This is a genomic window from Pseudomonas sp. FW305-E2, from assembly GCF_058782925.1.
In genome coordinates, this window is sequence record NZ_JBYSYE010000012.1 from 55,581 (window position 1) to 113,251 (window position 57,671).

Consider the following 57,671-nt stretch of genomic DNA (forward strand, 5'->3'; position numbering starts at 1 on the left):
TTTGTTTGTGTGCATTCGGTACTGTGTAATAGGCTTCTGCTGGATTTGTTTTAATTGGTCGTGCGGGTGCATGGGCATTGCTATTTATTTGTAGGAAAGTTCTTTGCGTCATATAGGCCATTTGTACTATTCAGAGAGTAAATTCAGGATGATTAACCGCTGTGCATATGGCGCTGGCCTCTCGTTGCTGTTTTGTCTGCAGCCGGTGCTGGCAGGCTCCACGCGGGACTGTCCCCGGATCGTGTCCAACGTCGAGCGACTGGCCTGTTTCGATCAGGCTGCTGGCACCCCGGCGTACACGCCAAAACGGCAGTGGTCTGCACCGGAGCAGCAGGCCCCCACGGTGTCACGTGTGATGGCAAATGAAGCTGAACGGGCACCGGATGACCTGACGTTTCGCATCGGGAGCCAGCCTCAGGACGGGGCAGGCGCACCAGCGCTTGTGATTTCGGCGCCCGCCATCGCATCGGGTGATGAACGTGCCTACATGGCAATCAGTTGCATACAGGCCATCTCCCGGCTGCAGCTGATTGCCAGGCGTCCGATCGACGCAAGCTGGGTCAAGGTACGCCTGAGCGGGGAGGGCTGGTCTACCCGTGAGACGCCCTGGCAAGTGATGGAGAACGGCCAAGTGCTCGATGCCGGGCGGGGCCTGCCCGCCATCGAGCAGATCAGGAAGCTGATCGGTGCCCAGCGTATCGAGGTTGTGAGTGATCACGGCGAGGTCGACGGGCTGACCTTCGATGCGCAAGGCCTGGACCCCTTGATCAGCCGGGCGCGAAGCACATGTCGGTGGTAGCGCAGGTATCCGGGGAAGAGGTCACTCGGTTGCTCGCGCCGATTGATCCGGCAGTTCCGGCTGGCCTGTTCGATGTCGAGGACGAAACCTATCAGGCCATTGATCAGGAGATGGTCAAGCTGGGTGGGCTGCAGGAAGCCTCGATCGACTGGGTCTACATCGAAGACGCGTCCCGTCAGTACCTGAGCCAGCAATGCAAGCACTTGCGAATTGTTGCGCACCTGAGTACCGCATGGTTGCGTAGCGGCTGCTGGGAGCAGTGGGGATGCACCTTGGCGTTGCTGGTCGGCATGCTCGAGTGCTATTGGGAAGCCGCTCATCCCAAGCCGGGACCGAAAGGCTTCCTGGGCAAGCGCAAGCTGGTTGCCCTGGTGATCGATCGCTTGGCCGAGGCGCTCCCTCGTCTTGATCGTTTTACCTACACCCCGACCCACGCAGCGGCAGCGCAGGCTGCCTTGAAACGCCTGCAGCAACAGGAAACAGTGCAGCTGGACACGGCAGCACTGGGCGAACTTGAGCGCCTGCTAGGCAAGTACTCGGAACTTGCCAACGGTGTTGGCGAGGCTGCTGTGCCCAAAGCGCCGGCTGCAACCGAGAAGCCTGCGCCGTTGGCCGATGTCATCGCCACACCCGTGTCACGCATGTCGATGGGCAATGAGCGTGAGACACGGCGGGCCGTGCTGTCCATGGCCGAGCTCATCAACCAGCAGGACCCTTACGACGCTACCGGCTATCAGTTACGGCGTTTCGGTTTGTGGGCGCACATTCAGGTTGCTCCCCAAGTCAGGCAGGGCAACCGTACGGAATTGATGGCGGTGCCGCTGGATATCACGCGGGTCTATGACGAGGCCATTGCCAGTAAGGCGGTTGACCCCGCCTTGCTGCAGCGTATTGAAAAGAGCCTGACGGCTTGCCCCTTCTGGATTCGTGGCAGCTTTCTGGCTGCGACCGTCGCCACACAGCTGGCGATGTGCGAGGTGGCCGAAGCCATCCGCTGTGCCACCGCCCGGTTTGTACAGCGCATGCCGTCGCTGCAGCAGTTGTGCTTCAGCGATGGGCTGGTATTTGTCGACGATCAGTGCCTGGCCTGGCTTAAGGGCACGCAAGGGCCGTCTGGCCAAGGTGCAACCCCCCAGGAGTTCAGCGGCCTGCGCGAGGAGTTGGTCAGCCAGCTGGAAACCGGTGGCGTAGAACCGCTGCTCCTTCGGCTGCAAGGGCTGCAAGCGGGCTTTCGTGCTCCCCGTGAGCGCTGCCACACCACCGTGATTGCAGCTGATCTGCTGGCCGCGCGGGGTGTGTCCTGGCTGGCCCAGGACCTGTGCGCCAACGTTGCCCGAACCATGCAGCAAACCACCGCCAGTGCGTGGGAGCCCGAGGTGTTTCAGCGGCTTCAGCAGTACGCGGCATCCCCAGTGTTGGCAGTTCAAGACAAGGATCAGGAGCCTCGATGAATCAAATATGGACGCAACTCAAACGTTGGGGCTGGCCGTGGGTAACGCGCATTGGCCTGGCGCTGCCGCTGCTGCTCGGGCTTGGCGCTTTGCTGATGCTGGTCGCTATCTGGTGGCTTGGCCCGCAATGGACGTGGCGGGAGCAGCAGCCGCTGGCAAGTGTGGCTCATCGCAGCGTGGCAAGCCTGGTGCTCGTGCTGGTGCCGCTTCTGTGCTGGCTTGGGGTGCTGCGCACGCGCTTTCGCCGCCTGCAAGCGGAGCGCCGGCAGGCACTGGCCGCCGAACAGGATGTCGCGCTACCGTTCGTGCAGGCGCAAGAGCGGGCCTTGAGCCAGGGGCTTGAGCGGTATCTCGACAATGCCGGTGGGCGACGCGCGTTGTACCGGCTGCCTTGGTACCTGGTGTTGGGCGACGAACAGGCCGGTAAAAGCAGCTTCATCGACCGCACCGATCAGCGCTTTACCCTGACGCGTATCGACCAGGCCCAGGCACGGGGCCGACAGGCTGAAGCACTGGCCTATCCGGTAGGCTGGTGGGTCAGCGACGATGCCGTGATCATCGACCCGCCCGGCGTTTTCATCAGTCAAAAACCACCGGTGGGCTCGGCGGCCAACGACCCCACCAATGCCTACTCGCCGCCCGGTATCCAGGCCCGGTTATGGGAGCACCTGTTGGGCTGGCTGCAGCGTAAGCGAAGCCAGCGGGCGCTCAATGGTGTGTTGCTGGTGGTCGACCTGCCGGCGCTGCTGCATGGCAAGCCCGAGCAGCGCGTCGCGCTGGCCCATGGGTTGCGCACACGCCTGTACGAAGTGAGCAGTCAGTTGGGTGCGCGCCTGCCGCTGTACGTGGTCCTGACCAAATTCGATCTGCTGGACGGCTTCGACCAGTTCTACAGCCAGCTTCCGGCCGCCAAGCGTGAAAGCCTGTTGGGGTTCACCTTCAAGCTGGATGCGGTTGACGCGTTCGACGCCTGGCTGGATGAGTATGACGAGCACTACGGGCGGCTTCTCACCCAATTGCATGAGCAGGTCATCGATCGGCTGGATGTACTGGGCAAGACAGCACCGTGCGTGCGCCTGTTCTCACTGCATGCACAGCTGATCGGGTTGCGCCCCATACTGCAGGCATTCTTGCGCGAAACCCTGGCGAGTGACCGGTTCACCACGCCACCCTTGGTGCGTGGTGTGTACTGGTCGTCAGTGGTACAGCAAGGCGACATGCGCAATGCCTTTGTCCGTGAAGCGGCTCAGCCCTACACGACGAAGCTACCCCTGCGTGAAGGTAAGGCACAGGGGAAGGCGTTGGTCTATTTCATCCAGCAAGCATTCAGGCGGGTTATTTATCAGGAAGCCGGGCTGGCGGGCGACAATGTTCGGGTTGCGCGCAGCAAGCGCCACTTGCTGTGGGTGGGCTCTGGTGTAGGCATCCTGGCGTTCAGTATCGCCATTGCCAGCTGGCAGCGTTACGCCGAGATCAATGGCGCCAAGGCTGCCAGTGTGCTCGCCAAAAGCCAGGAGTACAGTGGTCACGAAGTCGATATGCGTCTTGATCCGACCGGGCGCAACCTGCTGGCGCCACTGGACCAGATTCGCGATGCGGTGGCGGTGTTTGGCGACTATCGTGCGGCCTGGCCGGTGGTTGCCGATTTTGGCTTGTATCAAGGGCGCAACATTGGTCCCTTGGTTGATGAGGCGTACCTCAGCTTGTTGTCGAAACGTTTCTTGCCGGCCTTGGCCAGTGGTGTGATCGATGCCATGAACGCTGCACCACCTGGCAGTGAGCAACAAATGGCCGCGCTCAGGGTTTACCGGATGATCGAGGACCGCAACAGCCGCCGGCCAGAATGGGTCGAGGGCTGGATGGCCCGTCAGTGGCAACGGGCCTTTCCTGGCCAGGGTCAGTTGCAGCGTGACCTCATGCAGCACCTGAAGTACGCCTTGGCCTATGCCGATACCGATTTGCCGCAATACCGCCAGCGGGTCAGCGAAGTGCAGCAGGTGTTGCGCAAATTGCCGTTGCCACAGCGGGTCTACGCAGGGCTGAAACAACAATCGTACGAGCAGGTGCACGCCGGGCTGGACCTGCGCCACCAGGTAGGGCCTGCGTTCGATGTGGTGTACCAGCCGTCTTCCGGGTCAAGGCAAGGGGGGGAGGATGTAAGGCTGGCCGGCATGCTCACCGCCAAAGGCTTCAGGGATTACTTCGAGCCGCACAGCCAACGCTTCGCTGAAATGGCGATGGTTGATCAATGGGCATTGGGGGAGCGCAGTCAACTCGACTATTCGGACGTCGACCGCGATGCGTTGACCGAGCGGCTGTATAACCTCTACAGCGCCGATTACATTGACAGCTGGCGGCGCGCCCTGAACGCGTTTACGGTGGCTGACTTCCGTGATCTGGACCATGGTGTCGCGATCCTGGAGCAGTTGACCGGCCCCGCAGCACCGTTGCAACGGCTGCTGGATACGGTCAGGGATAACACCTCGCTTGCGTCTCCAGCAGTTGTTGAATCACCGGGTGAGCTGAGTACGCTGCGGGTAGCAACCGGAAAACCCGAGCAACCGCAAGCGTTGGCCATCCAGCGGGCGTTTGCAGGCCTGGGCGCCATGCTGCAGGCGACAGGAGAAAAGCCGAGCTACTACGATGAAACCCTTGGCGCTGTTGCGGCCGTGCTGGACTACGCCAAGGCCGTACAGGACAGCCCGGACCGCGGCAAGGCCGCGTTGCAAGCCGTGCATCAGCGCTTTGCGATGACAGGGCAGGACCCGATCGGTACCCTGCAACGTGTTGCCACAGGTTTACCGGAGCCTATCAGCCACCAGGTCAGAAAGCTCGCCGACCAGACTGCCCAGGTGCTGAACGTTGAAGCACTGCGCGAACTGGAGCGACGTTGGGATGCTGACGTGTACAGTTTTTTCCAGCAACGCCTGGCAGGCCGCTACCCCTTTGTGGTGAAGGCACCCGATGCTTCTTTGGATGACTTCGAGGCGTTCTTCGGGCCGAAAGGGCGCCTGCAGCAGTTTAATGATCGGTATCTCAAGGTTTTCCTGAAGGACAACCTTGAAGCTTTGCAGTCCGCTCAGCACGGGCAATCCCTGATTCGTGCCGACGTGATCGAGCAGCTCGAGCTGGCGGAGCGCATCCGCGAAACCTTCTTCGATCAGCGTGGCAAGCTGAGTGTGCAGTTCAGCATCGAGCCCTTGGGGCTCAGTGCGAACCAGCGTACCAGCCTGCTGGACCTGGATGGCCAGTTGATTGCCTACACCCATGGCCCAAGCCATATCACGGGTATTGTCTGGCCCAATACCCTGGGGCAGCAGGTCCGTAGCAATCTCACCTTGCTAAGGCAAAATGGCAACAGCAGCAGCCTGGAGTACCGTGGCCCGTGGTCGATGTTCCGCTTGCTCAGCCGCGGCGCGCTCAATGGCCGGACGGCGACCAGCGTGGACCTGAGCTTCCGGACCGGAGATGGCGTGATGCGCTATCGGCTTAACGCTGAAAAAGCCTTCAATCCCATTACCCAGCAACCGTTCAAAGGCTTCCGCTTGCCCCGAGGCTTATTGCAACAGCCAGCCAATGGGGTGCAGGCGGCGCTATCGGATGAGCAGCGACTATGAACATCGTCAGGGGCGCAATGCATTGACTGGGCAGGCTTTCGAAGCTTGGGTATGCGCTGGCTGCCCCCGGCCTCTGCTTACTCCACAGCCTCGGCCACGCCCCGATCCTCACCCAGGAACCCGCCACTCTGGTGCTGCCACAACCGTGCATAGGTACCCTGTTTTGCCAACAGTTCGGCATGGGTGCCTTGCTCGATGATGCGCCCTTCATCCATCACGATCAGCCGGTCCATGGCGGCGATCGTCGACAACCGGTGGGCGATGGCGATAACGGTCTTGCCCTGCATCATCTCATCCAGGCTTTCCTGAATGGCCACTTCCACCTCCGAGTCCAGCGCGCTGGTGGCTTCGTCAAGCAGCAGGATCGGTGCGTTCTTCAGCATCACCCGGGCAATTGCAATGCGCTGGCGTTGGCCGCCAGACAGCTTGATACCGCGTTCACCCACCAGAGTGTCATAACCGCTGTTGCCCTGGCGGTCGCTGAGCTGGCTGATGAAACCGTCGGCCTGGGCATTGGCCGCAGCAGCACGGATCTGTGCCTCGGTAGCATCGGGGCGGCCATAGGCAATGTTGTCGCGAATCGAACGGTGCAACAGCGAGGTGTCCTGAGTGACCATGCCGATGGCGCTGCGCAGGCTGTCTTGCGTGACCTTGGCGACGTTCTGCCCGTCGATGCGTATTTCCCCCTTGTCCACGTCGTAGAAGCGCAGCAGCAGGTTGATCAAGGTGGACTTGCCGGCGCCGGAGCGGCCGACCAGGCCGACTTTTTCGCCCGGACGAATGTGTAGCGTCAGCTCATTGAGCACCTGGCGCTCGCCGTTGTAGTTGAAGCTGACCTTGTCGAAACTCACCGCGCCACCCGTGGTGACCAGCTCTGCAGCACCCGGCGCATCCTGTACCTTGGGGCCGCGGGTGAGGGTGGCCATACCGTCCTGCACGGTGCCGATGTTTTCGAACAGCGAGGTAATTTCCCACATGATCCAGTGCGACATGCCGTTGACGCGCAAGGCCATGGCGGTGATTGCCGCCACGGCCCCGGTGCCGACCTGGCCCTGGTGCCACAGCCACAGTGCATAGCCACCGGCACCAAAGATCAAGCCCACCACCAGCGCCTGGTTGACGATTTCGAACTGGCTCACCAGGCGCATCTGGCGAAAACCGGTCTGCTTGAAGTCTTCCATGGCTGCGCGCGCAAAGTGCGCTTCGCGGTTGGAGTGCGAAAACAGTTTCACCGTGGTGATGTTGGTGTAAGCGTCAGAAACCCGCCCGGTCATCGACGACCGGGCATTGGCCTGCTCCTGCCCGACCTTGCCCAGCCGGGGTACGAAATACAGCATGGCCAAGCCGAACAGCACGACCCAGGCAATGAAGGGCAGCATCAGTTTCAGGGCAAAGCCACCGGCCAGGGCAATGATCGCGATGAAATACACGCCAATCCCCGGCAGGATTTCGATAAGGGTGAACAGCACATCGCGCACTGCCAGTGCCGTCTGCATCACCTTGGTTGTGACCCGGCCAGAAAACTCGTCAGAAAAGAACGACAAGCTCTGGCGCAACATCAGGCGGTGAAAATCCCAACGCAGCCGCAGCGGCAGGTTGATCGCCAGCACCTGGTGCTGAACCATGGTGCGCAGCGCCACCAGCCCGATGCTGACCAGCAGGACGATGCCGATACCCCACAGCACACGGCTTTCCTCGGGGCCAACAGTACCGCCTGCCTGCCAGGACGCGAGCAGGTCGACCACCTGGCCGAGGAACGCGAACAGCCAGGCTTCGTATATCGACACCCCGGCACTGAGCAGTGCCAGCGCCAGAATGTAGCCACGGGCGCCGCGGGTACAAGCCCACATGAAGCGCAACAGGCCAACGGGCGGCGGTGGTACCTCGTCGGGTGGGAAGGGGTCGAGCCGACGTTCAAAGATACGCAGCATGCTTGTCTCCGGAAAACGGTTTTTGCCTGGCCAATGCCCTGCCGGCTTGCCTTTGCCGACTTTTGTTTTTCACCCGGAAAAGGTCGGCCTTGGGGTGTTTGTTAACAAACCTTTGCAACTCATTACATTTCAGATTGATTTCATTCTGCCTTGATGCTGTATAATTGACGCAACTTTGTGTTCCGCATCATTTTCGTCGTTTTTTTGACGTGAGTCATAAGGCGTCAGCAGAGGATGTGACACATTCCGCCTTCAAACCGTTTCAATTTACCTTTTGTAGAGCCAGTGTTTTGACTAATGGAATGCAGTTGTTGGCGATTTCTGGCCTGAGCGTCGAGAGCAGCCAGCTTCATCAACAAGGACTGTACTGGTTAGCCTGTGACGCCGCCGAAGACGCCTCCTTGCTATGCCGCCAGGTGGTCGAAGGCATGCCCGATAATGCCAGGGCAGCCCTGATCGCCGACGCGCAAGCCATGGATGACGTGCTGGGTGCGCTCGACGCAACGCGCGGCCCGGCCGAGCTCGCGTTGTATGAGGCCAACTCGCAAGCCACCCGTTATCTGGTTGAAGACCTGCCTCGTCTTGATGCCCGTGGGCGTGTGCTGGTGCTGCTGGCACCGGCACACGCCTGGGCGGATACCGAAGTCGAGCACTGGTGCAATGCGCTGCGCCCGGCGTTGTTGGCTGAAGCGGCGTTGCTGCTGGTCGTCACTGGGGGGCAGAGCACCGCCTTGGTCGAGCGCCTGCGCGTTTTCAACCAGTGCCTCGACGGCCTGGGGCAGGTGTACCGCGGCAAAGGTGGGGTGCGCTACCTGCAGCATTTCTGGAGCAACCCGCTTGGCAAAGCAGCCACCCGGGACATGGAGCTGACTCGGCTGAGCGCGGGGTTTGCCGTTGCTGCCACGCCTCAGGCACCCAGCGACACCGGTGGCGACGAGTTGCTGTGCCTGGCCCAGCGCCCGGTACTGGAAGGCGCGCCAGCCTTCTCTGAACACTGGCAGGTCTGCGAAAGCTTTGAGGAACTGGGGGGCAAAGCCAGCCGGGCGGTGTCTGCCACGGTGATCTTTGCCATGGACGGTGGGCAGCGTCTGGATAGCCTGGCGCGCCAACTGCACCACCTGCGGCAGTCGCGTGGCAACGCCTTGAAGCTGGTGGTGCGCGAAATGGCGCCGACCCTGCGTTATCAAGACGAACAGTTGCTGCTGGCTTGTGGTGCCAGCCAGATCGTGCCGTTCGGTGCCAGCTTGTCACGCTTCCTGACCATGGTCGAGAGCATCCAGGGTTACGTCTGGCGTCGACACCTGCCAACCGACTTCGATGCCTTGCTGGCACGCCTGCGGCCGCTGGCCATCTGTGGGTTGGTAGCGCCACGGGCGTTCGCCGAGGCTGTGCAAAGCATGTGGCACGGGGTGCGCAACGGCGAAATCGTCCACCAGTTGCTGGTGTTGCGTCCGGCGCCCGGCCTGACCCCGCTGCAGGCTTGCTCGCGTACGGTATTCCGCCGTGATGGCGACATTGCCTGCGTGGTTGGCGAGGTGCTGTTCCTGTTCCTGTTCGCTTGCCGCTCGGAAGGGGTCGAGCAGGCGCTTGACCACATCTTCCAGCTGTCATGGAAAGAGCTGTTCATCAGCCAGGAGGTGCTTGCCGGTGTCGACAGCCTGGCCACTCCGGCTTTCCTCGACCGCAACCTACCGCAGCCACCCCGCAGCGACACGGCGGCGCAACTGCCTGCACAGGCATGGTCGGCGCTGGCACCGCGCAAGGTTGGCCTGGCCAAGCGGGGTGGCGCATGAACTTCGTGCAACTGCTGCAGGTGGTCGGCATTACCGCACTCGTCACGCTGGGCCTGGCCTTGTTGCTCGTGCACCTGTGTTCGGCATTACGTGACGGGTTGCGCCGTCGCCTTCCCCCCCGTTACCTGAAACCGCTGGGCGTACGCCGCCGCGCTGCACACCAGGAACCCCAGAATGACTAATACCACCATCACCCTCCCGGTACTGGCCCGCTGGCCTGGACTGGGAGGGTGGAACCTCTATTTTTTTGCAAAGTTTCTGCTGGTCGCACTTGGCATGCTCGACTTCCAGGCGCTGCCGAACCTGTTGTTTGCTGCGTTTCTGCTTATCCCTTTGCCGGGCCAGTGGCTGCGTATTGCCCGGCAACTGCTGGCGGTGCCAATCGGTATCGCGCTTTTATACCAGGACACCTGGCTGCCACCCTTCAGCCGCTTGCTGGCGCAGCCGGGGGTGCTGGACTTCTCGTGGGACTATCTGCTCGAGCTGCTGGGCCGCTTCATCAACTGGAACCTGCTGGGGGCGCTGGCAATGTTGCTGGTGGGTTACCTGTACCTACGCCATTGGCTGCGCCTGAGCACCCTGAGCCTGCTGGGGTTGGCATGGCTGTCGGTCGGCGGCTTGCCGTTGCTGGGTGCAAGCCAGGCGCCCGGCGTGGCGGCGCGCACCGCAGCCGAACCTGCGCCTGCCTCTGCAGTAGCCGACAATGCCACGCTCGACAGCTGGCTTGAGCGCTTCTTCGCCAGTGAGCGCGAGCGGGTGACGGCGTTCCCGGCCGTGAATGCCGATGAGCAACCGTTCGACCTGCTGGTAATCAACATCTGCTCGCTGGCCTGGGATGATCTGTCTGCCGTGGGGCTGCGGGACAACCCGCTGTTGTCGCGCATGGACGTGATCTTCGACCAGTTCAACTCGGCGACCTCCTACAGCGGCCCGGCCGCCATCCGTGTGCTGCGTGCCAGCTGCGGACAGTCGTCGCACGCTGGCCTGTACCAACCGGCTCCGGAGCAGTGCCTGTTGTTCCAGAACCTGGCCCGGCTGGGTTTCCAGAGCAACACCTTGCTCAACCACAGCGGCCGGTTCGACAACTTCATCGGCGACATTACCCAGCAGCACATGCCGCAACCCGGCATGCGCAATACCGACTTTCCACGGGCGCTGGTGGGCTTCGACGGCTCGCCGATTGCCAGTGACCTGGATGTCCTGCGCCGTTGGTGGGGGCAACGCAAAGGCACCCCGGACGAGCATGTGTCACTGTTCTACAACAGCATCAGCCTGCATGACGGCAACCGTATCGTCACTGCCGACGGCGGTACCCGCGTGGCCGACTATGCCACCCGCGCCAATCGCCTGTTTGGCGAGCTTGGCACCTTCCTTGACGAACTGGAGCGCAGTGGCCGCCGGGTAGTGGTGGCCATTGTCCCTGAGCATGGGGCCGCGTTGCATGGTGACCGTATGCAGTTGTCTGGCATGCGCGAAATTCCCACGCCGTCGATTACCCATGTGCCGGTCGGCCTGAAGTTCATCGGCATGGGCCAGCCTGCCCGCAACGAGCCGCTGCGGGTCACTGCTGCCACCAGCTACCTGGCGCTGTCCGAGCTGATCTCGCGTGTGTATGCGGGCCTCGGCCAGCAGCAGGTGCTGGATGTGCCCGGCCTGCTGACCGACCTGCCAACCACCGAGCAGGTTGCCGAAACCTCTGGTGCACAGGTGCTGAATTACCAGGGGCGTGCCTACATGCGCCTGCAAGGCCAGCCTGACTGGCAGCCCATTCCGAAGGAGCGCCCATGATCACTGGCAAGTCAGACCCGTCCGACCGTAGCGACGATATTGCCCAGTTGCGTCAGCACCTGGACATGCCAGAGCTGAACTACCAGGACATCTCGATGCTGGTGGGCGTTCAGCAGGCCCTGCAGCGCTGGCCATTGCTGGGTGAAAGCTGCAGGGCCAGCAGCGACGATGCGCTGTACGCGGCTGTCACCCAGCGCGAGAGGGTCGCGCCATGACCAGCCTGGCATTGCATGGGGTACGCGGAGGCCTGGGGCGCAGCGCCTTGCTGGCTGCATTGGGCTACGCGCTGCAGGGCGTGGGCGAGCGGGTGCTGCTGATTGACCTGTGCCCAAGCAACTTGCTCGGGCTGCACTTCAACCTGCCGCTGGATACGTCCGAGGGTTGGGCGCTGGCCGAGCGGGAAGGGCGGCCGTTCAGCGATGCCGTGTACGAGGTGCTCGATGGCCTGTGCCTGCTGCCGTATGGCAACCTGCCTGGCGGTGCGCAGCACCGCGTGCCCGATGCGCAGTCATGGCGCGCTCGCCAGGTCGAGCTGGCCGAGCATTTCGACTGGCTGTTGTACGACCTGCCGCAACTGCCGGGCGATACCACCGGCAATGGCATCGAGACTGATGTACGGGTACTGGTGGCAGAAGCCGAAATGGCCAGCCACCTGCTGCTCGGGCGACGCCCGCTCGAGCACTTCGACATGCTGCTGGTCAACCGCTACGACCCGGCCAGCCGCTTGCAGAGCGACCTGTTGATGGTGTGGCGTGATCTGTTTCGTGATCGCTTGCCGATCCAGGTGGTCCATCGCGACGAAGCCTTCCTCGAAGCGCTGGCGTACAAGGCTCCCCTGGGTCTTTACGCACCGCAGAGCCTGGCCTGCCGGGATGTGCAAAGCCTGGCGGTGCGCTGTCTGACGAGGCGCCAGCCGTGACCCTGACCCCTTTGTCGGCCTATACCTGGTTCACCGTCCGTGGCGCGCGTCTGCCGGTCGCATGGCTGTTCACCCTCGGCGTGTGGCTGGCCTTCCTGTTTCTGCGCCTGGAGTCACCCGCCTGGCAGGCGCTGCTGGCCGAGCGCCAACGCCTGTACCCGCAACTGGCGGGCAAGCGCCCAACCCTGGGTGACCCGCTGCGTCTGTTGATCCAGAGCCTGTGGTTGTTGCTGCGGCGCCAACCGCAGGCACGTACAACAGGGCCTGGCCGCCGCGCGTTGGGCGCGGTGCGCATGCACCTGCGGGCGGCAGGCGGGGTGGCGCGCCACTACCGCGGCCTGCTGATCGATGCATTGCAACAGGTGCCCGCGCGCTACCGCGCCAGTGCTTTCAGGCACCAGGCCTCGGCACGCCTGCGCGGCCTGAGCGTGTTTGCCCGGCGGGCGTTCTACAGCGTACTGACGGTGTTCGCCCTCAGCCTCGCCCTGCTGTGCGTGACGGAACCGTTCGGCTATCTGGCGCAACTGATGTTCATCTGCCTGCTGCTGGTCATCGCCCTGCTGGTGCGACACATGCCGGGGCGTTTCCCGACCCTGATGCTGATCGTGCTGTCGACCATCATCTCGTGCCGCTATCTGTGGTGGCGCTACACCTCGACCCTGAACTGGAACGACACCACCGACTTGGTATTCGGGGTGATCCTGTTGGCGGCGGAAACCTATTCGTGGTTCGTGCTGATCCTGGGTTACATCCAGACCAGCTGGCCATTGCAGCGCAAGCCGGCAAACCTCCCGGCCAACGCCAGGCACTGGCCAACCGTCGATTTGCTGATCCCCACCTACAACGAAGACCTGTCAGTGGTGCGCACCACGGTAATGGCCGCGCTGGGCCTGGACTGGCCACGCGAGTGCCTGCGCATCTATATCCTCGATGATGGCCGCCGCGACGCGTTTCGTGCCTTTGCCGACGAAGTCGGGGTAGGGTATATCGTGCGGCCCGACAGCAAGCATGCCAAGGCCGGCAACCTCAACCATGCGCTGGGCGTCACCGACAGCGAGTTGATCGCCATCTTCGATTGCGACCATGTGCCGGTGCGCTCCTTCCTGCAACTGACCGTGGGCTGGTTCCTCAAGGACGCTAAACTGGCGCTGGTGCAGACACCGCACCATTTCTTCTCGCCTGACCCGTTCGAGCGCAATCTCGGCTCGTTCCGCCGCCGCCCCAACGAAGGGGAGCTGTTCTACGGTCTGATCCAGGACGGCAACGATATGTGGAACGCGGCGTTTTTCTGCGGCTCGTGTGCTGTGCTGCGCCGCACTGCGCTGGAAAGCATCGGTGGTTTTGCCGTCGAGACCGTGACCGAAGATGCCCACACCGCCCTGCGCCTGCATCGCCAAGGGTGGACGTCAGCCTACCTGAGCATTCCGCAGGCTGCGGGCCTGGCCACTGAAAGCCTGTCGGCGCACATCGGCCAGCGCATTCGCTGGGCCCGTGGGATGGTGCAGATCTTCCGCACCGACAACCCGCTATTCGGGCGTGGCCTTAGCCTGTTCCAGCGGGTGTGCTACGCCAACGCGATGCTGCACTTCCTGGCCGGCCTGCCGCGGCTGGTGTTCCTGACGGCGCCACTGGCGTTCCTGTTGCTGCATGCCTACATCATCTACGCACCGGCATTGATGATTCTGCTGTACGTGCTGCCACACATGATCCACGCCAGCCTGACCAACTCGCGCATGCAGGGCAAGTACCGACAAACCTTCTGGGGCGAGGTCTACGAGACCGTACTGGCCTGGTACATCGCCCGCCCGACCACGGTGGCGCTGTTCGCGCCGAAAAAAGGCACGTTCAACGTCACCGCCAAGGGCGGCCTGATGGAGCAGGAACAGTTCGACTGGCGCATCGCCCAACCTTACCTGTGGCTGGCGGCGCTCAACGTGGTGGGTCTGGGCTTTGCGGGGTGGCGCCTGGTCACCGGCCCGACGGCAGAAATCGGCACGGTGATCGTCAGCTCGCTGTGGGTGATCTACAACCTGCTGATCATCGGTGCCGCAGTTGCGGTGGCCGCCGAAGTGCGCCAGGTGCGCCGCGCCCATCGGGTGCAGATGCGCTTGCCGGCGGGGCTGATGCTGGCCAGCGGTCATGCCTACCCCTGCACCCTGGTCGACTACTCCGACGGCGGTATCGGCCTGCAGGTACAGCCCGGTCTGGAGCTGAAACCGGGGGAGCAGGTACGCCTGCTGCTCAACCGCGGCCAGCGCGAGTTCGCCTTCCAGGCGTGCGTCACCCGTACCGTCGGGCAACACGTGGGCCTGGTGTTCCGCGACCTCGCCCTGCAGCAGCGTATCGACCTGGTCCACTGCACCTTTGCCCGCGCCGATGCCTGGCTTGGCTGGAACGAGCAGCACGAGGTCGAGCGCCCGCTGCGCAGCCTGATCGATGTGTTGAAGCTGGGCGGCGTCGGTTACGTGCGCCTGGTTGAGCACATGCCGCCATGGCTGCGGGCGTGGTTGCGCCCGTTGCGTTCGCTGGCGCTGTGGCTGGCCAGCTACTGGCCCCGCACACCGCGGGCAATCCCTTCCATGAACCCTGTTGATCGAGACGCATGATGACTGGTTATCCCGCGCGTACCTGGGGCCTGGCGATGGCGCTGTTTACCGCCTTGTCGCAGAGCGCCGCTGCTGCTTCTGTAGCTCCGCTTGCCGAGCCTGCGGTACCCACACCCACGGTACCAAACTGGCAGGTTGCGAAAACCTTCGAGCAGCTTGGACATGCGTCCGACAGCCTGCTGCTGGGGGTACGCAACAGCGAGCATATTGAGTTCGGCCTGCGTCGCGATCGCCTGGCCACCGATGCCAGCTTGCAACTGGACTACACGCCTTCGCCAGCCTTGCTGCCGAACCTGTCGCACTTGCGCGTCTACCTCAACGACGAGCTGATGGGCGTAGTTCCGGTGGAAAAAGAGCAGTTGGGCCAGCGTGTGCGTCGCCAGCTGCCGTTGGACCCGAAACTGCTCGGCGACTTCAACCGGGTACGTCTGGAGTTTGTCGGGCACTATACCGATGTCTGCGAAGACCCGGCCCACAGCGGCCTGTGGCTTAACCTTAACCGCAAGAGCCAGGTACAGTTGCACGAGCAGGCGCTGGTGCTGGAAAACGACCTGGCGTATTTCCCGTTGCCGTTCTTCGATACCCGCGACACCGGCAAGGTAGTGCTGCCGGTGGTGTTCAGCGGCGTGCCGAGCCTGGGCGAGCAGCGTGCGGCGGCAATCCTGGCATCCTACTTCGGCAGTCAGGCCGGTTGGCGCAAGGCCAGCTTCCCTGTGCTGTACAACCACCTGCCGGCCCGTGGCGAAAAACCTGCACCGAGCATCGTGTTTGCCAGCAACGACCGTCGCCCGGCGTTCCTCGCCGATCTGCAGCAGTTCCCGCCAGTCGACGGCGCCGTGCTGCAGGTGATCGATCACCCGGACGACCGCTTCAGCAAAGTGCTGCTGGTGCTGGGCCGTAACGACGACGACCTGATCAAGGCCGCCTCGGCGCTGGCGGTCGGCAACAATCTGTTCCGCGGCGCGCGCGTCAAAGTGGAACAGATGACCGCGCTGCAACCGCGTCAGCCCTACGATGCGCCGAACTGGACGCGCACCGACCGGCCGGTTCGATTTGCCGAGCTGCTGGATTACCCCGAGCAACTGCAAGTCAGCGGCCTGCAACCGCGGCCGGTGACACTGGAACTGAACCTGCCGCCCGACTTGTTCGTCTGGCGCAACCAGGGTATTCCGCTGCGCACCCTGTACCGCTATACGGCGCCAGCGGTGACCGACGAATCGCGCCTGAGCATCAGCGTCAACGATCAGTACATCACCAGCATGCCGCTGGTGGGTAATGACCGGCGCGGCGGTACCCTTGAAGAAATGCGCCTGGCAGTGCTGTCCGGTGACAACACTGCATTGACCGAGAACTCGCTGGTGCCGGCGCTGAAGATTGGCGACCGTAACCGCCTGCGCTTCGACTTCAGCTTTGCCAGTACCCTGGGCAGCGCCCAGCGCGATCGCTGCCAGACCTCGCTGCCGGTGGACGTGCGTGCAGCGATCGACGACAACTCCACCATCGACCTTTCCGGTTACCACCATTACATCGCCATGCCCGACCTGCGTGCATTCGCCCGCAGTGGCTTCCCGTTCAGCCGCATGGCCGACCTGTCCGAGACGCTGGTCATCATGCCGGCCCAACCCACGGCGATGCAGGTCGGCACTTTGCTCGACACGGTTGGCGGGTTGGCCGGACAGATCGGTTACCCGGCGCTTGGCCTGCAATTGATCGACGACTGGCAACAGGTCGCAGCGGCAGACGCCGACTTGCTGCTGATCGGCAGCCTGCCCGAGGCCCTGCGCGACGCGCCCGACCTTGGCCTGTTGCTCAGCGCCCAGCGTGACTGGTTGCTGCAGGGCCGCAGCGCATCGTTGCCCGGTGGCCAGCGTTTCGATACTGAGCCGGTGGCTGCAAGCAGCCGCGTGGCGGTCAGCGCCCAGGCGCCGATTGCGGCCATCACCGGGCTGAAGTCGCCGTTCCACGAGCAGCGCAGTGTTGTGGCCTTGCTGGCCAACAGCGACAGCGATTACGCATTGCTGCGCGACGTGCTTGGCGATGTAGGCAAGCTCGATGCGGTGGCGGGTTCGGTAACGCTGGTACGCAGCAGTGGCGTGAGCAGCCAGTTCGTCGGCGAGCACTACTTCGTGGGCGCGCTGCCGTGGTGGCTGCTGCTGTGGTTCCACTTGTCCGAGCACCCTGTGTTGCTGGCGGTGATCGCGGCTGTTTGCGTGGTGCTGTTCGCCTTCTTGTTGTGGCGGGCACTGCGCTGGGCAGGCAAGCGCCGCTTGGGTGAGGCGGGGTGATGATGCGTCAGATGCTGGTAGGGCTGGTCGCCTTAGGCCTGCCCGTTTTCGCCAATGCCGGGTCGGTTTGCCCATGGCCTGCCTGGGAGCGGTTCAAGGCCGAGCTGGTGAGTGTGGATGGGCGGGTCATCGACCCGAGTGACGAGCGCCTGATCACCACCTCGGAAGGGCAGAGTTACGCGCTGTTCTTCGCCCTGGTAGGCAACGACCGACAAACCTTCGCGCAGTTGCTGCGTTGGACCAGCAACAACCTCGCCGAGGGTGACCTGGCCCGGCATCTGCCTGCCTGGCTGTGGGGCCGTGACGGGCAGCAGCAGTGGCAGGTGCTGGACGCCAACAACGCCAGCGATGCCGATCTGTGGATCGCCTACAGCCTGCTGGAAGCAGGGCGGTTGTGGGACCAGCCGGCCTACACGCAACTGGGCCAGCACCTGCTGTGGCGTATCGCCGCGCAGACCGTGCGCAAGCTTCCAGGCCTTGGCGTGATGTTGCTGCCAGGTGACTACGGCTTCGAAGACGCCCAGGGTACCCGCCTGAACCCCAGCTACCTGCCGCTGCAGTTGCTCGACCGCTTCAGCGAGGTGGACCCCTTGTGGGGGGAGCTGGCGGCCAACACGCGGCGTTTGTGGTTGGCATCGTCGCCAAAGGGCTTTGCACCGGACTGGTTGCTGTGGACGCCGGCCGGAAAGCCAGCGGCAGACACGAAACATGGCAATGCCGGTGATTATGACGCCATTCGTGTGTACCTGTGGGTCGGCATGTTGGCCGAGGGGGCGGCGCAACGCCGCGAACTGGTCGCCCATTATGCGCCGATGGCGGCATTGACCCAGCGCCAGGGGCTACCTCCTGAGCACCTGGATGCACGTAGCGGTGAAGCCCGCGGCCATGGCCCGGCGGGTTTCTCTGCGGCCTTGCTGCCATTGCTTGCTGCCTCGCCAGAGCACGTGGCCGGCCTGGCGGCCCAGCGCCAGCGCTTGCGCGAACAACCGGTCGAGGCCAAGGCGTATTACAGCCAGGTGCTGGCGCTGTTCGGCCAGGGCTTCGACGAGGCCCGTTACCGTTTTGACCCGCACGGCCGCCTGTTGCCGGCCTGGAGTGCGCCATGCAGCGAATGATCGGCGTGTTGATGCTGGCGGCAATAACCTGCCAGGCAGATGCACAACCCAAGGATATCGATGAACAGCGCCAATGGCTGCTGGACCAGGTACGCCGCGGCGAAGCGCTGCACCGTGACGACCTGGTGCGCGATGCGCTGGGCCGTTTGCAGTTGCTTGAGCCGCGCAACCCGGAGGTATTGCTGGCGGCCTTGAGCCTGGCATTGCGCGAGAAGAACAGCAGTGAAGCCGAGCAGTTGAGTGCGCGGATCAGTGCCGTGGCGCCTGGCAGCCTGCAAGCACGTCAGGCCGCACGCCTGCTTGAACTTCAACAACCGGCGCCTGCGCGGCGCTTGCAGCAGGCGCGTCTGCTGGCGGTTACCGGCCGTAATGAAGAGGCGCTGGCGATGTACGAACAGTTGTTTGCCGGCGAACCACCCAGCCTTGAATTGGCCCTGGACTACTGGCGCGTGCGCGGCAACCTGCCAGGCCAACGCCCTGAGGCGATCCGCCAGTTGCAGCGGTTGGATCAGCAGTACCCGGGCAGTGCCGGGCTGCGCCAGACACTGGCCGGTTGGTTGTTCGCCGAAAAGCGTGACCGCGAGGCCTTGGCCCTGCTCGATCAGCTGGCGCGAGACCCCGGTGCACGGGATGCCGCTGCCCAGCGCGAGTTCGACTACCTGTCCGGGCAAGCCGTGAGTGCAACCAGCGCGGCAGCCTGGCAGGCCTTTCTTCAGCGTTACCCAGCTTCACCGTTGTTGGCACAGGCCAGCGAGACCTTGCAACAGCAGCGCAAGCTGCTGGCCGACCCGGCATGGCAGGCCGGTCAACGGGGTAAGGCATTGCTCGACAAGGGCCGTAATGCCGAAGCTGAAACGCAGCTGCGCCGCGCCCTGCGCCAGTACCCGGGCGATGCCAGCCTGCATGGGGCCCTGGGTTATGCGTTGATGCGCCAGGGCCGCCATGAAGACGCCCATGCGGCGTTCCGCGCGGCGAGCGCCAAGGAGCAGGACACCTACTGGATCAGCCAATGGAAGGACCTGGAGTCGTCCAGCCAGTATTGGGCCCTGCTGAAGAAAGCCGAGCAGGCCCTGGAGGCGAAAGACGTGCGCGGTGCGCGCGCACTTTACCGGCAGGCTCGCCAGCAACGGCCAAAGGATGAATACGCGTTGTTGGGCCTGGCAGATGTCTCGCTGGCCGAGGGCGATGTGGCGGCTGCCGAGCGGCAGTACCTGCAGGTACGGCGTATGGCGCCGGATAACGAAAGTGCCGTGCGCGGCTTGATGCGCGTTTACCAGGCGCAGTCGCCAGGCAAGGCGCAGGCATACCTGGACAGCCTGCCACCACGGCAGCAGGCGCAGTTCGCCAGCCTGCGACGCAGCCTGGAACTTGCGCGCCTGCGCCAGCAAGGGGACGAAGCCCTGCAGCGCGAGGACTGGTCGACGGCCAGCCATGTGCTGGGCCAGGCTTCAGCCCTGGCTCCCGATGAGCCTTGGCTGGTGTATCAGCTGGCCAACAGTCTGCGTCACCAAGGGCGCACTGGCGAGGCCGACGCGGCATTTGCCAGGCTGGTGCAGCACCAGCCACGTGATCCGGCAACGCGCTATGCCCACGGCCTGTTCCTGGAGTCCAGCGACCGTGATGCCTTGGCTCTGGACAGTCTGAGAGCGGTACCTCAGGCGACCTGGAGCGCGGACATGCACGCGCTGGAGCAACGTGTTCAACGGCGTATGACCCTGGCCTCTGCGCAGCAGTTGCAGGCACAAGGCCGCGGTGCCGAGGCGACAGCCTTGCTTGAAGCCGGCCTGGCGCGTGGTGAAGGCAGCTCGGACGACTTGATGCTGTTGGCTGACTGGGCAGCCGCGCGTGGTGAACATGGCAAGGCGCGCAGCTATTACCAGCGTGTGCTGGTCGCGCAGCCTGGGCGTCCTGATGCACGCCTTGGGGTGATGGAAAGCGCCGTGGCCGAAGGCAACCTGCAGCAGGCCCGGCACATGCTGGGCGTGAAGGTGCCACAATTTGCCGCTGATGACGGCAACGCCCAGCGGCGCCTGGCGGCGCTGTGGACCGCGTTGGGCGAACACGATCAGGCGGCCAGGCTGCTTGACCGGATTGCCGCGCAGCAGACGCGACCCGATCCGTTGTTGCGACGCGACGCAGCCCGCCTGGTAGCGCAGGATGATCCTCAACGAGCATTGGACCTTTACGCGGCAGCGATGGCTGATGCGCAGTTGCTGGACCGTGCTGCCGTAGCGCCACGGGATGACCGTGCATTGACCCTGGCCAGCCGCGAGCGGGATGGCGACGACTGGCTGGCCCGCAGCCTGCGCAGTGATGTGGACGCCCTGTATCGCCAGCGCAATACCCATGTGACGCTGATGCATGACTACGGCTGGCGCGAGGATGACGGTACGCCCGGCACGTCGGAGCTGAGTACCCAGTCGACCTTGTTGCATGTCGACACTCCTTGGCAGGAGGGCACCGCGTTTGCGCGAGTAGAGCGCATTGGCATGGATGCGGGGTCGTTCGAGCCGAACGATCAGGGAAGCTACACCCCCGACTTCGGCAGCTGCCAGTTTGTTGGCCAGACCGCTGACGGCAAAACACTGCCCGCGTGCACGGGGGGATCGCAGACTGCAAACGGCAGCCTGTTGGCGTTGGGTTGGCAGGGCAGCCGCTGGGCGTTCGACCTGGGCACCACCCAGGGCTATGCAATCAACAACTGGCTGGGCGGCGCAACGGTCAACGGTGACCTCGGGCAGGTTGGCTGGTCGCTGACCGCCTCGCGCCGGCCGATGAGCAATTCATTGCTGTCGTTCGCCGGCGCACGCGACCGCCCGACGGGCGTGCGCTGGGGCGGGGTCACTGCCAATGGCGCCACGCTCGGACTGAGCTGGGACCAAGGTGGCGACAACGGAGTGTGGGCCAGCCTGGGGCACCATTGGCTGTACGGCGAAAACGTGGCCGACAACCAGCGGACCCGGGCCATGGCCGGCTTTTACCACCGCGTGGTGGAAAAGGCCGACGAGCGTGTCCGTGTTGGCGTGACGCTGATGCACTGGCGCCATGACAAGGACCTGGGCGGCTACAGCCTGGGGCAGGGCGGTTACTACAGCCCGCAGCGCTACAGTTCGGTGGGCGTGCCGGTCAGTTATGCCTGGCGCAACTACGACTGGTCGCTGCTGCTGGAAGGTTCCGTCAGCTGGTCTCAGGCTCATAGTGGCAGTAGCCGCTTGTACCCGGACGCGCACATCAACCGCAAGGTACTGGCGAATTATGGCGTCGACTCCAACATCGATGCGATGACCGAAGCCAGCGACAGCAGCGGGTTGGGCTACCGCCTGCGCGGTCTGTTCGAACGGCGCCTGAGTGACCAGTGGGTACTGGGCGGCGGCTTCGACTGGCAGCACAGCGATGACTATGCGCCTAGCCATGGCATGCTCTACCTGCGCTACCTGTTCGAACCGTGGCGAGGCAACCTGGCCCTGCCGGTGACACCGCTGGAGCCTTACAGCGAGTGGCGGTGACGGCAATCGCTGCGTTGCAAGGGGCGCGCCTGCACGGGGCGATGCGGGCCAAGGGTTGACACCAGGCACGCCGCCCCACCATTATCCAGCCATACCTACGCAACGGGCTTGCCAGCATGTCCACATCCAACCACGCCATTTCCGCTTCGGGCTTCATCGCTCAGGCAGACGCGTGCGTTGCCGTTGCCAAGAAATCCAAGAAACAGCCGCTCATCTGACCGAGGCGCGCTGTCTCGTCAGGTGGGCTGACGAGACAGAAGGCGCCAGGTATCCCTGCCACCACTTCCACTCTTCGCCCTGCTGACGCTGACTTTCGGTCAACATCAGGAGTTTTTGCATGTCGAATTTCCGTGGTATCTGGATCGCCCTCGTCACGCCAATGCGCGCCAATGAAATCGACTTCCCAGGCCTGGAAAAGCTGGTGAAGAAGCTGCTCGAAGACGGTGTGGCCGGTTTTGTGGTGTGCGGTACCACGGGTGAGGCAGCGGCGTTGTCCAAGGCCGAGCAACTGGCAGTGCTGGATGCCGTGCTGGCCTGGGTGGAGCCTGGCAGGGTGGTGATGGGCCTGTCAGGTTACAACCTGCGTGAGTTGCTGGCCTTCCAGGCTGAAATCCAGCAGCGTGACATTGGCGGACTGCTGGTTCCCGCACCTTGCTACATCCGCCCTTCGCAGGCTGGCATCGAAGCCTTCTTCGCCACCGTGGCCGATGCCGCCAGCGTGCCAGTGATCGTGTACGACATTCCCTACCGCACTGGCGTACGCATGGAACGTGAAACCCTGCGCCGTATCGTGCGCCATCCACGCATTGCAGCGGTGAAAGACTGTGGCGGTGACAGCGAGACGACCATGGCCCTGATCGAGGACGGCCACGCCCAGGTGCTGGCCGGTGAAGACCTGCAGATCTTCAATAACCTGTGCCTGGGTGGGGCAGGGGCCATTTCAGCCTCCGCACATGTGCGCGCCGACCTTTACGTACGCATGGTGCAGCAGGTTGACAGCGGTGATTGGGCCGCCGCGCGGGGTACGTTCTACCAGTTGCTGCCCTGGATCAAAGTGGCCTTTGCCGAGCCCAACCCGGCCGTGGTCAAGGCGGCATTGCAGCTGCAAAGCCTGATTGCAGACGAGCTGCGCGAGCCCATGCAGGCGTGCACGAATACCACCCGAGACAAGTTGCAAAGCGTGCTGTGTTCACTCGGCGCCTGAAGCGGCAACGGTTGATGGCGGGTTGACAAGCCGCCACACCCGGCATATACCGTTGGTTGTCAGGAGCCGCGCATCAATGGCGATGTCGCAGCCTCCACCCCGAACCCAAAGAGCAAATGAGCTCTCTCCGCATGCGGAGAGGGCTTTTTTTCGTCCCTGAAAAATAACAACAAGAGGTGGTCAACATGCGTCATGGTGATATTTCCAGCAGCAATGACACCGTCGGCGTCGCCGTGGTCAACTATAAGATGCCGCGCCTGCATACCCGCGATGAAGTGCTCGAAAACGCCAGGAAAATCGCCGACATCATTGTCGGCATGAAGCAGGGGCTGCCGGGCATGGATCTGGTGATTTTTCCGGAGTACAGCCTGCAGGGCATCATGTATGACCCGGCCGAAATGATGGAAACCGCCGTGGCCATACCCGGCGTGGAAACCGAAGTGTTCGCCCAGGCCTGCCGCAAGGCCAATGTCTGGGGCGTGTTTTCGCTGACCGGCGAGCGCCATGAAGAGCACCCGCGCAAATCCCCCTATAACACGCTGGTGCTGATCGACAACAATGGCGAGATCGTGCAGAAGTACCGCAAGATCATCCCCTGGTGCCCGATCGAGGGTTGGTACCCGGGCGACCAGACCTACGTTGCCGATGGCCCCAAGGGCCTGAAAATCAGCATGATCATCTGCGATGACGGCAACTACCCGGAAATCTGGCGCGACTGTGCCATGAAAGGCGCCGAGCTGATCGTGCGCTGCCAGGGTTACATGTACCCGGCCAAGGACCAGCAGGTGCTGATGGCCAAGGCCATGGCGTGGGCTAACAACTGCTACGTTGCAGTGGCCAACGCCGCGGGCTTCGATGGTGTGTATTCCTACTTCGGTCACTCGGCAATCATCGGTTTCGATGGTCGTACACTCGGCGAGTGCGGTGAAGAGGAGATGGGTATCCAGTACGCCCAGCTGTCGATCTCGCAAATTCGCGATGCGCGGCAGAACGACCAGTCGCAAAACCACCTGTACAAGATCCTGCACCGTGGCTACAGCGGTATGCATTTGTCTGGCGACGGCGACCGCGGCATTGCCGAATGCCCATTCGAGTTCTACCGCACCTGGGTGCTGGATGCCGAGAAGGCCCGCGAGAACGTCGAGGCCCTGACACGGCGCACCTCGGGGGTGGCGCAGTGCCCGGTCGGCAGCCTTCCCTACGATGCCAAGGAAAAGGAAGCCCGCTGACGGGGTTGCCCAGCGTGCCTGCGGGCACGCTGTTTCACAAAGCGAGGGGAAGACCATGCCGTTCTTGAACGACCTGCTGGAGCAGACGCGTCGCGATGCGTCCTCCAGTGCTGCACTGAGTGCCGAAAACTGCCACACCCGGGCAATTGTCGAGACCCACCTGCGCAGCGAAGACACCCTGCAGTCGCGTTTCCGCTTCGATGTCGCTGCCGTCATGCAGGTAGTACGCAACGAAGTGCTGGGCCAGGACGAAGCCTTGCAGGCCATCGAAGATGTGCTCACGGTGGTGCGTGCGGATATTCTCGACCCGCGCCGTCCGCTGTTCACGGCATTGTTCCTCGGCCCGACCGGGGTCGGCAAGACCGAGGTCGTGCGTGCCCTGGCCCGCGCCCTGCACGGTGATGCCGATGCCTTCTGCCGGGTCGACATGAACACGCTGGCCCAGGAACACTACGCCGCTGCTCTGACCGGCGCGCCACCGGGCTATGCTGGCGCCAAGGAAGGCCGCACGCTGTTTGACCAGGCGCTGCTGGACGGGAGCCAAGGGCGCCCTGGGATCGTGCTGTTCGATGAGCTGGAAAAGGCCAGCAAGGAGGTGTCCCAGGCGCTGCTCAATGTGTTCGACAATGGCCTGCTGCGCTTGGCCTCCGGTGAAAAGAGCTTCAATTTCCGTAACACACTGGTGTTCATGACCAGCAACCTGGCGGCAGACGAAATACGCGAGCACCGGCTGGGCCCGCTGGCGCCGCTGCGGCGTCTGCTTGGCCTGCAGGTAGGGCGCCGCGAGCGTTTGCTGGGGCTGGTGCGGCGGCGCCTGGTGAAGCGTTTTTCTGCCGAGTTCGTCAACCGCATCGACAGCACTGTGGTGTTCAATGCCATCGAACAGGAGGTGAGCGAGCGCATCGTTGAACTGGAGGTGTCGCGCCTGAACCGGCGCCTTGCCAAGCATCACTGCCACCTGCAACTGGATGCGGCGGTGGTTGGCAAGCTGGCCAGCGAAGGCCATGACCTGGAGTTTGGCGCGCGTGCGCTCAAGCGCTTTATCCGCCATGAGCTGGAAGTGCCACTGGCCGAGTACCTGCTTGGTAACCGCATCCCATGCCAGGCAGAAGTGACGTGCATGACGGTGGCCGGCCACCTTGAGCGCGGGCGCATCCGTTTTTCGTTGCCGACATGACGGTTGTCACAGGATGGTGTGATGAGTAGACAAGACAGGCAATTGAAGGTGGGCTTGCTGTTCGCCGAAACCGGCGTTACCGCAGCCATTGAACGCTCGCAGCGCTTTGGCGCGCTGCTGGCGGTCGAACAGGTTAACCGCGAGGGGGGCGTACTTGGCGAACCGGTTCTGACCCTGGTCGGCGACCCCGGGGGCGACCCGGACCGTTATCGCAATCTGTGTGACGACTATGTGCGCAACCACGGTGTGCGCCTGATGCTCGGCTGCTACATGTCGCACACCCGCAAAGCCGTGATGCCCGTCATCGAGCGCGCCGATGGCTTGCTGTTCTATCCCACGCCCTATGAGGGCTTCGAGTACTCGCCCAATATCATCTACGGCGGGCCGGCACCTAACCAGAATAGCGCGCCACTGGCGGCATACCTGACACGTCATTACGGTGCCAGGGTCGCCTTCGTCGGTTCCGACTACATCTACCCGCGGGAAAGCAACCATGTCATGCGCCACCTGTACAAGCAGCATGGTGGCGAAGTGGTGGAAGAAGCCTACATGCCCCTGTACCCCTCGGCCGATGACCTGGCCCTGGTGGTCGAGCGGGTGGTGCGTTCTGCCCCTGACGTGGTGTTCTCGACCGTGGTCGGTACGGGGACGGCAAGCTTCTACCAAGCAATGGCGCAGCGCTATGGCAATGGCCCTCGGCCGCCGATCGCCAGCTTGACTACCAGCGAGGCAGAAATTGCCGAAATGGGGGCCGAGGCGGCCCGTGGCAACATCGTCGTGGCACCCTACTTCACCAGCGTCGAGTCACCGCAAAGCAACGCATTCGTCAGTCAGTGCCGTGCGTTCTTTCCGGCCGATGTGCGCATCACTGCCTGGGCCGAGGCGGCGTACTGCCAGATGCGCATGCTGTGCCAGGCGGTAAATGCCACCGGCAGCCTGGAGGTGGAGGTAATCCGCAATCACCTGTACCACGCGAGCATGGATAGCCCCCAGGGCAGGGTGCAGGTGGAGCAGCAGAACAACCACTCGCACCTGTTTTCACGTATCGGCGAGATCGATGCGCGCGGGCAGATCTGCATCAAATGGCAATCGCCTACGACCATCCGCCCTGACCCCTATGTGGTGGTTCACAACCTGGACGACTGGACCGTGAGCATGATGGGGGGCGGCCCCTCATGAGCACGTCGAACATCCTGAACACGCTGCGTGAACTGCACGTGGGCATCGTTTGTCCGCCCAGTGAAATCACTGATGCCCTGGTGTTGCAACTGATGCGTATCGGCTGCTCGGTGAAGCAGTGCTGGCCACCGCCCAAGGCGTTCGACACCCACACCGACCTGGTGTTTTGCGGGGTGTTCGAAGGCCGCCACCATGCCGAGCTGGGCAAGCTGCTGGCGCAGGGCGGCGTACGCCTGACCGCCATCGCCTTGGTGGAGTACGAGAGCCCGACCATTCTTTCGCAAATCCTGGAGCTGGGGTGTCACGGCGTGATGGTGCTGCCTCTGGACAACCACAAGGTACTTCCGGCGTTGGTGTGCGCCAGAAGCAACAGCGAAGCCCAGGCCCGCTTGATGCAGAAGAATGCCCAGTTGCAGGAGCGTCTGGAGCACCAGGCCGACATCAACAAGGCCAAGGTCCTGCTGATGGCGGCCCAGGGCTGGCAGGAGCCTGAAGCTCATGCCTACTTGTCGAAAGAGGCGATGAAACAGCGGCTGTCGATGCTGGAAATGGCAAGAAAAACCCTAAAACAATTCGAATGAGAAGAGGTTGCCATGTTGTACGGACTGGTTCTGCTGTATGTGGGTGCGGTGTTGTTCATCAACAGCATCTGGCTGATGGGGCGTATCACTGACCGCGAAGTGGCGGTGATCAACCTGTTTTTCGGTTTGCTCAGCCTGTTGGTGGCGGTCTACCTGATCTTCGTGGTGGGCTCGGCCGAAGGCATCAAGGCCGGTGCCTTGACCCTCCTGTTCGCCTTTACCTACCTGTGGGTGGCCGCCAACCAGGTGCTGCAGGTTGATGGGCGCGGGCTAGGCTGGTTCTGCCTGTTCGTCAGCGTGACGGCGCTGGTGGTGACAGTCAGTTCCATCCCTGGCGCCGAAGGGCTGTTGAAGGTATGGGATGTGCTGAACTGGGCGGCGTGGACGGTGTTGTGGTTCAGCTTTTTCCTGTTGCTGGCGCTGGCCAGGAAGATCCAGCGCCTGGTGGCGGCAATGACGTTGCTGTGCGCGATCTTCACCGCCTGGGTGCCCGGGCTGTTGATCCTGTGGCAGCAGATGGGCTGACGGCCATGCGCCCGCTGTGGAGCAGCCTTGCGCTGTGACGCTGCCCTTACGGCAGGCGCTTTTCCATCGGCTGATACACCAGCCCGGCAAACTCACCCACGTCGCCTGCCAGGGTGAAGCCGTAGCGTTGGTAGGCGGGTACAGAGGACAATGATGCCTTTACCGTCACCACCTCAGCGCTGGCATGCTCCAGTGCTGCGTTCATCAACCGCTTGCCTATGCCCTGGCGTTGCAGGCCTGGTGCAATGAACAGCATCGCAACGTGACGGCCTTCCTTGAGCTCGATCAGCCCCGCGATAGCGCCTTCGACAAAACAGGCCAGCATAAGGTTGTCACCTTGCATGCGCTCGGCAAACGCCTGGGGTGCTGACACCTGGGTAAAGGTCTCGATACCTTGCGCCGACAGCGTGGGCGCGACAGCCTGCATGAAGGCATCCATGCACAAGGCGCAGGCTTGGGGGAGGTCGTCAGGGGTGAGCGTGCGTACTTGCATGGTAATCGTCCTTGTCGGGTGACCTTCTGTTGCCCACTTTAACCTGTTACGGGGTCAGAGGCCGATGCGGTATCAAGCTGCCCTGGCAGTGCCCGGCTTGCGTTCGCCAATCAGGATGTCTTCGAAGAATGCCCCGACAGGTTCGGTAGGGTGGCACAGTTGTATCTCCAGCACCCACACCACCTCGCTCGGGACAATCTCCACCTCGGCCAGCTTGTCCTGGCTATACAACACATGCGGGAAGTCGGCGATGCGATGCCCGGCCAGGTTGCGCTCCAGCTGCCAACCTTTGGCCTGGGCACTGCGCTCGGCGAAGTCATACAGTTCACGTCCGGTCAACCCGCGGCCCCAGGCCTGACGGGTCTCGTCGAACACTTCATGCAGTGCCTTCACGCAGGCGTGGTGCAAAGCGTGCTGGCCAAACACGAAGGTATCGCCATAGTCACCTTCATAGCCATCCCATACCGGCCCAACGTCGACCACGACGATGTCCGTGGTACGTAGCACACGTTGAAGGTCAATGCCTTGCCGTGGCGTACGCACGGTATCGTCACCAAAACGGATGTAGGTGGGGTGCCAGGTGTGTGAGGCGCCCATCGCCTGGAGGGTATGCGCGGCCATCTCCAGTGCCTGGGCGGTGGTCATGCCGACCTGCAGTTGGCTGGCAATGGCGGCCACGGCCCGTACCGACTGTTCGCGGGCTGCGAGCATGCCGTCCAGCGAATAACGTGGGCCGACCTTTTCCAGCTGAGGGTGCAGCGTGCTGGCTGATGAAGCCTGCGTTGTCCGTGCGCCGCTGGCGACAAAGGCCTCGGCGACAAAGCGATGGGGCTGTACCCCTGCTGCAAGGCATTGCTCGCGGACCTGGGTGATCATCGTGGCATTGCCACAGGCATAGACCTGGGTTTCGACCCAGCGATGCGTCTGGCTGAGCGCCACCTGCTGTATACGTGCCTGGGCCGAGAGCACCGGTTGCCAGCGAAAGTGCGGGTGCACACGGCTGGACACGTCGAGAAATTCGCGGTCATAGAAATCCGCCGGCGAAGAGCCGCCCCAATACAGCGTGACGTCGGCATCGCCGGCCAAGGCCGTCAGCAACAGCGGCTTGATGCCGGCGTAACCTGTGCCAGTGGCGAAAAGGATCAGCGGGCGTTGGTCATCGTGCTGCCAGGTACAGGCGCCCAGCGGGCCCTCGAGCTTTACCGTTGCACCTGCTTGCAGGGTGGGCAGCAAACCTTCAGTGAACAGGCCGCCGCTGACCTTGCGGATGTGAAACACCAGTTGCCCTTGTTCCCGGGCAGGCAGGTTGGCAATGGAGAAACAGCGGCTGTCACCGTTGTCCAACTGAAACCGCATGTACTGGCCCGCCCGCACCTCCAGCGGCTGAGCAGGCTGCAACACCAGCTCGACGATATCTGCGCTCAGCGCGCGCTTGCCAACCACCTGTGCCTGGGTTTCCAGTGCGGGTGCGTCCAGTGACCAGCCGGGTATTTCCAGGCGCATGTCGCTGCAGGCATGGCTCTGGCACAGCAACATCTCGTCGGCGGCCAAGGGGTAGGAAGGCGGCGGTGTGTCCGCATCCCGCTGCTTGTCCTGATGCTGCCCCGACACCACCTTGACCTTGCACGAGCCGCAGGCGCCGCGGCGGCAGGAGAAGGGTACCGGCAGGCCGCTGGCGAGCATGGCGTCGAGCAGCAGCTCCTGGCTGGCTTCGAAGGTTTTGCCCGAGGGCGACAATTCAATGACGTGGCGGCTTTGCATGAGCACCTCGGGGCAAATGGAGGTTCGATTGTTGCTATAGTCCAGGACCAGCAGAACCTCCAGTTTTGGATATTTCATATGGTCCAGCTTCGTAAATGGCAGCCACTGCTCAAACTCGATGGGGCACAGGCTTCGTACCGGCAGATCGTCGAAGGGCTGGTGGCCGCAATCAGCGAGGGTCGCCTGCGCCCTGGCACACCGTTGCCGGGCACGCGGCAGATGGCGCAACTGCTGAACGTCAATCGCAAGACCGTGATCCTTGCTTATGAGGAAGCCGAAACCAAAGGCTGGCTGCAAAGCGTGCAACGCCGGGGCACCTTTGTCAGCCAGCAGCTGGCGCCTGGCACAGCGGCCGTTTGCGGTGCCGTGCGGCCTTTTGCCCTGGCGCTGCCAGAGGAACCCGCCGTTGCCTACTTCAAGGCGAACGAACAGGCTGTAGCCCAGCAAGGGCGGCTGGGGGCCTTGTTCTTCGACAACGGCGCCTGTGACCACCGCCTGCTACCGCAGGCTGTACTGCACCGCTATTACCGCAATGCCTTGCGCAGCAGCTTCAGCAGCAATAGCGTGCGCCACGGCAGCGAGTGCAGCAGCCGCAATCTGCGCAGCGCCTTGGCCGAGATGCTGCGGCACAATCGCAGCCTGAACGTTGGCGCCGAGCATATCTGCCTGACCCAGGGGGTGCAGATGTCGCTGTCCCTGGTGGCCAGTGTGTTGCTCAAGCCGGGTGACGTTGTGCTGGTCGAGCGCCTGAGTTACCCCCCCGCCTGGGAGATCTTCCGTCAGCTGGGTGCCCGCCTGGTGACTGTGGAGCTGGACCATGAGGGGTGCCGGGTCGATCAGCTAGATGCCCTGTGCCGGCAGCACAAGGTGCGGATGATGTACATAACACCCCATCACCAGTTCCCGACCACGGTCAGCCTGCCAGCCGGGCGCAGGCAACAGCTGCTGGAGCTGGCGCGCCAGCATGCCTTTTGCGTGGTCGAAGAAGATTACGACTACGAATACCACTTTGCCGGGCGGCCTTATCTGCCGTTGGCCAGCGACCGCCAGCAGCGGCACGTGGTTTACATTGGCTCACTGTCCAAGCCTTTGGGCAGCACGTTCCGTTGCAGCTATATCGTGGCACCGGTGGAAGTGACAACCGTGCTGGAACGCAGGGCGATGTTGACCCTGGGGCAGGGCGATGCAGTCATGCAGCAGATGTTGGCGGACCTGATCAATGATGGCGAACTGAAGAAGCACTTGCGCCGCGTCAACCGCGAGTACCGGCGCCGGCGCGAAACCTTGTTGGGGTGCTTGCGCGATGCGTTTGGCGAACAGATCAGCGTGCAGGCGCCAGAAGGTGGCCTGGCGCTGTGGGTGAGGTTTGCCGATGAGATCAATGTGGATCAGTTGGTCGACAAAGCGCTGGAACGGGACCTGGTGGTGCGCAGTGGGCGACAGTTTTCACCGTTTGGCCATGCCGAGAATGCCTTGCGCCTGGGGTTTGCTTCGCTGGATGCGGATGAGATTCGGCAGGCGACCCAACGCCTGGCAGACGCCGCGAAAGCGATTGGCAAGGCGCGGTGGCTGTAGGCATGGCCTTGTGTCGCGACAGGGGATGGCACGGGCTTCGCCCGTGTTCGCGGGCAAGCGCGCTCCCACAGTGATCGCGGTGGGCTCAGGATTTGTGCAGGAGGGTTACGCCCCCAAGGGGCGCGAGGCCTCTGGGCCTCAACGCATTCCGTTCGGTTACCGCACATAACCGCATCTCGGCGCCTCAAGCCTGCGCCAGCACCTCCGATAGCAGCACACCCACCCTCGAATCTTCGATCAGAAGTGGTGCCAACAAGGAGTACTGCCCGCATGCTTGCCAACCTGAAAATTCGCACCGGAATGTTCTGGGTGTTGTCGCTGTTCAGCCTGACCCTGCTGTTTTCGACGGCCAGTGCCTGGTGGGCTGCCGTGGGTAGCGACCAGCAGATCACTGAACTGGATCAGACTGCGCACCAGTCGGACCGGTTGAACAATGCGTTGCTGATGGCGATTCGCTCCAGCGCCAACGTGTCTTCGGGCTTTATCGAGCAGTTGGGTGGCCATGACGAGAGTGCAGGCAAGCGCATGGCGCTGTCGGTGGAGCTGAACAACAAGAGCCAGGCGCTGGTCGACGAATTTGTCGAAAACGCCCGTGAACCCGCCCTTCGCGTGCTGGCAACCGAGCTGCAGGCTACCTTTGCCGAATACGCCAAGGCGGTGGCCGGGCAGCGTGAAGCGACCCGCCAGCGTTCGCTGGAGCAGTATTTCAAGGTCAACAGCGATGCCGGTAATGCCATGGGGCGGTTGCAAACCCTGCGCCAGCAGCTGGTGACCACACTGAGCGAACGTGGCCAGCAAATCATGCTCGAGTCCGACCGGCGTCTGGCCCGGGCGCAATTGCTGAGCCTGTGCCTGCTGGGCATGACCGTGGTGCTGGCGGTGCTGTGCTGGGCGTTCATTGCCCAGCGTGTGTTGCACCCCCTGCGTGAAGCCGGTGGGCATTTCCGGCGCATTGCCAGTGGCGACCTGAGCGTGCCGGTGCAAGGGCAGGGTAACAACGAAATCGGGCAACTGTTCCATGAGCTCCAGCGCATGCAGCAGAGCCAGCGCGACACCCTTGGGCAGATCAACGACTGTGCCCGGCAGCTGGACGCCGCCGCCACGGCGTTGAACGCGGTCACCGAGGAAAGCGCCAACAACCTGCGTCAGCAGGGGCAGGAGCTGGAGCAGGCCGCCACCGCCGTGACCGAAATGACCACGGCAGTGGAGGAGGTGGCGCGCAACGCGATCACCACCTCGCAAACCACCAGTGAATCCAACCAGCTGGCTGCGCAAAGCCGCCGGCAGGTCAGCGAAAACATCGACGGCACCGAAGCCATGACCCGCGAGATCCAGACCAGCAGTGCGCACCTGCAGCAGTTGGTGGGGCAGGTGCGGGACATCGGCAAGGTGCTGGAAGTGATCCGCTCGGTGTCCGAGCAGACCAACCTGCTGGCGCTCAATGCTGCCATCGAGGCGGCCCGTGCCGGTGAGGCCGGGCGCGGCTTTGCGGTGGTGGCGGATGAGGTGCGCACACTGGCCTACCGCACGCAACAATCGACCCAGGAAATCGAGCAGATGATCGGCAGCGTACAGGCGGGGACCGAAGCTGCGGTAGCATCCATGCAGGCCAGCACCAACCGCGCCCAGTCGACACTGGACGTGACCCTGGCCTCGGGACAAGTGCTGGAGGGCATCTACAGTGCGATCGGCGAAATAAACGAGCGCAATCTGGTCATTGCCAGTGCGGCCGAAGAGCAGGCTCAGGTGGCGCGGGAAGTAGACCGCAACTTGCTGAACATCCGCGAACTGTCCAACCATTCCGCGGCAGGTGCGCAGCAGACCAGCGAGGCGAGCAAGGCGTTGTCGGGGCTGGTGGGGGAGATGACGGCGTTGGTGGGGCGGTTCAAGGTTTGAGGCGCTGCGCCTGCGTGGAACATTAAGATAAGGTTAAACTTATTTAAAGTTCCCCTTGCGGGTTGACTTCGATACTACGCTTGAATAAAGTTCGACCGCCCCGAGCGCGGGGCCTTTTTTCCCTTCACTGAAGAATTCAATGGACACAGTATCTCGTCGCTGCCTGACCTCTGCCGAATGGCCGGGTCAGGCACTTGAACCGGAACACCGGTCCCGACACCCTGGTCGGGCAAGCCGCGCCAGAGCCTGATGCTCCGCCGTGACTTGCCGCCGCCGGTGTTGGCCGGTTGGAGGCAAGCTCATGAACCTCACGTCATTCGTTTCACATCGCCAGCCTGCGTGCCTTGCGCCGCGGCAGGCCCGCGCCTGGCCGCGGCGTCTGCACGGCTACCTTGACCACCACCAGCACCCCCCAAGTAGTTGCGGGGTGCTGGCGCGTCTTCATGCACGCTTGAGCACCCGCACTTCTCACTGAATAAAAGATATTGAACGGTATCTTTGTGCTCGAACTTTTCACGTTAAAAGTTCGCGGGATAACTATTGCCCTGTGTTTATGAAAAGGAATCAAACCATGGATTGCGCGAGTAGAAAGTTCGCTGCCGACACAACTTCCGACTCTCGGCAGCGGACAGACAACTGTCGGAAAGAACCAGCATTATTCAGCGACCCGACATGCCTTCGTTCACCGCCTGAGTGAAACGTCTGTGTGTCGTGCCGCCGCAGCGGCAGGAGCACAGCAACATGACTGTCAAACACCGTAACACCTCATCGGCCAAGGCCGAACGCGAAACCCGCCTGTCCACCCGCGCCGCCCGTGAAGCGCGCAATGGCCTGGCGGTCACCCTCGCCAACCTCGATGCCAGCGAACAGGGCCTGACCGAGCACGAAGCCGCCAAGCGCCTGGCGCGCGATGGGGCCAACCAGGTTGCCCACGACCCGCAACCCCACGCCCTGGTGCAGCTGCTCAAGGCCCTGAACAACCCGTTCATCTATGTTCTGCTGACCCTGGCCGGGATCAGCTTTGTCACCGACTACTGGCTGCCGGTCAGTGCAGGCGAAGCAGACGACGCCGACCTGACCAAGGTCATCATCATCATGACCATGGTCAGCCTCAGCAGCCTGCTGCGCTTCTGGCAGGAGTACCGCTCGAACAAGGCTGCCGACGCGCTCAAGGCAATGGTGCGCAGTACTGCCACGGTGTTGCGCCGCGAGCAGATCGGGCAAGCCCCGCGCCTGCGCGAAGTGCCCATGGACGAACTGGTGGCCGGCGACATCGTGCAGCTTTCTGCAGGTGACATGATTCCCGCCGATATCCGCCTGCTTGAAGCGCGCGACCTGTTTATCAGCCAGGCCGTGCTCACCGGCGAAGCGTTGCCGGTCGAAAAGTACGACACCTTGGGTAATGTCGCGCAGAAGTCGGCCGCCGAGCATGGCGCACATCAGGACAACCTGCTCGAGTTGCCGAACATCTGCTTCATGGGGACCAATGTGGTCAGTGGCCGCGCCCGCGCCGTGGTGGTGGCGACCGGCCGACGCACCTATTTTGGCTCGCTGGCCAAGGCCATTGCCGGTTCGCGCAGCCAGACCGCTTTTGACCGCGGCGTGAACAGCGTCAGCAGCCTGCTGATCCGCTTCATGCTGGTGATGGTGCCGGTGGTGTTCATGATCAACGGTTTGGTGAAAGGCGACTGGGGTGATGCCTTCCTTTTCGCACTTGCCGTGGCAGTGGGCCTGACCCCGGAAATGCTGCCGATGATCGTCAGCGCCAACCTGGCCAAGGGCGCCGTGGCCATGGCCCGGCGCAAGGTGGTGGTCAAACGCCTGAACGCCATCCAGAACCTGGGCTCCATGGACGTGCTGTGCACCGACAAGACCGGTACGCTCACCCAGGATCGGATCATCCTCGAGCACTCTGTGCGCTTCGACGGCCAAACCGACAAGCACATCCTTGAGCTGGCCTGGCTCAACAGCCATCACCAAAGCGGCATCCGCAACCTGATGGACCAGGCCGTGCTTCATTTCGCCGGCCAGGACCGCCAGTTTCAGGCGCCTTATGCCTACGCAAAGGTCGACGAACTGCCGTTCGACTTCATCCGCCGCCGCCTGTCAGTGGTGGTGAAGAATGCCTTGGGCGATCACCTGCTGGTAAGCAAAGGGGCGGTCGAGGAAATGCTCGCCATCGCCACCCATGTGCAGGAAGGCGACAAGGTCTTTGCCCTCGATCCGTGCCGCCGTCAGCAGTTGATGGCCAGTGTCGATGCCTTCAACCAGGACGGCTTCCGCGTGCTGATGGTTGCCACCCGGGAGATCCCGGCGGCCGAAGGCAAGGCGCAGTATCACACCGAAGATGAGCGCGATCTGGTCATCCAGGGCTTGCTGACCTTCCTCGACCCACCCAAGGAAACGGCCGGCCCGGCCATCGCCGCCTTGCGCGACATGGGCGTGCAGGTAAAGGTACTGACCGGCGACAACCCGGTGGTCACGTCCAAGGTCTGCCGTGAAGTGGGCCTGGCGCCAGGCCAGCCGTTGCTCGGCCAGGACATCGAGGGCATGGACGACGCCACCCTGAAGCTTCAGGTGGAGGAGCGCACCGTCTTCGCCAAGCTCACCCCGCTGCAGAAATCACGGGTGCTCAAGGCCCTGCAGGCCAATGGTCACACCGTGGGCTTCCTTGGCGACGGCATCAACGACGCCGCCGCCCTGCGCGATGCTGACGTCGGTATCTCGGTGGACAGCGGCACCGACATCGCCAAGGAATCGGCCGACATCATTTTGCTGGAAAAGAGCCTGATGGTGCTCGAGGAGGGCGTGCTCAAAGGCCGCGAAACCTTCGGCAACATCATGAAGTACCTGTGCATGACTGCCAGTTCCAATTTCGGCAACGTGTTCTCGGTCCTGGTGGCCAGTGCGTTCATTCCGTTCCTGCCGATGCTGGCGATCCACTTGCTGCTGCAGAACCTGATGTATGACTTTTCCCAGCTGTCGCTGCCCTGGGACCGCATGGACAAGGCGTTCCTCAGCAAGCCACGCAAATGGGATGCCCGCAACATCGGCCGCTTCATGTTGTGGATAGGTCCTACGTCGTCGATCTTCGACATCACCACGTTCGCCCTGATGTGGTACGTGTTCGCCGCCAACAGCGTCGAAATGCAGGCGCTGTTCCAGTCGGGCTGGTTCATCGAGGGCTTGCTGTCACAGACGCTGGTCGTGCACATGCTGCGCACTCGCAAGGTACCGTTCTTCCAGAGCACCGCTGCATTGCCGGTGGTATTGGCAACGGGGCTGGTCATGGCATTGGGTATCTATATCCCGTTCTCCCCGGTGGGCGCGATGGTTGGCCTGGTGCCGCTGCCGTGGGAGTACTTCCCTTGGCTGGCCGCCACCCTGCTGGGCTACTGCGTGGTTGCCCAAGCCATGAAGACCCTCTATATCCGCCGTTTCGGCCAGTGGTTCTGAGCGATGCAAGGAGAGCAGACCATGCGAGTACTGATTTGTGCAGGACGCAACTACGCCGACACCCGACGCTGCCGCCAGGCCTTGGACGACGTCCAGCGCCAGCGGCCGATCCGGGTGTTGATCCACGGCGGCAGCCAGTTTCTTGGAGGGGAAATCGAAAGCTGGGCGCGCGAGCATGGCGCCGATCTGGTGCGTTACCCGCCAAACTGGCAGCTGCACGGCAAGCAGGCCGAACGCTTGCGCAACCTGTTCATGCTCAACGACAGCCGCCCTGACCTGTTGCTTGCCTTGCCCGGTGGCGATGACACCGAGGAGCTGCTGGCCAGGGCCCGTGGCGCCGAGGTTCAGGTGATGTGCGCCAGGCAACCGCGCCAGCCCGAGCGGGGCGATTGCAGCTAATGCAAGCGCCTGGGGCCGTACGGCACCTGCGGGCTTGCCCGCGAAGCAGGCGCCTCGGTTTCACGGCCTCAAGCTTTGCGCAGCCGCCCTGGGCGGCTGCTTAGCCTGGCTGCGCCGCCAGATCGTTACTGACGTTGCGCCCCAGCACCAGCACGGTGACAAAGCCACAGCCCACCAGCGCCGTGGCCAGGCTCAGCAGTACCGCAGTGCCCAGATGGTCCACGACTTGCCCGCCGAAGAACGAGCCCACGGCAATGATCACCTGGAACAGGGCCACGAACAGCGGCATGCCACGTTCGACATCCTTGGGCGCCACGACAAACATCCAGATATTGGCACAGGCCGGGAACGCACCGAAGGCAAAGCCCCACAGTGCGATCAGCATCGCGGCACCTGTCATGCCGGTGGCGAAGTGCGGGAACAGGGCGGTGCTGACTGCGATCATGAGCGCGACCAGCATCAGGGTATGCCGCACGCTGCGGTTGGCCGCAAAGCCGGCGAAGATGTTGCCCATGAAGCCGGCCACGCCATACAGCAGCAACAATGAACCGATCGTAGGCCCGTCAAAGCCGGCATTCTGTTTGAAGAACGGTGCGACGTAGGTGTACGCCGCAAAGTGCGCCAGGCCGATCAGCAACACGGCGATCAAACCGACCCGTGCTTGCGGGTTGATGAACAACGCCGGCAGGTCGCGGATGCGAATGGCCTTTTCCGGCATCAGCCGCGGCAGCAGGAAGACCTGAGCCAGCAGCACCGGTACGCCTACCAGTGCAGTGACCAGGAACGTCATGCGCCAGCCCATCAGGCCACTCAGCCAGGTGCCGACAGGCACGCCCACTACCGTCGCCAGGGTTACGCCCGCCATGATGATGGAGTTGGCTTTGGCTACGCCCATCCCGTCAGGTGCCAGGCGGCCGCTGAGGGCGATGGCTGTCGCCCAGAAGCCGCCGATACTGATACCCAGTAGCACACGGCCGACCAACAGCAGGTTGAAGTCGCCGGCGTAGGCCACGATGGCGTTGGCGATGATCATGATCAGCGTCAGGCCGATCAGCAGGTAGCGCCGGTCCAGCGCGCCGACGCCTACGGAAATCAACGGGGCGGCTAACGCAGCCATGATGCCGGGCAGGGTCACCATCAGGCCGGCAAGGCCTGCACTGATGCCCAGGTCGCTGGCCACATCGTTCAGCACCCCCACCGGGAGGAACTCACTGGTGACCAGGGCGAAAGCACCCACGGCTACCGAGAGGATTGCCAGCCATTGCTGGGTCACGCTTTGTTGGCTGTGTTCGGGAAGGCCGCGAGGGGCCTGGCTGTTGCTTGGCATGGGTTAGGTTCCATGAGGGATCTCGCCTGTAGCAGGCGCAGGAGCGGGGGGATTTGCAGGGGATTGTAGAGGCGGCCTTGCCTGGCCGACAGGCAGGCCGCTCGATAGTAATCATCAGTGCAATCGATGAAACGTCTTGTGGAGAGCGCGCTGTCAGCGACTACGCCCTACCGGTACCGCACCGGTGCAGGCCATGGCAATTTGCAGCCTGCAGCGTCAGCTTCTCTTTCCTGCGTCGTATACCGGGGTGCCCAGCGAGTGATCGAACGCACCGTACGGGCGTCTCCGTCGGCTACTTTTGCTGTTGCTCACCCTCCACCCACTGCTGGTAGGTGATGCGGCTGATGTGCTCAGTACGATAGTCGTCGAGAAAGCGGTTGTGCTTGTTTTCTTCGGTGTGATGATGACGGAAGCCACACTTCGCCTGGGCAGCCTGTGACTGGCTGTTGTCAGTGTAGTAGCCACACCACAGCGCCTGCAGTTTCAGGGTTTCGAAGGCGTGGCGCATGACTTCCCGCACAGCCTCCGGAACCAGGCCTTTGCCCCAGTAGGGAACCCCGATCCAGTAGGAAATTTCACCTTCTTGTTCACTGATCTCGAAGTTGCTGTTACTGCCAGTCAGCAGGCCGACACAGCCTACGGCACGTTGATTCTGCTTGAGTTCAAGGGCGTACACTTCGGGGTGGTTGAACACTTCGCGAATGACCTCGCGGCTGTGCTCCACACTGGTGTGCACAGGCCAGCCCGCAACGGGACCGACGCGCTCGTCCTTGGCATATTCGTACAAATCAGCAGCGTCGCTCTCCAGCCAAGGGCGAAGCAGCAAACGTTCGGTTTCCAATTTCATGTCCTGTACTCGTGTCTGGTCCGTGGGCCAGCGTATGGCCGACTGGCCACGCGGTAAACGTCACTAACTTGGCATTATCGGTACTTTTCGAAACTGCGCGGGTGCTTGATGTTAGGCTGTTGGCTCTATCTGGTGGTGGTACCGAGTACGATGCATCACATTCCGAAACTTTACGCGGCTGGTGATCCGATCCAGACAGGTGAAAGCACGCTTGCCGATGGGCAGGGGGCGCCACTGTCATTCGGTCATGCCTATCTGACACTGCTTGTGTGCCTGTCCGGGGCTGCCCGTTTCACGCTGAACTTCAAAGAACATGCTGTCAGGCGCGCAGATGTGCTGGTGCTGGCCGAAGACACCATAGCCTTGCTCAAATGTCGCTCACGATGCTTCAAGGTGTTTTTCTGCCTGATACCACAAGCACTTGCTGCCGAGGTCGCCTACCCACTGCCCAATTCATTGTTCGTCTTTCTGCACGACCATCCGCACTGTGTACTTGCCGAAAGCGAGAGGCCGCTGCTGGAAGGGTGGCTGAGGCAGATGCGCGATATTGTGCGGTGCTGTGCCACTTATCAGCACATCATGCTGCGCAACCAGCTGCAGAACCTTTTCCTGAAGATTGCCGAGCAGCTTCCCGTGTTACCGACAGCAGGCAGGGCGTTCAGCCGCAAGGAAGCGCTGAGTTGGCGATTCTGGGAGCTGGTAGGCAAACACAGCACCCGGCAGCGCGAGGTTAAGTTCTATGCCGACGCGCTTAACATCACCCCGTTCTATCTGTCGCAACTGACAAAGGTGTATTTCAATGCAAGCCCGAAAGGTTTGATCGATCGGCAGGTGACCCTGGAAATCAAGGCACTGCTTTCCTACAGTAATGACGCTGTCGGGCAAATTGCCGATGCGCTCAATTTTGCCGACGCGTCTTACCTGTGCCGCTATTTCAAACGTCAGACCGGTTTTTCGCTTTCCAGCTACCGCAGGCAAGCGCAGAACGTGCAAGGGCATGGCTGACGCTTGCACAGCGGCGCCTGCCGAGGGCGCTTAGCAGCGTGCTCGGCAGGCACGGTATGCTATGGCGAGACCAGCACATCACACTGCGATTCGTTCAGTACATGCTTGGTGACGCTGCCCACCAGCAGTTCCTCCAGCGCGCTTGCCCCCTGCTTGCCGACCACGATCAGGTCGCACTCCAGCTCCTGTTCCTGCTCGGCTATGCGCCAGCCAGGGTCACCGTGCACCAGGATCTGCCGTGCATCGGCCAGGCCGGCAGCCTCACTCAGCGCCGCGAGCTGTACTTGTGCATCCTTGCGGATGACATTGCGGTAGTGGGTGAGGGTGTCGTGGTCGAGGTGGGCGAAGCGCACGCTGGCTTCGAACGGGGCTTCGTACACATGCAGCAGAATGATCTCTGCTTGCGGGGCAATGGCCTTGGCCAATTCGAGGGTGCGCAGTGAAACGGACGAAAAATCGACTGGCACCAGCACGGTACGGTAGGCATCACGAGGGGCCGGCTTGACCACCAGCAAAGGGCAGGGCATGCGGTTGAGCAGTTTCTGCACAGTTGAACCCAACAGCAGGCGCCGCGCCACGCTCTGGCCCCTGGCCCCACACACCAGCAGGTCGCTGTGCTTGTCCTGCACCACCCGGTTGATCTCCGTGATCACCGAGCCGCTGGCGACCTGTACGCCAGCGGAGATACCGTAACGCTGGAACAGCAGCGCTGCCAGTGCGTGGGTTTTCTCGCCTGCGCAATCCAGTACGCGTTTCAACAGATCGTCATCAGGCGTCACCAACTGTTTGAGGCGCTCGAAGGGTGCCGGGTTGGCAACGTAGAGCAGGTCCAGCGAGGCCTGTTGCGCATCGCTCAGGTAGGCCGCGCGCTCAGCGGCGTTGCGGGCATGTGGGGAAAGGTCGGTGGCAACCAGTATGTGTTTCATCGGGTTCATGTGGGGCTCCTTGGCCAAGGCCGCGCACAGCGATCAAGCGGTAAACCTTGAGCACTGTGCGCCTGGCGGTGCTTGAGTCATTCCTTGCGTGCAGCCATCGTCGCGCGAACCCGGCGCGAGGGCTTGATCTGGGTCAATGGCGTGTAGGTGTAGCGGCAGGTCATGCCGGCAACAGCACTGCCGGTGTAGCTGAAAGGCTGATTACCCAGGGCTGGCGGGCCGCCTCATTACTGTCTTGACCCTCAGCCTCTCAGCCCAGATTTCCCAGTGGCTTCTGCCATGAAACCGCATTAACTGTCGCAGCGCTGTCGGCCCTGCAACAGCAGCAGTTCGGTGAGCGTGTCCATGGCCGGTGTTGCCTGGCTGCCTTTACGGGTTACCAACTCGTAGGGGTCGCTGACCGAGGCCATGCTCAAGGGCAGTATGCTGACCTGTTGATTCATTGCACATTGCTGGGCCACGTCGATCGACACCAGCGCAACGAAGTCAGGACGGTTTTGCAACAGCGACAAGGTCGCCAGGATCGAAGTGGTTTCAACCAGGTGCAGCGGGAAGCGCAGCCCGGCATCGTGAAATTCGCGCTCCAGTTGCACGCGCATGGGCATATTGGCCCGGTAGACGATCCAGCGGCTCTCGGCCAGGTCGGCAAGGCTCAGGCTTGGCGCATGCTTGAGCGGGTGGTCGATGTTGGCGATGACCGCCAGTGTCTCATCCTGGACAAAGGTGCTGGCGAACAGCTGCGGCGTATTGCTGACACTGGTGCGGCACAGGGCGATGTCCAGGCGGCCGCTCTCGATCTGCGTCAGCAGCGACTGGCTGGTGTCTTCGATGATTTCGAACGACATCTGTGGCTGGATGCTGGCCAGCTGTGACACCGCCTTCATCAGCAACGGCACCGCGCCCATGATCGCCCCCACAGCCAGCCGGCCGCCGACCCCACGCAGGATTGCATCCAGATCGTGCCGCAGGTTGGCGATGTCGGTCTGTAACAGGCGTGCGTAGCGGATGGCGCAGTGTCCGGCGGCCGTGGGCTCCAGGCCTCGGTTGGTGCGGTTGAACAGCACAGTGCCGAAGGTGGTTTCGATTTCCTGCAAGGCCTTGCTGGCACCAGGCTGGGTAAGCCCGACGCTGCTTGCTGCACCGAGCAGCGAGCGGTGCTCGTCCAACTCGATCAACAAGCGCAGGTGGCGGGCGTGCAGGCGGGACATGATCGAATTGAGCGATGGGGTCATCTGGTATTCGTCCTGGTTATACCGATATGGATTGTTCTCAATACCATGGCCAGCCGCGCATTCCTATACTGGCGCTGCACAGTGTCGCATCCAGTGCGGCTGAAACGCCCAGAACAATAAAGCCAGGAGCCTGCCAAGCCTTATGTCCCTGATCAACTACATCACCCAGATCCAATTCGATATCGGTGCCATTGCCTGCCTGCCCGCCGAATGTGAGCGCATTGGTATAACCAGGCCTTTGATCGTGACCGACCGTGGCGTGCGTGCCGCCGGTATCGTCGATGCAGCGTTGAACACCTTCGCCAGCGACACGGCACAACTGCCGATCTACGACGGTACGCCACCCAATCCCAACGAGCATGCCGTGCGTGAGGCCGTGGCCATGTTCAAGGCATATGGCTGTGATGGCATCATCGCCATTGGCGGTGGCTCGGCAATCGACCTGGCCAAGGGGGTGGCTGTGTGTGCCCGGCACGACGGCCCGTTGAAGGGCTTTGCGGTGATCGAGGGCGGCCTGGCCCGGATCACCCCGGCAACTGCGCCGGTGATTGCCGTGCCGACTACAGCCGGCACGGGGAGCGAGGTCGGGCGCGGTGCCATCCTGATACTCGATGACGGGCGCAAGGTGGGGGTGATCTCGCCCCATGTGGTGCCCAAGGCCGCCATCTGTGACCCGGCACTGACCCTCGGGTTGCCGGCTCAACTCACGGCTGCCACCGGCATGGACGCGATTGCCCACTGCCTGGAAACTTTCATGGCACCTGCCTTCAACCCGCCTGCCGACGGCATTGCCCTGGACGGCCTGTGGCGGGCCTGGCGCTTCATCGAACGAGCCACCCGCGAGCCGGGCAACCTGGACGGGCGCATCAACATGATGAGCGCATCGCTGCAAGGTGCGCTGGCCTTCCAGAAAGGCCTGGGCTGCGTGCACAGCCTTAGCCACGCGCTGGGCGGGATCAACCCGCGCCTGCACCACGGCACCCTCAATGCGATCTTCCTGCCTGCCGTCATCCGCTTCAACCGCACGGCCGAAACGGTGGTGAATGAACACAAGATGCAACGCATCGCCCAGGCGATGGGGCTGGCCGATGACAGCCAGATCGAAGATGCCATTCGCGACATGACCCGTACGCTGGGCCTGCCGACCGGCCTTGGCGAACTGGATGTCAACCCGGACCTGTTCCCGCGCATCGTCCAGGGCGCGTTGGCCGATCACAGCCACCGCACCAACCCACGTGAGGCATCTGCCGAGGACTACCAGTGGCTGCTTGAAGCGTCCATGTAAGCCGTTACCTGCTGTTCAACCAATAACAACAAAAGTGAACGCCCATGAATACCAAATATGCGCAACCCGGGCTTGCCCGCGAAGCTGAAGCGGTCGCCAGCTCGAACCCGTTCAGAAAGTACCAGGTCATCACCGTCAGCCTGTTGTTGGTGATCGGCATCATCAACTACGTCGACCGCAGTGCGCTGTCGATTGCCAATACGTCCATCCAGCGCGACATGGGCATCACGCCGTCACAGATGGGCATTCTGCTGTCGGCGTTTTCCCTGGCGTATGCCTTTTCGCAACTGCCCTTGGGCATGATCATCGACCGCCTGGGCAGCAAGATTTCCCTGGGGGCGGCCCTGCTGGGCTGGTCGGTGGCACAGACGGCTTCTGGCCTGATCAACAGTTTTTCTGCATTCATCGGGCTCAGGGTGGTGTTGGGGATTGGCGAGGCGCCGATGTTCCCGTCGGCGGCCAAGGCGCTGGCAGAGTGGTTCGAGGCCGAGAAGCGGGGGACGCCGACCGGCATCGTGCTGTCATCGACCTGCATCGGGCCGTGTCTGGCGCCGCCGTTGCTGACGCTGCTGATGGTCACCTGGGGCTGGCGCGGCATGTTCATCGTCACCGGAGTGTTCGGCATTCTGGTTGCCGCCTGCTGGTTCGCCTTCTACAAAAGCAAGGCGCGGTACCTGGCTGAACTGCCTGCCGAGGCGCGTGAGCAACTGCTGGCGGCCCAGGCGCATAAACAGGCGGTGCCAAGCGCCAGGCCCAGTGTGCAGGCACAACTGGCGGCGTGGGCCGAACTGTTCCGCCACAAGAGCACCTGGGGCGCAGTACTGGGCTTCATGGGGGTGATCTACATGCTGTGGCTGCACCTGACCTGGCTGCCGGGCTACTTCGAGCGCGAGCATGGCTTGAGCCTGTACCAGACCGCCTGGGTGGTTTCGCTGGCCTATGTGTTCGGCGCGTTGGGCACCATTGTCGCGGGCCGCATCTGCGACCGCCTGGTGAAGCACGGTGCCAGTGTGCTGGGTAGCCGCAAGCGGGTTGTAGTGACTGCGTTGTTCGCGGCGGCTGCATTCACCGTTCCCCTGTCGTTCGGTAGCGGCTTTCTGCTCAGTGTGGCGCTGCTGTGTTGCGCACTGTTCAGCGTGAACATGGCCAGCTCTACCGCATGGATGATCGCCAACACCGTGGTCGATAGCCAGCGCGTGGCCTCGTTTGGCTCGATCCAGAACTTCGGCGGCTACCTGGCAGGCTCTGTGGCGCCCATCGTGACCGGGTTCAGCATTCAGCAGACCGGGTCCTTCGCTTCGGCATTCCTGATCAGTGCTGCCGTGGCCGCGGTTGCTGCGATGGCTTATGTGTTGTTGTTGAAGCAGCCGGTTTCCACTGATCGCTGAGCATGCACCTGCAGGCGGATTTCATCAGGCATTTCAATAACAATTTGTGATGATGGGCATCATGACAATATATTTATCATTATCAATTTCAGGCCATAGCATCTGTTGCCCGCCATCGCCTATCTCATGAGGTCTTGATGAACCGTTCGCTCTTCGTACACCAACGCACTGCAGCCTTGCTACTGCAACACTGGCGCAGCGGTGACCTGCTGACGGAACTGCCCGCCAGCCTCAAGCCCGAGACATTGAAACAAGGCTATGACAGCCAGGACCAGTTGTTTGCTGCTGCCGCAGGCCCGCGCGCCGGGTGGAAGCTGGGCGTCGGCAGCCCAGCTGGCATGCGTGCAGGCAAGTTGTCGCGGCCCTTGATTGGCCAGTTGGAAGCAGGGCGTTGCCATGCCGATGGCGCACATATCCAGCTGCCAGCGGTTACGCCGGTGACCATCGAATGCGAAATTGCCTTCGTGCTGGACCGGGATATTCCTCCGCAAGCCGGGCGCGTACCGGTGAGTGAGGATATTCGCGCCACGTGCGTCACCTTTGAAGTAGTGCGTTCGCGCTTTGTCGACCGCAAGGCTGTCGGCTGGCCAAGTTTTGTGGCTGACAACGTGGGGTTTGAAGCATTGGTGGTCGGCAATAGCCTGGGCGCCGGTATCAATGTGGCGTTGCTCGCCGACCTGGCCGAAACCACCGAGGTGCATGTGGATGGCCAACGACGCGCCGGTGGCTTGTCTGGCGATGCGGCCACCGACCCGCTGGTGTCGCTGGCTCACCTGTACGCGCACGCTGCCGAGCGTGGCCAGACCTTGAAGGCCGGGGATGTGGTGACCACCGGGGCCATGTGCCAGCCGTTCGACCTGCATGAAACAGGCCACCAGGTCAGCGCCAGGTTCCTTGGCCAGACCCTGACGTTCACGCTGTAACGGCCGACCATTGCTCGAACGCTGCCAGCATTCTTTGCCGGGTCTGTGGGTCGGCGGGGATCAGGTGTTCGATGCGCAGTGACTGCACGGTGACATCCTGCGGCATGCCAAAGGTGGTGAACGTGGACAGGAACCGCAACTCGCCATACGGGGTGTTCACGCGGGTCAGCAGCAGAGGGGTGGCTGTCGTCATCAGGCACGGGCTCGACGGGGCCGGCAAGTCGCGCAAGCGCGCTGCCAGTGCCGGATTGCCTGCGGCCTCCCTGGATGCACGTTGCCAGGCTGCAGCGCGGATTTCCGGCGCGTTGGCCAGGTGATCACCCAGGCCACCGGGGCACAGCAGTGTCTGCAGCAGGTTGAGGCCGGTTGCCGGCTGTGCGCTGACACCGGCCATCGCCAGCAGCAGCCCGGTACTGGCGTTGGCGGCGATGACGTCCCAGTGGCTGTCGATGACAATCGCCGGAGCGGGGTTGTTCACCTGCAGAATATGCTCGATGGCAGTATTCACCAAGGCCAGTTCAGGCGCATCGAGTGGCGTGGCGGCGTAGCGGGGCGCGTATCCTGCAGCAACGAACACTTCGTTGCACCGCTCCAGCGGCGCATCCAGGGCCGAGAGAAGGGCATGCAACGTGCCTGGGCTGGCCTTGGCGCGTCCTGTTTCCACACAGCTCAGATGACGCTGTGACAGCCCCGTCAGCAGCGCCAGCTCCAGCTGGCTGAGGTTGGCCTGACGGCGCAGTTCGCGAAGATGCTGGCCCGCTGAGATGTGCGGGGCAGGGGTGCTGCGATGGAACAGATGCTGATTCATGCGTTGCCCTGATCGTCCTTGAGTGCAATGTCCATGACCTCACGGGTCATTGAGTGCAAGCAACCCTATCACTACTGTGCCGGCAAACCCTATCAAGGAGAGCTATATGGGCTTGCGTATCTGCGCGCTGGCAATACTGGTGCTGTTTTCGCTGTATACCGGCTGGACCATGCTGATTGCCGAGCAATCGCTGCTGGCATTCGGGCTGGCACTGCTGGCGCAGCCGGACACGGCCCAGGTGGTCACCGACCTGTACCTGATGGCCGGGCTGGCCGGTTGCTGGATGGTGAGAGACAACCGCATGCGCGCCAGCGCCGGGATCGCGGTGCTGCCTTACCTGCTGCTGACCGTCGTGTTCGTTTCGCTGGGGCCGTTGCTGTACCTGGTGATCAGAGGCGTTGCCGAGGGGCGCCAGCCATGAGCAGTGCCTTGCAGGTCTATGCGCTGTGTGTGGTGATGCTGTTCCTCAAGATGTTCCTGGTTTCCTGCTATCAGGGCTATCACCGCTTGCGCTTCGTCGCGTTCACCAACCCGGAGGACGCTGCCGTGTTCGGGCGCGTCGCCCAGGCCGCAGAACGCCCGCAGGTGATACGGGCTGCCAAGGTATGGGCCAACGACCTGGAGAACATTCCCCTGTTCTTTGCCCTCGGCGGGCTGGCTGTTGCGCTGGAAGCCGCCACGCTACCGGTGTTGTGGCTGAGTGTGGTGTTCACGGTTGCCAGGATCCTGCACACGCTGGCCTACCTGCGCGGTTTGCAGCCTTGGAGAACGTTGTTCTATGGCATCGGGGTCATTTGCCTGCTGGGATTCTGCTTACTCATCACCGCGAGAATAGGCGGCTGAACCAAAATATTGCATGAGTCATCTTGATGCTTTCACATAGCAGTACTAATACTTAAGCACTGCCGAAGGGGATGATCATGCAGACACGCTTCGTTGTGGTTCCCGCAGTGCCACTCAAGAAAGAGGCTTATCCTCGGCGGCTTGGCTTTCCCGCCGCACTGGGGGAGGGTTACGACCTCTACGACACCCAAGACAAGATGCGTCTGAGCCTGAACTTTTCCACCCGTGCCCAAGCCGAGTTCGAATGTGCATGCCGCAACCGCTGTGCGGATGCCGGTGATGCAGGTCTTGCCGGCATCGGTTGATCGCCTGCAGTGGCCAGGTTGTTGTTCCTGGTGCTGCGTTACAGGGTCTTCGCGCTTGCCGGTTTGCCTGAACGGTTGAAACCCTGCGCGTCTAAAAAGTGCCGGCTAATGGGCGAGCGGTGCTTTGGCCTCGTACGGCCGTCATCCAATCGGCAGATTCAAGCGTTAGCGTTGAGGCCGGAGCCGTTTCAGGGTTCCAGCTCGGCGCCTGATGGCACAGTCAATAAGCTCTACCGCGCGGCCTGCCATTCAATAGTCACAAAGTTGTAACACAGCTGATGCAAAGTGTGCCGGCCATCACATGGAGCACATTTTGATGAAACGCCTGATGAAGTCTGCTGCACTCGCCGTTGCCGTTTCCCTTTGCGCCACCTCGGCAGCCTTTGCTGCAGAAAACGTTCGGTTGACCGGTTCGGGCGCCAGCTTCCCTGCACCGATCTACCTGACCTGGTTCAAGGACTTCAGCAAGAACACGGCTGGCGTCACCGTCGATTACCAGTCCAAGGGCAGCGGCGCGGGCGTTCAGGACTTCCTGAACAAGACCGTCGACTTCGCCGCCAGCGACTCGGCCATGAGCGAAGCAGACATTGCCAAGGTTGGCGAAGGCGTGCAGTTGCTGCCAATGACCGCCGGTGAAATCGTCCTGGCTTACAACCTGCCGGGTAACCCTAAAGGGCTGAAGCTGCCGCGCGACGTCTACTCCAATATCTTCCTCGGCAAGATCACCCAGTGGAACGACCCGCAAATCGCGGCGGCCAACCCTGACCTGAAGCTGCCTGCCACCCCGATCACCGTGGTCGTGCGTGCCGACTCCAGCGGCACCACTGCCGTCTTCACCAAGCACCTGTCGGCCATCAACGCTGACTTCAAGCAAGGACTGGGCGAAGGCAACACCGTCAACTGGCCGGCCACCGACAAGTTCATCAAGTCGCCGAAGAACGACGGCGTAACCGCCACTGTCCGCCAGACCCCGGGCGCCATCGGCTACATCGAGTACGGCTTCGCCAAGCTGGCCAAGGTCGACTTCGCCATGTTGCAGAACAAGGCTGGCCAATACGTCGTGCCGAATGCCGAGAGCGGTGCTGAAGCACTGGCGGCGGTGAACATGCCGGAAAACCTGGTGGCCTGGCTGCCTGACCCGGACGGTGCCAAGTCCTACCCGATCACTTCCTATACCTGGATGATTTTCCGCAAGGACAACGGCAACCCGGAAAAAGCCAAGGCCATGCGTGAAATGGTCGAGTACAGCCTGACCAAAGGCCAGACCATCGCCGACTCGATGGGTTACATCCCGCTGCCGCCGTCGGTAGTCGACCAGGTGCGTAAAGCGTCCGCCAACATCCAGTAATACCCAGGCGCTCCCGGTATCGGCATGAAGCCATGCCGGGGGTGTTTGTCCCTTGTCCCGGAACTCGCCAATGAACACTCCTTTTGCCATACCGGATAACCCCGACTCCGCGTGCCAGCCACCGTCTGCGAAAGACTTTCTGGTCGATCGCACCTTCCGTGCGCTTGCGCGCATTGGCGTGGTGCTGGTACTGGCGCTGGTCTTCGCGCTGGTCTACGAAGTCGGCCGCAAGGCACTGCCCGGCATTGAAAAGCACGGTTTTGACGTGTTGTTCGGCAGCGTCTGGGACGTTAACCAAGGCAAGTACGGTATTCTGCCAGCGATCTGGGGTACGCTGTACAGCGCCTTGATCGCCCTGTTGATCGCCGGTTTCTTCGGCGTCAGCATGGCCATTTTCCTGACCCAGGATTTCCTTCCGGCCAAGCTTGCCGCGGTGTTTCGCACCATCGTCGAGTTGCTCGCCGCCATCCCCAGCGTGGTGTACGGCCTGTGGGGCATCTATGTGGTCATCCCGGCGATTCGCCCGCTGACCGCCTGGCTGAACAGCGAGCTGGGCTGGATCCCGTTTTTCGGCACTTCCCTGAGTGGCCCAGGCCTGCTGCCTGCGGCGTTGGTACTGGCGATCATGATCCTGCCGACCATCGCGGCGGTTTCCCAGGATGCGCTGACCAGCGTACCGATGAAAACCAAGCAGGCTGCCTACGGCATGGGGACCACCCACTGGGAAGCCATCCTCAAGGTGATGGTGCCCTCGGCGGCTACCGGCATCTTCGGCTCGCTGGTGCTCGGCCTGGGCCGTGCACTCGGTGAAACCATGGCGCTGGCCATGCTGGTCGGCAACGCCAACACCATCTCCCTGTCCTTGTTCGCACCGGCCAACACCCTGGCGGCGCTGTTGGCGCTGAACTTCCCGGAAGCCGGCCCGAACGAGGTCGAAGTGCTGATGTACGCGGCACTGGTACTGATGTTCATCACCCTGCTGGTGAACGTCCTCGGCTCGATGATCATGCTCTACGCTCAGCGTGGTAACAAACAATGACTGACCTGACGACCCCTGTAGCCGCGCTGCCCAGCCTGCAGCGCAAGCTGGAAGGCCGCGCCCTGCGCAGCCTGGTATTGACCACCCTGGCATGGTTCGCGGCACTGGTGGCCAGCGTGCCGCTGATTTCCGTGCTGTACATGCTGATCACTCGCGGCGGGGCACGCCTTAACCTGGAAGTGTTCACCGAGCTGCCGCCGACTGGCTTCGAGATGGGCGGTGGTTTCGGTAACGCCATGGCCGGTACCTTCGTCATGGTCGGCATTGCCGCCGCCATCGCTGTGCCGGTCGGTATCCTGGCAGCGGTGTTCCTGGCCGAGCTCGGCCCCGACAGCAAGCTGGCCAACGCTGCGCGCTTTGCCGCCAAGATGCTCACTGGCCTGCCCTCGATCCTGGCCGGGGTGTTTGCCTACGCCCTGGTGGTGATGACCACCGGTACCTACTCGGCACCGGCAGGCGGCGTGGCGCTGGCGGTATTGATGCTGCCGATCGTGGTGCTCACCGCTGAAGAGTCGATGAAGATGGTGCCCAAGATCATGAAGGACGCCGCCTACGGCATGGGCTGCACCCGTGCCCAGGTCATCTGGAAGATCGTTCTGCCCACCGGCCTGCCGGCCATCCTTACCGGGGTGATGCTGGCCGTGGCTCGCGCCGCTGGCGAAACCGCGCCACTGCTGTTCACCGCGTTGTTCAGCAACTACTGGATCTACCACGACGGCGACCTGGCGGTGATGAACCCCACAGCCTCGCTTGCGGTACTGATCTACAACTTCTCCGGCATGCCGTTCGACAACCAGCTGGAGCTCGCCTGGGCGGCCTCGCTGGTGCTGGTAATGATCGTGCTGGTCATCAACATTTTGAGCCGAGTCTTCGGCAAGCCCAAGTATTGAGAAAGGGAGCATCCAACTTGAACGTATCCACTGCGCAAAGAGCCGCTCCCATGGTCAGCGAAGCCCCCATCGTCATGGACTGCAAGCTCGACAAGATTTTCTACGGTAACTTCATGGCCGTGCGTGACAGCCATGTGCCGATCAGGAAAAACGAGATCACCGGTTTCATCGGCCCTTCGGGCTGCGGCAAGAGTACCGTGCTGCGTAGCTTGAACCGTATGAATGACCTGGTGAAGGGTTTCCGTTTCGAAGGCCATGTGCACTTCCTTGGGCAAGATGTCTACGGCAAGGGTGTCGACCCTGTTGTAGTACGCCGCTATATCGGCATGGTGTTCCAGCAGCCCAACCCGTTCTCGATGAGCATCTTCGACAATGTGGCCTTCGGCCTGCGCCTGAACCGCTACAAAGGCGACTTGGGCGATCGCGTGAAGCACGCCTTGCAAGGCGCCGCGCTGTGGGACGAAGTGAAGGACAAGCTCAAGGTCAGCGGGCTGTCACTGTCCGGTGGCCAGCAGCAGCGCCTGTGCATCGCCCGTGCCATCGCCACCGAGCCGGAAGTGCTGTTGCTGGACGAGCCCTGCTCGGCACTCGACCCGATTGCCACCCGCCGCGTGGAGGAGCTGATGGTCGAGCTGAAAAAGGACTACACCATCGCCCTGGTGACCCATAACATGCAGCAGGCGATTCGTGTGGCCGACACCACCGCGTTCTTCTCGGTGGATATTTCCCAGGGCACCCGCACCGGCTACCTGGTCGAGATGGGCCCGACCGCGCAGATTTTCCAGAACCCGCGTGAGCAACTGACCAGCGACTACATCAGCGGCAAGTTCAGCTAAGCCATACAAGCTCAAGGTGGCCGGGTGTTGCAGCCAGGAAGGTTGCAACCCCCGGCCGCGTTACCTTCCGTTAAAGTGTTACCCGGGATTACCAATGCGAGCGACGCGTCGTCTTGATCTGTCAGCGGTAGAGCGCGCACTGCGCGAGGTGCAGGGCCGTTTTGCCGAACTCAGCCAGCATTTCACCGAACCGCGGGACCCGTTTACCGACGAGGTGCTGCTGAATGTGGTTGAAGGCTATGCGCTGATTGACGACTATGTCGCTCGCGGTATCGACCTGTTCGACCTGCAACAGCTGAACCTGATGCTGGAAATCAATGCCACCGTGCTATGCGGCAGCGATCCGGCCCGTCGCCTGGAATTCGCCCCGCACCTTGCGGCAACCGAAGCGCACTTTTTCAACAACGTGGAAGGTGGCATCAAGGATTTGTACAACTGGTACTGCGCGTACCGCAGCGATTCCATCTGGAAGCGGGCAGCGGGTGTGTATGTACGGATCCTCAGCAAGCCGCAGCTGTTCATCGAAGGCAACAACCGCACGGGTTCGCTTATTGTCAGCTATTTGTTGATGCGTGCCGGGCTGCCGCCATTCGTGCTGTCGCTGGACAACGCCGAGGGTTACTTCAACCCGTCCTCGGTCATACGCAACTCCGCCAAACACGGTGTCAAGGCTTTGTACGAACTCCCCAAGATCAAGAAAAAGTACGCCGCGTTCCTGGAAGCGAAGGCGCCTGAGCCCGGCAAGTTCTTCCTGAACGGCACGCCCGTGCCTGCCTGTGAGGGGAGCCGCTGATGCAAGGTTCATCCCTGTTCGCACGAGGACGGCAAGCCATCGAACGCAAGCTCAAGCGTGGCCAGGTACGCATTTCGTTCGATATCGACGACACGCTGGCCTGCCTGCCCGAACACGCTGCCGCCGAGGACAGCAAGCTGCCAGGTTTCGTCCATCGCTGGCTGGGTGAGCCCCTGCGCAGCGGCACCCGCGAACTGATCCGCGACCTGCGCCGCCAGGGCTGCAGCATCTGGATCTACACCTCCTCGGGGCGTACCCCGGCTTACATCCGCCGCTGGCTGATGCTTTACGGCATTCATGTCGATGGCGTGGTCAACAGCGATCGGCACCAGCACATCCTGGCCCAGAACGGGCTGGAAAACTCACCCTCCAAGCTGCCTTCGGCTTTTGATATCGATCTGCACGTAGATGATTCCGAAGGTGTGCGCCTGGAAGGGGTCGACCACGGTTTCCGCGTGGTGGTGGTGTGCCCGAAGGATGAGCACTGGGCGCAGAAGGTGAAGGACGCGGTGGTGGATGTGCAGGCACGGCTGGCCTGGCAGCAACCGCATCGCTATGAGATGCCCGCTTGTCAGCGTTCGCAGGCACTGGCTTCCTGAAGCCAGGAGATTCCGCTCAGACAATGTAATTGGGGCTGCTTTGCAGCCTTTCGCGGGCTCGCCCGCTCCCACAGGGATCTTGGATATCCAGATTGTGGGAGCGGGCGAGCCCGCGAAAGGCCGCAAGGCGGCCCCGGTTCATTCAATCGTATGGATGCCCGCTTGCCACTCCTGCCTAAGCCATAAGTCTCGAACCCAGACCCAAGCAGGTACCGGGACCAAATCACCGGGCCACACCCTCCCGCCCCAAAGCACTCGCCACCCCACGCCAAAGCAGCGTTTCTGGCAATTTGCCCACTTCTGATAATCGCCTCCGACATCCTGTCCCCGTTTGGAGCGCGCCATGCACAACAACAATAAGCACCTGCCGCCTCGTTTTCTCGCAGCCGCCATCGCCAGCTTTTCTGCGCTTGGCCTGAGCAGCGTCGCCGAAGCCGAGATCATGCTGTACGACAAGGACCAGACGACGTTTTCCACCGATGGCTATATCAACGCCTTCTACGTCAACAGCGAGGTCGATCGCGAGGGCGAGCAGTTTGACCGCCGCCAGTCGCGGGTGAAGATGGGCTTCTTGCCCAACTACCTCGGATTCAACATGGGCAAGCAGGTGGATGACCTGAAGCTCGGCGCGCGTGCCTCGTTCTGGGTAACCATCAACGACAGTGAAACCAACGGCACCGACACCGCCATCGACGTGCGCCAGTTTTACGGCACGGTGGCCAATCCCGAGTGGGGCGAGGTGCTGATCGGCAAGGACTTCGGGCTGTTCGCCCGTTCCAACATCCTGCTCGACGAACTGCTGGCCGGTTATGGCCAGGTCAGCGACACCCTGGGGCTGGTGGACGGCGGCGGGGTGTCGTTCGGCAACATTGGCAGCGGCTACCCATACCCGTTCCCTACCTCACAGATCACCTACCGTACGCCCGTGATGGAGGGCCTGCGGGTGGCGGTGGGCATCATGGACCCGGTGGACACCAACGACAGCAGCCCGACCGGAAAGGCCTACCAGGAAAACCCACGCACCGAGAGCGAGATCACCTACCAGTTCGACCTGGGTGGGGCGCAGATCTACAGCTGGGTCAACGGCAGTTACCAGACCTCGGACAATACTGACTCCACGGTAGAAACGATCACTTCCAAGGGGGTGGGTTACGGGGTGCAGGCAAAGATGGGCGGCTGGTCGCTGACCGGCTCGGGGTTCCAGGCCAAAGGCATCAACCCGTTCTTCACCAACAATGCCGGCGAACCGGTTTTGCGCAATGTCGACAGTGATGGCTACCTGCTGCAGGGCTCGTACAAGTTCGGCAAGAACCGCGTGGCGCTGTCCTATGGCAAGACCAAGGACGATGGCAACGGTGCGGTTGGCAGCGGCGCGGACTACGAGACCCGGGGTGTGGCGCTGTTCCATGACATCAACGACAACCTGAAACTGGTGGCCGAGTACAACCAGTTTTCCATCGACGGGCATGACACCAGTGCGCAGAACGAAGACACCGATACCTTTGCGGTGGGCGCGGTGTTGACCTGGTAAGCGGCCGGGGCCGCAAGGCGGCCCCGAATGACACGGTCTTTTACGCCCATGGAACCGCCCACCCGCTACCCAAGTAGCATTCGTCACCCACCACCACCTCCTTAAACTGATCACTCAGCCACCCCGTGCCGGAGACCACGATGCAGCAGGCTCATAACGACGGTGTGGTCAGTGCCATGTCGCAGGCTACCGACGCACGGCTGGCCGCTCAGGACCTGGCGCGGCAGTTGCTGCACCCGCACCTGGGGTTCGTGCTGTTTTTCTGCTCCGCCGAATACGACTTGCAGGCTTTGGGCGAAGCGTTGGAACAAGACTTTGGCGGTATACGCCTGGTCGGCTGCACCAGCGCCGGTGAAATCACCCCGCTGGGCTACGGCCGCAATTGCGTGACGGCGGTGGGCTTCGATCACCGGCACTTTTCGATCGCCACCGCGTTGATCGATGAGATGGAGCGCTTCAGCCTGATCGACGCGCAGCAGATGGTCGAGCGGCTGGTCGGCACCTGCCGCAGCAATACCCTGGCGCCAATCAAGGGCCACAGCTTTGCACTCACGCTGCTCGATGGCTTGTCCAGCCGCGAGGAGATGGTGCTTGCCGCACTCAGCGCAGCCCTGGGGGATATCCCGCACTTCGGCGGCTCGGCCGGTGACGACAACTACCTGAACCGCACCCATGTGTATTACGGCGGTACATTCCACAACGGTGCAGCCGTGGTGGTGCTGGTCAACACCTGGCTCGACTTCGAAGTGTTCACCACGCATCACATCCTGCCGCGCCAGGAAAAGCTGGTGGTCACCGGTGCCGACAGCGCCCAGCGCCGGGTTTTCGAACTGAATGCCGAGCCGGCGGCCGAGGAATATGCCCGCCACATTGGTGTGCCCGTGGCTGCGCTCGATCACCGGGTGTTCGCCGCCCACCCGCTGGCCGTGCGCATTCATGATCAGTACTACGTGCGGGCGATCCAGCAAATGCACCCTGACCTCAGCTTGAGCTTCTACTGCGCGGTGGAGAACGGCATCGTGCTCACGGCCATGACCCCGGGCCCGCTGTTGCCGAACCTGCACCAGCTGTTCGATGGCCTGCACCAGCGTCTCGGACCGTTGCTGCTGACCATCGGTTGTGATTGTTTCCTGCGGCGGCTGGAACTGGAGGCCCATCACGGCCTGGAGCCGGTCGGCGCGTTCCTGCGCGAGCAACGGGTGATCGGCTTCAACACCTACGGAGAACAGTTCAATGGCATGCACATCAACCAGACCTTCACCGGGGTCGCCATTGCCCGCAACCGGCCTCCTGTCGGTCGCTGAACTGCAGGCCGAGCTGACCCGGCTGCAGCACCAGAACCACAAGCTGCAGCGTATCAATGACGCACTGATCGAGCGCATCGAGTCGGGCGTGACCCGGGGCAACGACCCCTACGCCGCGTTCCAGCATTCAGTGGTGCTGGCCGAGCAGGTGCGCGAACGCACCGATGCGTTGAACCAGGCCATGGCCGAGCTCAAGGCCGTCAACCGCCTGCTCAGCGAGGCCCGGCAGCGGGCCGAGACGGCCCATCAGCACCAGATTCGCCTGATTACCGACAACGTCCCGGCGCTGATCGCCTACCTGAACGCCGATCTGGTCTACGAATTCACCAACAAGGTTTACGAAGAATGGTATTGCTGGCCGCATGGCGTGATGCTGGGCCAGAGCCTGCGCGAGGCCCACAGCGAGCAGCATTACCAGCGCCTGGAAGGCTACGTGGCGCGGGCGCTGGCGGGGGAGAGCGTAACGTTCGAGTTTGCCGAGACCAATATCAACGGCCAGGAACGCTACATGCTACGTTCCTACGTACCGAACCGCCTGGCCAGTGGCGAAGTGGTGGGTATCTTCGTGCTGATCCGCGACATCACCGAGCGCCGCAACACCGCACAGGCGTTGCACCAGGCCTATCAGCACCTGGAGCAACGGGTGCGCGAGCGCACTGCCGAACTGACCAGCCTCAACGACCAGTTGCTGCGCGAAATCGAAGAGCGCAGCCAGGCCGAGTCGCGTCTGCGCGAGGCCAAGCGCGAGGCCGAGCAGGCCAACCTGTCGAAAACCAAGTTCCTTGCGGCGGTCAGCCATGACCTGCTGCAACCGCTGAACGCGGCGCGGCTGTTCACCAGTGCGTTGCTCGAGCGCGACGAACCGCAAAACGCTGCCCACCTGGTACGAAATGTCAGCAATTCGCTGGAGGATGTGGAAAACCTGTTGGGTACCCTGGTGGATATTTCCAAGCTCGATGCCGGGGTGATCAAGGCCGATGTCGCCCCGTTCGCCCTCCACGAACTGATGGACAACCTGGCTGCCGAATACGCCCAGGTGGCGCGTAGTGAAGGGTTAGAGCTGCATTTTGTGGGGTGTTCTGCCGTCGTGCGCAGTGACATCCAGCTGCTGGCGCGCATCCTGCGCAACCTGCTCAGCAATGCTATCC

Annotated in this window: 47 protein-coding genes (1 of these 47 only partly in view); 39 read left to right on the plus strand and 8 right to left on the minus strand. The window is 62.5% G+C overall.

The annotated features are described in order from the left end of the window. Positions 1-148 precede the first annotated feature (148 nt). From vasI to tssM, 3 genes are read left to right on the plus strand one after another with little or no spacing between them, the layout of a single operon-like run. On the plus strand, positions 149-799 hold the full coding sequence (vasI, locus tag AC3WLP_RS12410) for a type VI secretion system-associated protein VasI (protein ID WP_012052039.1): 651 nt from the start codon (positions 149-151) through the stop codon (positions 797-799). After that, positions 787-2,250 (plus strand): type VI secretion system protein TssA, encoded by a 1,464-nt coding sequence (gene tssA, locus AC3WLP_RS12415; RefSeq protein WP_088512737.1) that lies wholly within the window; start codon positions 787-789, stop codon positions 2,248-2,250. Before vasI ends, tssA begins: the two co-directional genes overlap by 13 nt. Next, positions 2,247-5,867, plus strand: a complete 3,621-nt coding sequence (gene tssM, locus AC3WLP_RS12420; protein ID WP_088512736.1) for a type VI secretion system membrane subunit TssM — start codon at positions 2,247-2,249, stop codon at positions 5,865-5,867. The genes tssA and tssM overlap by 4 nt, the downstream gene beginning before the upstream one ends. Positions 5,868-5,944: 77 nt before the next feature. Here the strand turns inward: tssM and AC3WLP_RS12425 are convergent, their stop codons facing one another. Then, complete coding sequence (locus tag AC3WLP_RS12425; protein WP_004574230.1) at positions 5,945-7,798, minus strand: ABC transporter ATP-binding protein; 1,854 nt, start codon at positions 7,796-7,798, stop codon at positions 5,945-5,947. Between AC3WLP_RS12425 and AC3WLP_RS12430 the strand changes: the two genes are divergently transcribed. From AC3WLP_RS12430 to AC3WLP_RS12505, 16 genes are all read left to right on the plus strand, one after another. Further along, positions 7,797-7,952: a hypothetical protein gene (locus AC3WLP_RS12430; RefSeq protein WP_178085910.1), complete on the plus strand. Its 156-nt coding sequence runs from the start codon at positions 7,797-7,799 to the stop codon at positions 7,950-7,952. The genes AC3WLP_RS12425 and AC3WLP_RS12430 overlap by 2 nt on opposite strands. 148 nt (positions 7,953-8,100) lie before the next feature. After that, a complete protein-coding gene (locus tag AC3WLP_RS12435; protein WP_088512735.1) occupies positions 8,101-9,591 on the plus strand; it encodes a BcsE family c-di-GMP-binding protein in 1,491 nt (496 codons plus the stop codon). Next, positions 9,588-9,773, plus strand: coding sequence for a cellulose biosynthesis protein BcsF (gene bcsF / locus AC3WLP_RS12440; protein ID WP_088512734.1), 186 nt, complete (start codon positions 9,588-9,590; stop codon positions 9,771-9,773). Before AC3WLP_RS12435 ends, bcsF begins: the two co-directional genes overlap by 4 nt. Continuing rightward, entirely contained in the window at positions 9,766-11,379 is a 1,614-nt protein-coding gene (gene bcsG, locus AC3WLP_RS12445; RefSeq protein WP_088512733.1) for a cellulose biosynthesis protein BcsG, read from the plus strand. The genes bcsF and bcsG overlap by 8 nt, the downstream gene beginning before the upstream one ends. Further along, positions 11,376-11,594 (plus strand): cellulose biosynthesis protein BcsR, encoded by a 219-nt coding sequence (bcsR, locus tag AC3WLP_RS12450; protein ID WP_012052045.1) that lies wholly within the window; start codon positions 11,376-11,378, stop codon positions 11,592-11,594. The genes bcsG and bcsR overlap by 4 nt, the downstream gene beginning before the upstream one ends. Then, positions 11,591-12,298 carry a cellulose biosynthesis protein BcsQ gene (bcsQ, locus tag AC3WLP_RS12455; protein ID WP_012052046.1) on the plus strand — a complete coding sequence of 236 codons (708 nt, stop codon included), beginning with the start codon at positions 11,591-11,593 and terminating at the stop codon, positions 12,296-12,298. Before bcsR ends, bcsQ begins: the two co-directional genes overlap by 4 nt. After that, the gene (gene bcsA, locus AC3WLP_RS12460) at positions 12,295-14,904 is read left to right on the plus strand and encodes a UDP-forming cellulose synthase catalytic subunit (RefSeq protein ID WP_088512732.1); all 2,610 of its coding nucleotides are present in this window, start codon (positions 12,295-12,297) and stop codon (positions 14,902-14,904) included. Before bcsQ ends, bcsA begins: the two co-directional genes overlap by 4 nt. Then, on the plus strand, positions 14,901-17,189 hold the full coding sequence (gene bcsB / locus AC3WLP_RS12465; RefSeq protein ID WP_088512731.1) for a cellulose biosynthesis cyclic di-GMP-binding regulatory protein BcsB: 2,289 nt from the start codon (positions 14,901-14,903) through the stop codon (positions 17,187-17,189). Before bcsA ends, bcsB begins: the two co-directional genes overlap by 4 nt. After that, a complete protein-coding gene (bcsZ, locus tag AC3WLP_RS12470) occupies positions 17,189-18,304 on the plus strand; it encodes a cellulose synthase complex periplasmic endoglucanase BcsZ (RefSeq protein ID WP_014859243.1) in 1,116 nt (371 codons plus the stop codon). Before bcsB ends, bcsZ begins: the two co-directional genes overlap by 1 nt. Beyond that, positions 18,292-21,810, plus strand: coding sequence for a cellulose synthase complex outer membrane protein BcsC (gene bcsC, locus AC3WLP_RS12475; protein ID WP_088512730.1), 3,519 nt, complete (start codon positions 18,292-18,294; stop codon positions 21,808-21,810). The genes bcsZ and bcsC overlap by 13 nt, the downstream gene beginning before the upstream one ends. Before the next feature lie 337 nt (positions 21,811-22,147). After that, positions 22,148-23,014, plus strand: a complete 867-nt coding sequence (dapA, locus tag AC3WLP_RS12480) for a 4-hydroxy-tetrahydrodipicolinate synthase (protein WP_088512729.1) — start codon at positions 22,148-22,150, stop codon at positions 23,012-23,014. A 185-nt stretch (positions 23,015-23,199) separates the two neighbouring features. After that, entirely contained in the window at positions 23,200-24,243 is a 1,044-nt protein-coding gene (locus AC3WLP_RS12485; RefSeq protein ID WP_012052052.1) for an aliphatic amidase, read from the plus strand. Between the two features lie 55 nt (positions 24,244-24,298). After that, positions 24,299-25,420: an AAA family ATPase gene (locus AC3WLP_RS12490; protein ID WP_088512728.1), complete on the plus strand. Its 1,122-nt coding sequence runs from the start codon at positions 24,299-24,301 to the stop codon at positions 25,418-25,420. Between the two features lie 21 nt (positions 25,421-25,441). Further along, positions 25,442-26,599 (plus strand): transporter substrate-binding domain-containing protein, encoded by a 1,158-nt coding sequence (locus tag AC3WLP_RS12495; RefSeq protein ID WP_088512727.1) that lies wholly within the window; start codon positions 25,442-25,444, stop codon positions 26,597-26,599. Next, positions 26,596-27,180 carry an ANTAR domain-containing response regulator gene (locus tag AC3WLP_RS12500; protein WP_012052055.1) on the plus strand — a complete coding sequence of 195 codons (585 nt, stop codon included), beginning with the start codon at positions 26,596-26,598 and terminating at the stop codon, positions 27,178-27,180. Before AC3WLP_RS12495 ends, AC3WLP_RS12500 begins: the two co-directional genes overlap by 4 nt. 12 nt (positions 27,181-27,192) lie before the next feature. After that, positions 27,193-27,705, plus strand: coding sequence for an AmiS/UreI family transporter (locus tag AC3WLP_RS12505; RefSeq protein ID WP_088512726.1), 513 nt, complete (start codon positions 27,193-27,195; stop codon positions 27,703-27,705). Positions 27,706-27,751: 46 nt separating this feature from the next. Here the strand turns inward: AC3WLP_RS12505 and AC3WLP_RS12510 are convergent, their stop codons facing one another. After that, positions 27,752-28,198, minus strand: a complete 447-nt coding sequence (locus AC3WLP_RS12510) for a GNAT family N-acetyltransferase (protein ID WP_088512725.1) — start codon at positions 28,196-28,198, stop codon at positions 27,752-27,754. Positions 28,199-28,270: 72 nt separating this feature from the next. Then, a complete protein-coding gene (locus tag AC3WLP_RS12515) occupies positions 28,271-30,037 on the minus strand; it encodes an NAD(P)H dependent flavin oxidoreductase family protein (protein ID WP_088512724.1) in 1,767 nt (588 codons plus the stop codon). Between AC3WLP_RS12515 and pdxR the strand changes: the two genes are divergently transcribed. The 4 genes from pdxR (at position 30,038) to AC3WLP_RS12535 (ending at position 37,285) form a co-directional block, all read left to right on the plus strand. Continuing rightward, the gene (gene pdxR, locus AC3WLP_RS12520; RefSeq protein ID WP_088512723.1) at positions 30,038-31,534 is read left to right on the plus strand and encodes a MocR-like pyridoxine biosynthesis transcription factor PdxR; all 1,497 of its coding nucleotides are present in this window, start codon (positions 30,038-30,040) and stop codon (positions 31,532-31,534) included. 270 nt (positions 31,535-31,804) lie between these two features. Beyond that, entirely contained in the window at positions 31,805-33,430 is a 1,626-nt protein-coding gene (locus AC3WLP_RS12525) for a methyl-accepting chemotaxis protein (RefSeq protein WP_088512722.1), read from the plus strand. A 741-nt stretch (positions 33,431-34,171) separates the two neighbouring features. Further along, on the plus strand, positions 34,172-36,886 hold the full coding sequence (mgtA, locus tag AC3WLP_RS12530; protein ID WP_088512721.1) for a magnesium-translocating P-type ATPase: 2,715 nt from the start codon (positions 34,172-34,174) through the stop codon (positions 36,884-36,886). Positions 36,887-36,907: 21 nt separating this feature from the next. Next, positions 36,908-37,285 (plus strand): DUF2493 domain-containing protein, encoded by a 378-nt coding sequence (locus AC3WLP_RS12535; protein ID WP_003254146.1) that lies wholly within the window; start codon positions 36,908-36,910, stop codon positions 37,283-37,285. A gap of 100 nt (positions 37,286-37,385) precedes the next feature. Here the strand turns inward: AC3WLP_RS12535 and AC3WLP_RS12540 are convergent, their stop codons facing one another. Both AC3WLP_RS12540 and AC3WLP_RS12545 read right to left on the minus strand, forming a co-directional pair. Beyond that, positions 37,386-38,612 (minus strand): MFS transporter, encoded by a 1,227-nt coding sequence (locus tag AC3WLP_RS12540; protein WP_012052062.1) that lies wholly within the window; start codon positions 38,610-38,612, stop codon positions 37,386-37,388. A 292-nt stretch (positions 38,613-38,904) separates the two neighbouring features. Next, positions 38,905-39,459, minus strand: a complete 555-nt coding sequence (locus AC3WLP_RS12545; protein WP_003254143.1) for a GNAT family N-acetyltransferase — start codon at positions 39,457-39,459, stop codon at positions 38,905-38,907. A 150-nt stretch (positions 39,460-39,609) separates the two neighbouring features. Here AC3WLP_RS12545 and AC3WLP_RS12550 point away from each other — a divergent pair, with 150 nt between their 5' ends. Further along, complete coding sequence (locus AC3WLP_RS12550) at positions 39,610-40,464, plus strand: helix-turn-helix transcriptional regulator (protein ID WP_041168408.1); 855 nt, start codon at positions 39,610-39,612, stop codon at positions 40,462-40,464. Between the two features lie 59 nt (positions 40,465-40,523). On the opposite strand, the gene AC3WLP_RS12555 is transcribed toward AC3WLP_RS12550, so the two are convergent. Then, on the minus strand, positions 40,524-41,399 hold the full coding sequence (locus AC3WLP_RS12555) for a universal stress protein (RefSeq protein ID WP_012052064.1): 876 nt from the start codon (positions 41,397-41,399) through the stop codon (positions 40,524-40,526). Between the two features lie 290 nt (positions 41,400-41,689). Beyond that, positions 41,690-42,631 (minus strand): LysR family transcriptional regulator, encoded by a 942-nt coding sequence (locus AC3WLP_RS12560; RefSeq protein WP_012052065.1) that lies wholly within the window; start codon positions 42,629-42,631, stop codon positions 41,690-41,692. Between the two features lie 142 nt (positions 42,632-42,773). On the opposite strand from AC3WLP_RS12560, the gene gbd reads away from it, so the two are divergent. The 3 genes from gbd to AC3WLP_RS12575 all read left to right on the plus strand — a co-directional run bounded on the left by gbd (position 42,774) and on the right by AC3WLP_RS12575 (position 46,227). Next, positions 42,774-43,916: a 4-hydroxybutyrate dehydrogenase gene (gbd, locus tag AC3WLP_RS12565; protein ID WP_014753442.1), complete on the plus strand. Its 1,143-nt coding sequence runs from the start codon at positions 42,774-42,776 to the stop codon at positions 43,914-43,916. Positions 43,917-43,960: 44 nt separating this feature from the next. Further along, on the plus strand, positions 43,961-45,304 hold the full coding sequence (locus AC3WLP_RS12570; protein ID WP_014753441.1) for an MFS transporter: 1,344 nt from the start codon (positions 43,961-43,963) through the stop codon (positions 45,302-45,304). Between the two features lie 137 nt (positions 45,305-45,441). Continuing rightward, complete coding sequence (locus AC3WLP_RS12575; RefSeq protein WP_012052068.1) at positions 45,442-46,227, plus strand: 2-keto-4-pentenoate hydratase; 786 nt, start codon at positions 45,442-45,444, stop codon at positions 46,225-46,227. On the opposite strand, the gene AC3WLP_RS12580 is transcribed toward AC3WLP_RS12575, so the two are convergent. Then, a complete protein-coding gene (locus AC3WLP_RS12580; RefSeq protein WP_014753440.1) occupies positions 46,217-47,035 on the minus strand; it encodes a helix-turn-helix domain-containing protein in 819 nt (272 codons plus the stop codon). The genes AC3WLP_RS12575 and AC3WLP_RS12580 overlap by 11 nt on opposite strands. A 106-nt stretch (positions 47,036-47,141) precedes the next feature. Here AC3WLP_RS12580 and AC3WLP_RS12585 point away from each other — a divergent pair, with 106 nt between their 5' ends. The 12 genes from AC3WLP_RS12585 to AC3WLP_RS12640 all read left to right on the plus strand — a co-directional run. Next, entirely contained in the window at positions 47,142-47,456 is a 315-nt protein-coding gene (locus AC3WLP_RS12585; RefSeq protein ID WP_012052070.1) for a hypothetical protein, read from the plus strand. After that, positions 47,453-47,878 carry an MAPEG family protein gene (locus tag AC3WLP_RS12590; protein ID WP_014753438.1) on the plus strand — a complete coding sequence of 142 codons (426 nt, stop codon included), beginning with the start codon at positions 47,453-47,455 and terminating at the stop codon, positions 47,876-47,878. Before AC3WLP_RS12585 ends, AC3WLP_RS12590 begins: the two co-directional genes overlap by 4 nt. A 71-nt stretch (positions 47,879-47,949) precedes the next feature. Further along, positions 47,950-48,183 carry a hypothetical protein gene (locus tag AC3WLP_RS12595; RefSeq protein ID WP_014753437.1) on the plus strand — a complete coding sequence of 78 codons (234 nt, stop codon included), beginning with the start codon at positions 47,950-47,952 and terminating at the stop codon, positions 48,181-48,183. A gap of 316 nt (positions 48,184-48,499) precedes the next feature. Then, positions 48,500-49,531, plus strand: coding sequence for a phosphate ABC transporter substrate-binding protein PstS (gene pstS / locus AC3WLP_RS12600; RefSeq protein ID WP_003254123.1), 1,032 nt, complete (start codon positions 48,500-48,502; stop codon positions 49,529-49,531). A 70-nt stretch (positions 49,532-49,601) separates the two neighbouring features. Then, positions 49,602-50,570 carry a phosphate ABC transporter permease subunit PstC gene (gene pstC, locus AC3WLP_RS12605; protein WP_004574212.1) on the plus strand — a complete coding sequence of 323 codons (969 nt, stop codon included), beginning with the start codon at positions 49,602-49,604 and terminating at the stop codon, positions 50,568-50,570. After that, the gene (gene pstA / locus AC3WLP_RS12610) at positions 50,567-51,460 is read left to right on the plus strand and encodes a phosphate ABC transporter permease PstA (protein ID WP_003254119.1); all 894 of its coding nucleotides are present in this window, start codon (positions 50,567-50,569) and stop codon (positions 51,458-51,460) included. The genes pstC and pstA overlap by 4 nt, the downstream gene beginning before the upstream one ends. A 50-nt stretch (positions 51,461-51,510) precedes the next feature. After that, entirely contained in the window at positions 51,511-52,296 is a 786-nt protein-coding gene (gene pstB, locus AC3WLP_RS12615) for a phosphate ABC transporter ATP-binding protein PstB (RefSeq protein WP_003254117.1), read from the plus strand. Between the two features lie 94 nt (positions 52,297-52,390). Then, positions 52,391-53,089, plus strand: coding sequence for a Fic family protein (locus tag AC3WLP_RS12620; RefSeq protein WP_004574211.1), 699 nt, complete (start codon positions 52,391-52,393; stop codon positions 53,087-53,089). Continuing rightward, a complete protein-coding gene (locus AC3WLP_RS12625; protein WP_003254112.1) occupies positions 53,089-53,688 on the plus strand; it encodes a trehalose-phosphatase in 600 nt (199 codons plus the stop codon). Before AC3WLP_RS12620 ends, AC3WLP_RS12625 begins: the two co-directional genes overlap by 1 nt. A gap of 343 nt (positions 53,689-54,031) precedes the next feature. Beyond that, positions 54,032-55,219 (plus strand): porin, encoded by a 1,188-nt coding sequence (locus AC3WLP_RS12630; RefSeq protein ID WP_010953581.1) that lies wholly within the window; start codon positions 54,032-54,034, stop codon positions 55,217-55,219. A 140-nt stretch (positions 55,220-55,359) separates the two neighbouring features. Then, positions 55,360-56,523, plus strand: coding sequence for a nitric oxide-sensing protein NosP (gene nosP, locus AC3WLP_RS12635; protein WP_003254110.1), 1,164 nt, complete (start codon positions 55,360-55,362; stop codon positions 56,521-56,523). Beyond that, positions 56,492-57,671 carry the 5' portion of a PAS domain-containing hybrid sensor histidine kinase/response regulator gene (locus AC3WLP_RS12640; RefSeq protein ID WP_014860443.1) on the plus strand. Its footprint extends 719 nt past the window's final position, so the window shows 1,180 of its 1,899 coding nt (coding positions 1-1,180); it begins with the start codon at positions 56,492-56,494; its stop codon lies beyond the right edge, outside the window. Before nosP ends, AC3WLP_RS12640 begins: the two co-directional genes overlap by 32 nt.

Bases quoted from the DNA above. Each gene is read 5' to 3' on its own strand.
- AC3WLP_RS12575 (WP_012052068.1), top strand. From the start codon at position 45,442: ATGAACCGTTCGCTCTTCGTACACCAACGCACTGCAGCCTTGCTACTG.
- AC3WLP_RS12485 (WP_012052052.1), top strand. From the start codon at position 23,200: ATGCGTCATGGTGATATTTCCAGCAGCAATGACACCGTCGGCGTCGCC.
- AC3WLP_RS12515 (WP_088512724.1), bottom strand. From the start codon at position 30,037: ATGAAATATCCAAAACTGGAGGTTCTGCTGGTCCTGGACTATAGCAAC.
- AC3WLP_RS12595 (WP_014753437.1), top strand. From the start codon at position 47,950: ATGATCATGCAGACACGCTTCGTTGTGGTTCCCGCAGTGCCACTCAAG.
- AC3WLP_RS12585 (WP_012052070.1), top strand. From the start codon at position 47,142: ATGGGCTTGCGTATCTGCGCGCTGGCAATACTGGTGCTGTTTTCGCTG.
- tssA (WP_088512737.1), top strand. From the start codon at position 787: ATGTCGGTGGTAGCGCAGGTATCCGGGGAAGAGGTCACTCGGTTGCTC.
- pstB (WP_003254117.1), top strand. From the start codon at position 51,511: ATGGTCAGCGAAGCCCCCATCGTCATGGACTGCAAGCTCGACAAGATT.
- AC3WLP_RS12510 (WP_088512725.1), bottom strand. From the start codon at position 28,198: ATGCAAGTACGCACGCTCACCCCTGACGACCTCCCCCAAGCCTGCGCC.
- nosP (WP_003254110.1), top strand. From the start codon at position 55,360: ATGCAGCAGGCTCATAACGACGGTGTGGTCAGTGCCATGTCGCAGGCT.
- bcsB (WP_088512731.1), top strand. From the start codon at position 14,901: ATGATGACTGGTTATCCCGCGCGTACCTGGGGCCTGGCGATGGCGCTG.
- AC3WLP_RS12545 (WP_003254143.1), bottom strand. From the start codon at position 39,459: ATGAAATTGGAAACCGAACGTTTGCTGCTTCGCCCTTGGCTGGAGAGC.
- AC3WLP_RS12490 (WP_088512728.1), top strand. From the start codon at position 24,299: ATGCCGTTCTTGAACGACCTGCTGGAGCAGACGCGTCGCGATGCGTCC.
- bcsG (WP_088512733.1), top strand. From the start codon at position 9,766: ATGACTAATACCACCATCACCCTCCCGGTACTGGCCCGCTGGCCTGGA.
- pstC (WP_004574212.1), top strand. From the start codon at position 49,602: ATGAACACTCCTTTTGCCATACCGGATAACCCCGACTCCGCGTGCCAG.
- vasI (WP_012052039.1), top strand. From the start codon at position 149: ATGATTAACCGCTGTGCATATGGCGCTGGCCTCTCGTTGCTGTTTTGT.
- gbd (WP_014753442.1), top strand. From the start codon at position 42,774: ATGTCCCTGATCAACTACATCACCCAGATCCAATTCGATATCGGTGCC.
- AC3WLP_RS12425 (WP_004574230.1), bottom strand. From the start codon at position 7,798: ATGCTGCGTATCTTTGAACGTCGGCTCGACCCCTTCCCACCCGACGAG.
- pstA (WP_003254119.1), top strand. From the start codon at position 50,567: ATGACTGACCTGACGACCCCTGTAGCCGCGCTGCCCAGCCTGCAGCGC.
- AC3WLP_RS12630 (WP_010953581.1), top strand. From the start codon at position 54,032: ATGCACAACAACAATAAGCACCTGCCGCCTCGTTTTCTCGCAGCCGCC.
- pstS (WP_003254123.1), top strand. From the start codon at position 48,500: ATGAAACGCCTGATGAAGTCTGCTGCACTCGCCGTTGCCGTTTCCCTT.
- bcsF (WP_088512734.1), top strand. From the start codon at position 9,588: ATGAACTTCGTGCAACTGCTGCAGGTGGTCGGCATTACCGCACTCGTC.
- mgtA (WP_088512721.1), top strand. From the start codon at position 34,172: ATGACTGTCAAACACCGTAACACCTCATCGGCCAAGGCCGAACGCGAA.
- AC3WLP_RS12540 (WP_012052062.1), bottom strand. From the start codon at position 38,612: ATGCCAAGCAACAGCCAGGCCCCTCGCGGCCTTCCCGAACACAGCCAA.
- AC3WLP_RS12620 (WP_004574211.1), top strand. From the start codon at position 52,391: ATGCGAGCGACGCGTCGTCTTGATCTGTCAGCGGTAGAGCGCGCACTG.
- pdxR (WP_088512723.1), top strand. From the start codon at position 30,038: ATGGTCCAGCTTCGTAAATGGCAGCCACTGCTCAAACTCGATGGGGCA.
- tssM (WP_088512736.1), top strand. From the start codon at position 2,247: ATGAATCAAATATGGACGCAACTCAAACGTTGGGGCTGGCCGTGGGTA.
- bcsQ (WP_012052046.1), top strand. From the start codon at position 11,591: ATGACCAGCCTGGCATTGCATGGGGTACGCGGAGGCCTGGGGCGCAGC.
- AC3WLP_RS12555 (WP_012052064.1), bottom strand. From the start codon at position 41,399: ATGAACCCGATGAAACACATACTGGTTGCCACCGACCTTTCCCCACAT.
- AC3WLP_RS12500 (WP_012052055.1), top strand. From the start codon at position 26,596: ATGAGCACGTCGAACATCCTGAACACGCTGCGTGAACTGCACGTGGGC.
- AC3WLP_RS12625 (WP_003254112.1), top strand. From the start codon at position 53,089: ATGCAAGGTTCATCCCTGTTCGCACGAGGACGGCAAGCCATCGAACGC.
- AC3WLP_RS12495 (WP_088512727.1), top strand. From the start codon at position 25,442: ATGAGTAGACAAGACAGGCAATTGAAGGTGGGCTTGCTGTTCGCCGAA.
- AC3WLP_RS12570 (WP_014753441.1), top strand. From the start codon at position 43,961: ATGAATACCAAATATGCGCAACCCGGGCTTGCCCGCGAAGCTGAAGCG.
- AC3WLP_RS12430 (WP_178085910.1), top strand. From the start codon at position 7,797: ATGCTTGTCTCCGGAAAACGGTTTTTGCCTGGCCAATGCCCTGCCGGC.
- bcsC (WP_088512730.1), top strand. From the start codon at position 18,292: ATGCAGCGAATGATCGGCGTGTTGATGCTGGCGGCAATAACCTGCCAG.
- AC3WLP_RS12535 (WP_003254146.1), top strand. From the start codon at position 36,908: ATGCGAGTACTGATTTGTGCAGGACGCAACTACGCCGACACCCGACGC.
- dapA (WP_088512729.1), top strand. From the start codon at position 22,148: ATGTCGAATTTCCGTGGTATCTGGATCGCCCTCGTCACGCCAATGCGC.
- AC3WLP_RS12590 (WP_014753438.1), top strand. From the start codon at position 47,453: ATGAGCAGTGCCTTGCAGGTCTATGCGCTGTGTGTGGTGATGCTGTTC.
- AC3WLP_RS12435 (WP_088512735.1), top strand. From the start codon at position 8,101: ATGCAGTTGTTGGCGATTTCTGGCCTGAGCGTCGAGAGCAGCCAGCTT.
- AC3WLP_RS12580 (WP_014753440.1), bottom strand. From the start codon at position 47,035: ATGAATCAGCATCTGTTCCATCGCAGCACCCCTGCCCCGCACATCTCA.
- AC3WLP_RS12525 (WP_088512722.1), top strand. From the start codon at position 31,805: ATGCTTGCCAACCTGAAAATTCGCACCGGAATGTTCTGGGTGTTGTCG.
- AC3WLP_RS12505 (WP_088512726.1), top strand. From the start codon at position 27,193: ATGTTGTACGGACTGGTTCTGCTGTATGTGGGTGCGGTGTTGTTCATC.
- AC3WLP_RS12550 (WP_041168408.1), top strand. From the start codon at position 39,610: ATGCATCACATTCCGAAACTTTACGCGGCTGGTGATCCGATCCAGACA.
- bcsZ (WP_014859243.1), top strand. From the start codon at position 17,189: ATGATGCGTCAGATGCTGGTAGGGCTGGTCGCCTTAGGCCTGCCCGTT.
- AC3WLP_RS12560 (WP_012052065.1), bottom strand. From the start codon at position 42,631: ATGACCCCATCGCTCAATTCGATCATGTCCCGCCTGCACGCCCGCCAC.
- bcsR (WP_012052045.1), top strand. From the start codon at position 11,376: ATGATCACTGGCAAGTCAGACCCGTCCGACCGTAGCGACGATATTGCC.